The 57,671-nt window shown below is 71.1% G+C and carries 43 protein-coding genes and 3 pseudogenes (2 of these 46 cut by a window edge); 36 read left to right on the forward strand and 10 right to left on the reverse strand.

The window, feature by feature from the left end; translation table 11 throughout:
• Nucleotides 1–1,340: the 5' portion of a catalase gene (locus tag ABT130_RS09435; protein WP_350954249.1), read on the reverse strand. The gene continues 670 nt to the left of window position 1, outside the view; the window shows 1,340 of its 2,010 coding nt (coding positions 1–1,340); the start codon lies at nucleotides 1,338–1,340; the stop codon falls past the left edge of the window.
• Nucleotides 1,341–1,519: 179 nt separating this feature from the next.
• Nucleotides 1,520–2,191 carry a pyridoxamine 5'-phosphate oxidase family protein gene (locus ABT130_RS09440; RefSeq protein ID WP_350954251.1) on the reverse strand — a complete coding sequence of 224 codons (672 nt, stop codon included), beginning with the start codon at nucleotides 2,189–2,191 and terminating at the stop codon, nucleotides 1,520–1,522.
• 402 nt (nucleotides 2,192–2,593) lie between these two features.
• Between ABT130_RS09440 and ABT130_RS09445 the strand changes: the two genes are divergently transcribed.
• Together ABT130_RS09445 and ABT130_RS09450 are read left to right on the forward strand one after the other, a co-directional pair.
• A complete protein-coding gene (locus ABT130_RS09445) occupies nucleotides 2,594–3,100 on the forward strand; it encodes a CBS domain-containing protein (protein ID WP_350925972.1) in 507 nt (168 codons plus the stop codon).
• Nucleotides 3,101–3,103: 3 nt separating this feature from the next.
• Entirely contained in the window at nucleotides 3,104–4,105 is a 1,002-nt protein-coding gene (locus ABT130_RS09450; RefSeq protein ID WP_350954253.1) for an Acg family FMN-binding oxidoreductase, read from the forward strand.
• Between the two features lie 48 nt (nucleotides 4,106–4,153).
• On the opposite strand, the gene ABT130_RS09455 is transcribed toward ABT130_RS09450, so the two are convergent.
• Nucleotides 4,154–4,804 carry a response regulator gene (locus ABT130_RS09455; RefSeq protein ID WP_350925976.1) on the reverse strand — a complete coding sequence of 217 codons (651 nt, stop codon included), beginning with the start codon at nucleotides 4,802–4,804 and terminating at the stop codon, nucleotides 4,154–4,156.
• Entirely contained in the window at nucleotides 4,801–5,838 is a 1,038-nt protein-coding gene (locus tag ABT130_RS09460; RefSeq protein WP_350954255.1) for a HAMP domain-containing sensor histidine kinase, read from the reverse strand. Before ABT130_RS09460 ends, ABT130_RS09455 begins: the two co-directional genes overlap by 4 nt.
• 135 nt (nucleotides 5,839–5,973) lie before the next feature.
• On the opposite strand from ABT130_RS09460, the gene ABT130_RS09465 reads away from it, so the two are divergent.
• Genes ABT130_RS09465 through ABT130_RS09480 form a run of 4 tightly spaced genes read left to right on the forward strand, consistent with a single transcriptional unit; the run spans nucleotide 5,974 to nucleotide 8,408 of the window.
• Nucleotides 5,974–6,318: an SPFH domain-containing protein gene (locus ABT130_RS09465; protein WP_350954257.1), complete on the forward strand. Its 345-nt coding sequence runs from the start codon at nucleotides 5,974–5,976 to the stop codon at nucleotides 6,316–6,318.
• A gap of 34 nt (nucleotides 6,319–6,352) precedes the next feature.
• Nucleotides 6,353–6,619: a cation:proton antiporter regulatory subunit gene (locus ABT130_RS09470; protein WP_350925982.1), complete on the forward strand. Its 267-nt coding sequence runs from the start codon at nucleotides 6,353–6,355 to the stop codon at nucleotides 6,617–6,619.
• 44 nt (nucleotides 6,620–6,663) lie between these two features.
• Nucleotides 6,664–7,125, forward strand: a complete 462-nt coding sequence (locus tag ABT130_RS09475; protein ID WP_030914291.1) for a CBS domain-containing protein — start codon at nucleotides 6,664–6,666, stop codon at nucleotides 7,123–7,125.
• The gene (locus ABT130_RS09480) at nucleotides 7,122–8,408 is read left to right on the forward strand and encodes an ArsB/NhaD family transporter (protein WP_350925984.1); all 1,287 of its coding nucleotides are present in this window, start codon (nucleotides 7,122–7,124) and stop codon (nucleotides 8,406–8,408) included. Before ABT130_RS09475 ends, ABT130_RS09480 begins: the two co-directional genes overlap by 4 nt.
• Nucleotides 8,409–8,710: 302 nt before the next feature.
• Here ABT130_RS09480 and ABT130_RS09485 read toward each other — a convergent pair whose 3' ends face one another.
• Complete coding sequence (locus tag ABT130_RS09485) at nucleotides 8,711–12,019, reverse strand: AfsR/SARP family transcriptional regulator (RefSeq protein WP_350954259.1); 3,309 nt, start codon at nucleotides 12,017–12,019, stop codon at nucleotides 8,711–8,713.
• Nucleotides 12,020–12,169: 150 nt separating this feature from the next.
• Here ABT130_RS09485 and ABT130_RS09490 point away from each other — a divergent pair, with 150 nt between their 5' ends.
• Both ABT130_RS09490 and ABT130_RS09495 read left to right on the forward strand, forming a co-directional pair.
• Nucleotides 12,170–12,766 carry an NADPH-dependent FMN reductase gene (locus tag ABT130_RS09490; protein ID WP_350954261.1) on the forward strand — a complete coding sequence of 199 codons (597 nt, stop codon included), beginning with the start codon at nucleotides 12,170–12,172 and terminating at the stop codon, nucleotides 12,764–12,766.
• A 103-nt stretch (nucleotides 12,767–12,869) separates the two neighbouring features.
• Entirely contained in the window at nucleotides 12,870–13,418 is a 549-nt protein-coding gene (locus ABT130_RS09495) for a dihydrofolate reductase family protein (protein ID WP_350954263.1), read from the forward strand.
• A 196-nt stretch (nucleotides 13,419–13,614) separates the two neighbouring features.
• Here the strand turns inward: ABT130_RS09495 and ABT130_RS09500 are convergent, their stop codons facing one another.
• Nucleotides 13,615–14,478: a universal stress protein gene (locus tag ABT130_RS09500; protein ID WP_350954265.1), complete on the reverse strand. Its 864-nt coding sequence runs from the start codon at nucleotides 14,476–14,478 to the stop codon at nucleotides 13,615–13,617.
• A gap of 158 nt (nucleotides 14,479–14,636) precedes the next feature.
• On the opposite strand from ABT130_RS09500, the gene ABT130_RS09505 reads away from it, so the two are divergent.
• Nucleotides 14,637–16,337 carry a sensor histidine kinase gene (locus tag ABT130_RS09505; protein WP_350954267.1) on the forward strand — a complete coding sequence of 567 codons (1,701 nt, stop codon included), beginning with the start codon at nucleotides 14,637–14,639 and terminating at the stop codon, nucleotides 16,335–16,337.
• Between the two features lie 12 nt (nucleotides 16,338–16,349).
• On the opposite strand, the gene ABT130_RS09510 is transcribed toward ABT130_RS09505, so the two are convergent.
• Nucleotides 16,350–16,991 carry a response regulator gene (locus tag ABT130_RS09510; protein WP_350925996.1) on the reverse strand — a complete coding sequence of 214 codons (642 nt, stop codon included), beginning with the start codon at nucleotides 16,989–16,991 and terminating at the stop codon, nucleotides 16,350–16,352.
• 111 nt (nucleotides 16,992–17,102) lie between these two features.
• Entirely contained in the window at nucleotides 17,103–19,205 is a 2,103-nt protein-coding gene (locus tag ABT130_RS09515; RefSeq protein WP_350954269.1) for a glycoside hydrolase family 65 protein, read from the reverse strand.
• A gap of 296 nt (nucleotides 19,206–19,501) precedes the next feature.
• Here ABT130_RS09515 and ABT130_RS09520 point away from each other — a divergent pair, with 296 nt between their 5' ends.
• The 7 genes from ABT130_RS09520 (at nucleotide 19,502) to ABT130_RS09550 (ending at nucleotide 27,930) form a co-directional block, all read left to right on the forward strand.
• A complete protein-coding gene (locus ABT130_RS09520; protein WP_350954271.1) occupies nucleotides 19,502–20,392 on the forward strand; it encodes a universal stress protein in 891 nt (296 codons plus the stop codon).
• Between the two features lie 75 nt (nucleotides 20,393–20,467).
• The gene (locus tag ABT130_RS09525; RefSeq protein WP_350954274.1) at nucleotides 20,468–21,334 is read left to right on the forward strand and encodes a universal stress protein; all 867 of its coding nucleotides are present in this window, start codon (nucleotides 20,468–20,470) and stop codon (nucleotides 21,332–21,334) included.
• 59 nt (nucleotides 21,335–21,393) lie between these two features.
• A complete protein-coding gene (locus tag ABT130_RS09530) occupies nucleotides 21,394–22,431 on the forward strand; it encodes a zinc-dependent alcohol dehydrogenase family protein (RefSeq protein WP_350954276.1) in 1,038 nt (345 codons plus the stop codon).
• A 182-nt stretch (nucleotides 22,432–22,613) separates the two neighbouring features.
• Entirely contained in the window at nucleotides 22,614–23,465 is an 852-nt protein-coding gene (locus ABT130_RS09535; protein ID WP_350926006.1) for a universal stress protein, read from the forward strand.
• A gap of 197 nt (nucleotides 23,466–23,662) precedes the next feature.
• A complete protein-coding gene (locus ABT130_RS09540) occupies nucleotides 23,663–24,217 on the forward strand; it encodes a DoxX family protein (protein ID WP_350954277.1) in 555 nt (184 codons plus the stop codon).
• Nucleotides 24,218–24,287: 70 nt separating this feature from the next.
• Nucleotides 24,288–25,985: a sensor histidine kinase gene (locus ABT130_RS09545; RefSeq protein ID WP_350954279.1), complete on the forward strand. Its 1,698-nt coding sequence runs from the start codon at nucleotides 24,288–24,290 to the stop codon at nucleotides 25,983–25,985.
• A 340-nt stretch (nucleotides 25,986–26,325) separates the two neighbouring features.
• Nucleotides 26,326–27,930 carry a fatty acyl-CoA synthetase gene (locus ABT130_RS09550; protein ID WP_350954281.1) on the forward strand — a complete coding sequence of 535 codons (1,605 nt, stop codon included), beginning with the start codon at nucleotides 26,326–26,328 and terminating at the stop codon, nucleotides 27,928–27,930.
• Between the two features lie 337 nt (nucleotides 27,931–28,267).
• Here the strand turns inward: ABT130_RS09550 and ABT130_RS09555 are convergent, their stop codons facing one another.
• Complete coding sequence (locus ABT130_RS09555; protein WP_350954283.1) at nucleotides 28,268–28,699, reverse strand: pyridoxamine 5'-phosphate oxidase family protein; 432 nt, start codon at nucleotides 28,697–28,699, stop codon at nucleotides 28,268–28,270.
• Nucleotides 28,700–28,855: 156 nt separating this feature from the next.
• Between ABT130_RS09555 and ABT130_RS09560 the strand changes: the two genes are divergently transcribed.
• The 12 genes and pseudogenes from ABT130_RS09560 to ABT130_RS47755 form a co-directional block, all read left to right on the forward strand.
• On the forward strand, nucleotides 28,856–29,221 hold the full coding sequence (locus ABT130_RS09560; RefSeq protein ID WP_350954285.1) for a hypothetical protein: 366 nt from the start codon (nucleotides 28,856–28,858) through the stop codon (nucleotides 29,219–29,221).
• A 333-nt stretch (nucleotides 29,222–29,554) separates the two neighbouring features.
• Nucleotides 29,555–30,874 carry a phosphoribosyltransferase family protein gene (locus ABT130_RS09565; RefSeq protein WP_350926020.1) on the forward strand — a complete coding sequence of 440 codons (1,320 nt, stop codon included), beginning with the start codon at nucleotides 29,555–29,557 and terminating at the stop codon, nucleotides 30,872–30,874.
• 60 nt (nucleotides 30,875–30,934) lie between these two features.
• Nucleotides 30,935–31,204, forward strand: coding sequence for a metal-sensitive transcriptional regulator (locus tag ABT130_RS09570; protein ID WP_030914234.1), 270 nt, complete (start codon nucleotides 30,935–30,937; stop codon nucleotides 31,202–31,204).
• A 249-nt stretch (nucleotides 31,205–31,453) separates the two neighbouring features.
• Nucleotides 31,454–32,851, forward strand: coding sequence for an MBL fold metallo-hydrolase (locus ABT130_RS09575; RefSeq protein WP_350954287.1), 1,398 nt, complete (start codon nucleotides 31,454–31,456; stop codon nucleotides 32,849–32,851).
• Nucleotides 32,848–33,453, forward strand: coding sequence for a rhodanese-like domain-containing protein (locus ABT130_RS09580; protein ID WP_350954289.1), 606 nt, complete (start codon nucleotides 32,848–32,850; stop codon nucleotides 33,451–33,453). The genes ABT130_RS09575 and ABT130_RS09580 overlap by 4 nt, the downstream gene beginning before the upstream one ends.
• Nucleotides 33,450–34,214 carry a sulfite exporter TauE/SafE family protein gene (locus ABT130_RS09585; RefSeq protein WP_350954291.1) on the forward strand — a complete coding sequence of 255 codons (765 nt, stop codon included), beginning with the start codon at nucleotides 33,450–33,452 and terminating at the stop codon, nucleotides 34,212–34,214. The genes ABT130_RS09580 and ABT130_RS09585 overlap by 4 nt, the downstream gene beginning before the upstream one ends.
• Before the next feature lie 259 nt (nucleotides 34,215–34,473).
• Nucleotides 34,474–34,914, forward strand: coding sequence for a universal stress protein (locus ABT130_RS09590; RefSeq protein ID WP_350954293.1), 441 nt, complete (start codon nucleotides 34,474–34,476; stop codon nucleotides 34,912–34,914).
• A gap of 292 nt (nucleotides 34,915–35,206) precedes the next feature.
• Nucleotides 35,207–35,521 (forward strand): annotated as a pseudogene (locus tag ABT130_RS09595) (P-type ATPase actuator domain-containing protein); the annotation flags it as partial.
• Nucleotides 35,522–35,558: 37 nt separating this feature from the next.
• Nucleotides 35,559–37,220, forward strand: coding sequence for a heavy metal translocating P-type ATPase (locus ABT130_RS09600; RefSeq protein WP_350954295.1), 1,662 nt, complete (start codon nucleotides 35,559–35,561; stop codon nucleotides 37,218–37,220).
• Nucleotides 37,221–37,374: 154 nt separating this feature from the next.
• Nucleotides 37,375–37,707, forward strand: a complete 333-nt coding sequence (locus ABT130_RS09605; protein ID WP_350926031.1) for a YciI family protein — start codon at nucleotides 37,375–37,377, stop codon at nucleotides 37,705–37,707.
• A gap of 48 nt (nucleotides 37,708–37,755) precedes the next feature.
• Nucleotides 37,756–39,012 (forward strand): annotated as a pseudogene (locus ABT130_RS47750) (RNA polymerase sigma factor); the annotation flags it as partial.
• An 84-nt stretch (nucleotides 39,013–39,096) separates the two neighbouring features.
• Nucleotides 39,097–39,744 (forward strand): annotated as a pseudogene (locus tag ABT130_RS47755) (site-specific integrase); the annotation flags it as partial.
• 222 nt (nucleotides 39,745–39,966) lie between these two features.
• On the opposite strand, the gene ABT130_RS09615 reads toward ABT130_RS47755, so the two are convergent.
• Nucleotides 39,967–40,542, reverse strand: a complete 576-nt coding sequence (locus ABT130_RS09615) for a GNAT family N-acetyltransferase (protein WP_350954299.1) — start codon at nucleotides 40,540–40,542, stop codon at nucleotides 39,967–39,969.
• Nucleotides 40,543–40,926: 384 nt separating this feature from the next.
• On the opposite strand from ABT130_RS09615, the gene ABT130_RS09620 reads away from it, so the two are divergent.
• The 8 genes from ABT130_RS09620 to ABT130_RS09655 all read left to right on the forward strand — a co-directional run.
• Complete coding sequence (locus ABT130_RS09620; RefSeq protein WP_350954301.1) at nucleotides 40,927–41,433, forward strand: hypothetical protein; 507 nt, start codon at nucleotides 40,927–40,929, stop codon at nucleotides 41,431–41,433.
• Complete coding sequence (locus ABT130_RS09625) at nucleotides 41,433–42,833, forward strand: hypothetical protein (RefSeq protein ID WP_350954303.1); 1,401 nt, start codon at nucleotides 41,433–41,435, stop codon at nucleotides 42,831–42,833. The genes ABT130_RS09620 and ABT130_RS09625 overlap by 1 nt, the downstream gene beginning before the upstream one ends.
• Complete coding sequence (locus ABT130_RS09630) at nucleotides 42,830–44,197, forward strand: vWA domain-containing protein (protein ID WP_350954305.1); 1,368 nt, start codon at nucleotides 42,830–42,832, stop codon at nucleotides 44,195–44,197. Before ABT130_RS09625 ends, ABT130_RS09630 begins: the two co-directional genes overlap by 4 nt.
• Before the next feature lie 12 nt (nucleotides 44,198–44,209).
• Complete coding sequence (locus ABT130_RS09635; protein ID WP_350926043.1) at nucleotides 44,210–45,325, forward strand: ATP-binding protein; 1,116 nt, start codon at nucleotides 44,210–44,212, stop codon at nucleotides 45,323–45,325.
• Between the two features lie 82 nt (nucleotides 45,326–45,407).
• Nucleotides 45,408–48,194, forward strand: a complete 2,787-nt coding sequence (locus ABT130_RS09640) for a DUF5682 family protein (protein ID WP_350954307.1) — start codon at nucleotides 45,408–45,410, stop codon at nucleotides 48,192–48,194.
• 350 nt (nucleotides 48,195–48,544) lie between these two features.
• A complete protein-coding gene (locus ABT130_RS09645; RefSeq protein ID WP_451935516.1) occupies nucleotides 48,545–49,093 on the forward strand; it encodes a hypothetical protein in 549 nt (182 codons plus the stop codon).
• A 901-nt stretch (nucleotides 49,094–49,994) separates the two neighbouring features.
• Nucleotides 49,995–51,374 (forward strand): helix-turn-helix transcriptional regulator, encoded by a 1,380-nt coding sequence (locus tag ABT130_RS09650; protein ID WP_350954310.1) that lies wholly within the window; start codon nucleotides 49,995–49,997, stop codon nucleotides 51,372–51,374.
• 97 nt (nucleotides 51,375–51,471) lie between these two features.
• On the forward strand, nucleotides 51,472–57,671 hold the 5' portion of the coding sequence (locus ABT130_RS09655) for a type I polyketide synthase (RefSeq protein ID WP_350954313.1). The gene runs 3,178 nt beyond the window's last position; 6,200 of the gene's 9,378 nt are visible here — the first part of the coding sequence; its start codon is at nucleotides 51,472–51,474; its stop codon lies off the right edge, out of view.

The following is a 57,671-nucleotide window of genomic DNA, read 5'->3' on the forward strand; positions in this document are numbered from 1 at the left end:
CGGGCCTGACCGTGGTGGTCGGCGAAGCTGGGGCTGCGCTCGCGGATCTTCCGTCCGTCCACCCGCTCCTGGTAGTGGACGTAGCCGTCCCCGGCCATGGGGCAGCCGCCACTGATCGAGTTGATCGAGTAACTGGTGCGGGAGGTGTGGATGGCGCCCTGGTGGTAACCGTCGCGCTGGTCGTTGTTGACCGTGGCCACCGGCCGGTTGACCGGGATCTGCGCGAAGTTGGGGCCACCGAGCCTGATGAGCTGTGTGTCGAGATAGGAGAACAGCCTGGCCTGCAGCAGCGGGTCGTTGGTGAAGTCGATGCCCGGCACCACGTTGGCCACGTGAAAGGCGACCTGCTCGGTCTCGGCGAAGAAGTTGTCGGGGTTGCGGTCGAGCACCAGCGTGCCCACCGGGCGCAGCGGCACCACCTCCTCCGGGATGATCTTCGTCGCGTCGAGCAGGTCGAAGTCGAACTCGTGCTCCCGTTCCTCGGGCACGAGCTGCACGGCCAGTTCCCAGCGCGCCGGGGTACCGGCCTCGATCGTGTCCCACAGGTCACGCCGGTTGAAGTCGGGGTCGTTGCCCTGCAGGCGCAGTACCTCGTCCCACACCAGCGAGTGGGTACCGAGCTCGGGCCGCCAGTGGAACTTGACGAACGTACCGCGCCCTTCGGCGTTGACCAGCCGGAAGGTGTGCACTCCGAAGCCCTGCATCATCCGGTAGCTGCGCGGGATGGCCCGATCGCTCATCAGCCACATGATCATGTGCAGTGTCTCCGGCTGGAGCTGGACGAAGTCCCAGAAGGTGTCGTGGGCCGACTGCGCCTGCGGGATCTCGTTGTGCGGCTCGGGCTTGACCGCGTGCACGAAGTCGGGGAACTTGATGCCGTCCTGGATGAAGAAGACGGGGAAGTTGTTGCCGACCAGGTCGAAGTTGCCCTGCTCGGTGTAGAACTTGGTCGCGAAACCGCGCACGTCCCGCACCGTGTCGGCCGAGCCGCGTGAGCCCGCCACTGTGGAGAACCTGACGAACACCGGAGTCGTGAGCGAGGTGTCGCACAGGAAACGCGCCGAGGTGAACTCCTCCAGCGAGTCATGGAGCCGGAAGTAACCGTAGGCTCCGGCGCCCCTGGCGTGCACCACGCGCTCGGGGATGCGTTCGTGGTCGAACCTGGTGATCTTCTCCCGGAAGTGGAAGTCCTCCATCAGCGTCGGGCCGCGCACTCCGGCTCTCAGGGAGTTGTCGCTGTCCTCGACGCGAATGCCCTGGTCGGTCGTGAGCGGGCCGTCGTCTGCGTTGACGCGGTACCGGTCGAGCTGGCGGCTCTTCGCCGTCTCCTCGCTTGACATATCCGTGCTCCTGAGTAGCTGGCCATCAAACAATCACCTGTTGCCCAGCTGCCGAGTGGATATCCGCGCTGCTCAGCCTGGCCACGGTAAGCGGATGGGCCGTTTTCTCCCGGGCGGCGCCGATGGGGCACGGAGGTACCGCCCGCCGACTCGGCGGCGGGCGAATGTCCTGCCGGTTGTCACGAAGTGTGCCGGATGCGCCGTCCGGTGATCTCGCTGGGGAAGATCCTGAGATAGAGCTCGCGGTCGCCGCCCGCCCAGGGCTCGACTCCCGAGGCGGCGGCCTCGGCCTGCTCGTCGGCGGAGACGTGGTGGGCGCCACCTCGGATGAGCACGCTCCATCCTTCGCGGGCGGCGTCGTCGATCCGGTCGATCTCGAATGAGATCTTGAACTCGACCCCCTGGACGCCGGTGCGCAGGTTGCTGTCGAGGGGGCCGCCGACCGCGGTGCGGACGATCACCGAGTTGTCGTGCAGTACGTAGTTGACCGGCAGGATCGTCAGTCCCGCGGGCTCCTCGAAGGCAACCCTGCCGACGCCGCCGGGGGAGATCAGCCGCAGGCACTCCTCGGGCTGCAGCTTCTCCAGGTGGGCGTGGGGGGCGGGGCGGCCGTGCCCGGAGGGCAGGTTCATCGTCGCGCCGAGGAGCTCCTCAATGTCGGTGTTCAGGGCGGTGGCCAGTTTGCGCACGGTGTCGAGGGTGGGGGAGGCGGCGGTCTCCTCCAGATAGCCGAGATATCCGGGGTCGATGCCGGCCCGGTCGGCCAGTTGCTCGCGGCTCAGCTGCAACTCCTCGCGTCGCCTGGCCAGCCGGCGGCCCAGGTCGCCCGGGGTTGCCATATGTTCGGTCATCAAAATCTCCCATTAGAACAGAACGAGCAAAGATCTGGCATCGTCAATCTGACCGTGCAGGGGCTTTGCGGGTTTTTCGGCCACCGCCCCTCTCCCCTTCCGAGAGGAAAACAGTACCCGGCGGGGCGGCGGGCCGCCTCGGGGTGAATCGCCCTCGCGGGGGATGTTCCCCTCAGCCGGTATTCCACCACGGGCAGGGTACGAAGATGGGGGCCGGAAGTCCCCGGCGAGCGGGTCTTTCGGCCACTGCGGAGAACGTGGGGAACCGGTCTGATGGAGGGGAGAGGCGGAGGGGGAGAAGATGACAGCGCAGGTGGTGGGTACGGAAGGCTCGCCTTCCTGGTGGGCCGGTGACGACGCCGTGCCGGGTTCGACGACACGCCATGCCCGGGGTGAGTCGTGATGGACGTGCAGAGCCTCAGGGTGGCGCGGGTGATGAGCCGGACGCTGGTCGTCGTCGAACCCGACGAGTCCCCGCTCATGGCCTGGGAGATCATGCGTCGCGCGGGTGTCCATCACCTGCCGGTCGTCGACCGGAACGGCTGCCTGCGCGGTGTCCTCACCCAGGAGGATCTCGCCGCCCGCTGGTCAGGCGGCCCGGTCGAACAGTCGCGCGCTCAGGTCGACTCGTTGCTGGCCGAGCACCGCTGCCCGCACACCACCCTCGACGCGCGCCTGGTCGACGCGGCGGCGGCCATGATCGGCGCCGGTGTCGACGCGGTCCCCGTGCTGGGGGAGTCCAACAGGCTGGTGGGCATGGTGACCGTCACCGACGTGCTGCGGGCCGTGGCCGGCCTGATCACCGAGGAGGAGGAGCCGCCGGAGCTGATGACGGGGATGTTCCGCCTGGTCCCCGTCCTGCCCAGGTCCCACGGGGCTGACGATTCCTTTACCCGTGATGGAGGTTGAGTCATGATCGCTCGCACCACCGAGGAGATCACCTCGGCGATCCACACGGCGATCCAGGCCGCCGTGTGGGCACCATCGGTGCACAATACTCAACCGTGGTCCTTCACCGTCGACGGTGAGGAGATCGCCCTGCGGGCCGACAGCGAGCGGAAACTACGGCTCGGCGATCCCGAGGGCCGGGAAATGCTGATCAGCTGCGGCGCCGCCCTGATGAACGTGCGGCTCGCGTTGCGCGTGCTCGGCTGCGAACCGCAGATGCGCGTGCTGCCCGACCCCGACCGCCCCGCCCTGCTGGCGACGGTACGGATGGGGGCGGCCGTCGCCACGGACGAGCACACCCGGCTGCTGTACGCCGAGATCGAACGCCGCCGCACCCACCGCGCCGGATTCACCGAGGTGCCCGTGGCGGACCGTCTCATCGAGGCGTTCGTCTGCCAGGCGAGCGCCGAGGGGGCACGGTTGACGCCGGTCAAGTCCGAGGCCGCCGTCCGGGTGCTCGCCGCGCTCACCTGCGCCGCCGAGGACGTGCAGTCCCAGAACCGGCTGCTCACCCTGGAGATGATCCGCTGGGCACAGCCGCCGGGAAGCCCCCGCACGGACGGGGTTCCGGCGCGGGGCTACCCACGCGAGCCCAGACGGACCCGTCCGCACTTCGCCCAGCGCGACTACACCCACGGTCACCCCTGGGGCGACGACGCCGACCAGTTCCGCTCCACCTCAACCGGAACCGTGGCGGTGCTGACCACGCCGGGGGACTCCCGCGAGGACTGGATCGTGGCGGGCCAGGCGTTACAGCGGGTCCTGCTGCACGCCTCCGCCTACGACGTCAGCGCCGCCTTCCACACCCAGGCGCTGGAGATGTTCCACCTGCGGGAGTTCCTGCGGCAGGAACTGCTGTCGGGCGAGCACCCCCAAATGATCATGCGCCTGGGCTTCACCTCCGACGAGAGCGAGGGCATCCGGCGGCCGGTCACCGATGTGCTGGAAGAACGCGGGCCGGGCTGATCCGAAGGTCACGAAGGAGCGGCGGGGGCGGCCGGGTCCCCGATGCCCTCACGGCTCGATCAGGCCCGCGCGGATGGCGTACCTGGTGAGGTCGAGCCGGTCGCGCATGCCGAGTTTCTGCAGGATGTTGGCCCGATGCCGATCGACTGTCTTCGCGCTGATGAACAGGGTCTCGGCGATCTGCTTGGCCGAGTTGCCCTCGGCGATCAGCTTGACGATCTCCTCCTCGCGCGGGGTCAGGATGCTCTCCGGAATCGCCTCTCCCAGCCTGTCGCGCTGCAGGTAGTGCCGGATCAGGGCGGTGACGGCGCCCGGATACAGGAACGGCTCGCCTCGCATCGCCGCCCTGCACGCCTCCAGCAGGTCGCGGTCGGCCACCGACTTCAGCACGTACCCCGAGGCCCCCGCCTTGAGCGCCTCGAAGAAGTACTGCTCGTTGTCGTACATCGACAGGATCAGCAGCCGGATGCCGGGCGCGCGCCGTGAGATCTCGCGGGCCGCCTGCAGGCCGGTCATCCGCGGCATCGCGATGTCGAGGATCGCCAGGTCGACCGCCTCAGGTACGGCCGCCTCCACCGCCTCGGCGCCGTTGGCGGCCTCGGCCACCACGGTGAGGTCGGGCTCGGCGTCCAGAATCAGCCGCAGCCCGCGGCGGACCAGGGCGTGGTCGTCGGCCAGCAGGATCCTGGTGGGGTTCATCGGCTTCCTTGTTTGTTCTCGGCCGGCACGGTGAGCCGGACGTCGGTGCCGCCGCCCTGGGGAGAGGTCACGGTCAGGCGGGCGCCGATGAGCATGGCGCGCTCGCGCATCCCGCGGATCCCCGCCCCGTCCTGGCGCACGCCACCGCGGCCGTTGTCGGTGATGCGCAACTCCAGGCCGCTGGGCCCCGTGGTCAGGGACAGCTCGACTCGGGAGGCGCAGGCGTGCCTGGCCGCGTTGGTCAGGCCCTCCTGGGCGATGCGGTAAATGACCAGTTCGACGTCCTCGCTCAGCGAGGGCAGTTCCGGATCGACCCTGCGGGTCACCGGAACGCCGCTGCTCTGGGAGAAGTCGCTGCTCAGCGCGTTGAGGGCGCTCTGCAGGCCGAGATCCTCCAGCACGCCGGGGCGCAGGCGGCGGGCGACCTGCCCCACCTCGTCCAGGCTGGCGCGGACGCTCTCCTGCACCCCGCGCAGCTCCTCCCGTAGATCGTCGGGTGCACGGTCGGCGGCGTGTTTGAGGCTCAGCAGGACCACGGTGAGGCTCTGGCCGATCTCGTCGTGCAGCTCGCGGGCGATGCGCCGTCGCTCACCCTCCTGCGCGGCCAGGGCATGGGCGCTGCTGGCGCTGTGCTCGGCCTCCAGCCGGTCCAGCATCGCGTTGAACGTGTCGATCAGGTGGGTCAGGTCGCCGTTGCCGTCGCTGGGCAGCCGGTCCAGCGGATGCAGCAGATTCACCCGCTGCATCAGGGCCGTGAGCGCCTCGAGCGGGGCCAGGCTGGTGCGCAGAAGCAGCGCGTTGGCGGCCAGTATCAGCGCCAGGCCGACCGTCAGCACCGGGATCTCGGTCAGCAGCACCGGCGAGGACACGGTGGCGGGGGAGAGCGCGAGCACCAGCGTGCCGACCGTGAAGACCAGCCCGTTGATCACGAACAGGCGTTTGAACAGGATGCGCGCCGGGCTGCGCGTTCCTGCCACCTTTTCGGGGCGCTCGCTCATCTCATCAGCCTCCCGGCCGCCGAACGGCTTGTCCATGGGGGGCGTCTCCCATCTTCTCGTGCCGCTTCTGCACGTTCCACCCCTGATCAGATGGGTGCTGGCCCTGATGGTGACAGAGCCGCGACACCGATGGGATGGAGGGGCGGCGGACACCAACAGGCAGGAGAGGCGATGAGTACCAACGATGTCGGCATCCTCTGGTTGGAAGCCGCCACCCGTGACGGTGTCACGATAACCGTCAACGCGGTCGCCCGGGCTCTGGTCACCGATCCCGCGGCGTGCGCCTCCTATCCGGGTTCGCCGGGCGCCGCCATGCTGGCCGCAGCCGAAGCCGAGATCCGCCGGTACGTCGGGGAGCGCGACCTGTCGCGGCTGTCCCGGTGTGTCGATCTCGCCGGCGACGCCTATGACGGGGCCTGCCACTGGGGCGTCGAGGTGACGCTCGTGGCACTCACCCGTGTCGAGGTGCGACTCCAGGAGGACCTGATCCGCTGGGCGGAACGACTCGCCTCGTGACCGCGGCTTCGAGTGGAAGGGAGTGACCACCGATATGAACATCACACGTACGACTGTGCCCGGTGAAGGGGTCCTGTTCCACTTCGTCACCCGAGACGGCCAGAACCTGGCGGTCATGGTGGACAGGAACGGATCCCGGCGGATCTTGGTGTACGGCGGGGGTGATGAGCCCTCGCAGGCCATCCACCTGGCGCAGGACGAGGCCGACCAGATCGCCCAGGTCCTGCACAGCCGGTCGGTGGACGACAGGCTGGCCATCCTCGAACAGCGGATGGCCGAGATCGCAGGAGGGACACCGTGAGCACGCCGCCCGCGGTGCGCCATCTCACCCGACAGGAAGGTGCCATGCAAGCGCGCGACATCGCGGTGAGCCTTCCGACGGTCACCACGAGTGACTCCGTCGCGAAGGCCGTACGGGTCATGGTGATCGGCCGCCTGCCCGGACTCATCATCGTGGACGACCGCTCGCGGCCCAAGCTGGTACTTCCGGGCACCCAGGTGCTGAGGCTGGCCGTGCCCGGCTCCTACCAGGAGGATCCCGCGCTGGCCAGGACCATCGACGAGGCCTACGCGGACCAGTTCTGGCAGGACCTGGGCAATCGCACGGTCGGTGACTGCCTGCCGCGCGAGCACGCCAGGCCGGTGACCGTCCCGGTGGACGCGAACCTGCTTGAGGTGGCCGCGCTGATGGCCAGGATACGCAGTCCGATCGTGGCAGTGGTGGAACGTGACGGCTCGCTGGCCGGGGCGATCACCCTGGAGCGGCTCCTCACCAGCCTGGCCGTCTTCGGCCTCGGTGAGTCTTGAGCGCGCTGCTCGCCCTAGGGATCTTCCTCGTCGCGTTCTTCTTCATCGCCACCGAAAAGGCGAACAAGGTCAAGGTGGTCCTTGTCGCCGCGGGCGCGATGGCGGTTCTGGGGCTGATACCGGGCTCCGAGGTGTTCTTCTCCGAGCACGAGGGCATCGACTGGAACGTCATCTTCCTGCTACTCGGAATGATGATCATCGTAGGGATCATCAAGCAGACAGGGATCTTCGACTACCTGGCCATCTGGGCGGCGAAACGTTCCAAAGGCGATCCCTACCGGCTCATGGTCATGCTGATGGTGATCACCGCCATCGCCTCGCCCTTCCTCGACAACGTCACCACGATCATGCTGGTGGCGCCGGTCACGGTGGTCGTGTGCGACCGGCTGCGGATTCCGGCCCAGCCGTACCTGATCGCGGAGGTGCTGGCCTCCAACATCGGCGGTGCGGCGACCCTCATCGGAGATCCGCCCAACATCATCATCGGCAGCAGGGCGGGACTGACGTTCAACGACTTCCTGGTGCACATGGCGCCCGTCGTGGTCGTCATCTTCGTCGCCTTCGTGCTGCTGACCAAGGTGCTGTTCAGAGGGTCCTTCCAGTACAACCCCGAGCATGTCGCCGCGGTGATGGCACTGCAGGAGCGGCGGGCGATCACCGATCCCAAGCTGCTCGTGCGCTGCCTGGCGGTGCTCGCCGCGGTGGTGGTGGGGTTCGGGCTGCACGCGGTGCTGCACATCGAGCCGTCCATCGTGGCGCTCGTGGGAGCGGGAGTGATGCTCCTGCTGTCGCGGGTCTCGGTCTCCGAGGTGCTGTCGGAAGTCGAGTGGCCGACGCTGGTGTTCTTCATCGGGTTGTTCGTGATGGTCGCGGGTCTGGTCGAGACCGGCGTGATCGCGACGGTGGGCACGTGGGCGATCGAGGCGGTCGGCGACGACTACTTCCTCGCGGCGACGTCGCTGCTGTTCGGTTCCAGCGTGCTGGGCGCGTTCTTCGACAACATCCCGTATGTCGCGACGATGGCACCGATCGTCGAGGGGATCGTGGCGCAGGCACCCGACGCGGCGACCGGACAGGCGCTGTGGTGGGCGTTCGCGCTGGGTGCCGACTTCGGCGGCAACGGTACGGCGGTGGCGGCCAGCGCGAACGTGGTCGCGATCGGGATCGCGGCGCGGACGGGCCACCCGATCAGTTTCTGGCAGTTCACCAAGTACGGAATCGTGGTGACGGTGCTGAGCACGCTCATGGCCTGGGCGTACGTCTGGCTGCGTTACTTCATGTGACATCCTCCCCCTCCCACGGGAGGGGGATTTCAGTCGAGCCGGCGTACACCACCCGCGGACTCGCCCGGCGGCTGCGTGGAGTGGTTCTGGGGCAGCCGGGCCCGCACCGACGAGCTCACCGCCGGCCTGCGCACCTGACGGGACACCCGCCGGGAGCGTCCTTGGCCGCTCCCGGCGCCCCGTCATACCGGGTCCCCGCCCGACCTCCCCTGTCCACGCCGGTTCCGGGCGGCTATTTCGAGCTGCTCGTCCGTTTCGCGAGGACCATGTTCCGGAGAACCGTCCCGGTCCGAGGCCGGGGCTCACTCCGGGTGCGGTCGTGCCGCGGCCGTCTCGGGCGTGGCCGGTGGTGGGGCCAGCAGGGACCGTATCTCCTGAGAGGTGAGAGTGCCGCCGCGTTCGAACCCGGCGGTGAAGCGGTCCGCGCCCAGCGCTTCACGCACCCGTGTGGTGATCCGGTCGATGTCGCCGCGTTCCGTGGGAGGCGGTGGGGAGTTCGACGCGCGGGCCGCGGACCCCGCACCCAGGAGCAGGGCGGCGCCGTCGTGGTCTCCGGCGAGGGCCAGTGCCCCGGCCAGGCCCTCCAGGGTGCCCGGCATCTCACGGGAGCTTTCGAATCTGGCCGCGAGGTCGATGGACTTCAGATGCGAGGCGAGGGCCGCGGCGGCGTCGCCACGCTGCTCGGCGACGAATCCCAGCTCGCTCATGATCATGGGGAGGTACGGGGGCGGAGTCTCCTCCGCGCTCTGCTCGGGGGCACCGTTCAACAGGTCGCGCAGGTGGGTCTCGGCGAGATCGAGAAGATCCTCCCTACGGGCCGCGAAGGCGAGCCCCATCGTGGCGAAGATCTGCGCGGTCCGGTGGCCCTGCTCGGCCGCCAGCCGTAGTGCCCGCTCACAGGTCTCCCTGGCCTGGGCGTAGTCGCCGCGTTGCAGGGCGGTCCAGCCGAGCCAGGCCAGCCGCCCGGCGACCTCGGGCCAGAGTCCGAGTTCTTCCGCCATGCGCAGGCCGTCCCGGTGCAGCCGGTCGGCCCGCTGGAGATCACCGGTCATCTCGGCCAGAGCGCCGAGCCAGCCGGTGGCCTCCAGCCTGCCCCAGCGGTCGCCGAGCTCGCCGAACAGCTCCGCGCTCCGTTCGCCGTCGCGTCCGAGCGCGGCCAGGTCACCTCGTACGTGCGCGAGCTTGGCCCGGGTGGCGAGGGCCGCGGCCGTCCCCCACCGGTCACCGGCCGCCTGGAAGGCCGGCAGCGCCTGGTCCAGCAGGTCCTCCGCGACCGACAGGTCGCCCAGGTCGATGCCGGTGTGGGCCAGAAACCACTCGGCCCTGGCACGCCCGGCGGGATCGCCCGCGTCCTCGTACATCGACAGGGCCGCGCGGCGGCGATCCTCTCGATCCGCGACGTCACCGTGGAGGAAACCGATTCCGGTCTCCCAGGCCAGCGCACCGGCGCGGAGCGCGGAGGTCCGGGAGGCGGACGCCTCGTCGGCGAGGGCCAGTGCGGAGGCCAGGGATCGCCGGGCTTCGGTCAGCCGTCCACGCAGCAACCAGTACCAGGCCATCGCGTTGACCAGGCGTAGCGCGCCGGCCGCGTCCTTCGCGCCGAGGGCGGTGTCGAGCGCGGTGCGGATGTTGGCGGTCTCCGTGTCCAGGCGGTGCAGCCAGCGTTGCTGCCGGTGTCCGTACAGGTGCGGCGCGGCCTGTTCGGCGAGGTCGGTGTAGTGGTGCCGGTGGCGTTGTCGCAGGCGTTCGAGCTCGCCTGTCCGGCGGAGATGTTCGGCGCAGTAGGCGGCGACCGATTCCAGGAGACGGTAGCGGGGGCCGTCGGCGGTGTGGACGACGGTGACCAGGGAGCGGTCTACCAGGCGTGCCAGGAGGTCGGGGACGTCGGCGGAGGCGAGGTCCTCGGCGGCGCAGACGTTCTCCGCGGCGTGCAGGGTGCAGTCGCCGGTGTGAACGGCCAGGCGCTGGAGGGTGAGACGTTCCGGATGGGTAAGGAGCTCCCAGCTCCAGTCGATCATGGCGTGCAGGGTCTGCTGGCGGGGTGGGGCGCCGCGGTGCCCGCCTGCCAGGAGGCGGAAGCGGTCGTCGAGGCGGTCGACGAGGTTGTGGACTCCCAGGGCGCGGACCCTGGTGGCGGCCAGTTCCAGGGCCAGCGGGATGCCGTCCAGGCGGCGGCAGAGCGTCGCGACCGCCGGGGCGGTGTCGGCGTCCAGGGTGAAATCCCTGCCGGCGGCGGACGCCCGGGCGACGAACAGCTGTACGGAACCGGTTTTTCGCAGTGTCGGCAGGTCGGTCTCGGTGAGGCGGGGCGTGTCCAGGGGCGGGACGTTCCAGATCACCTCGCCGGTCAGTGCGAGCGGTTCCTGGCTGGTGGCGAGGATGCGCAGCGCGGGGACGGCCTCAAGCAGGTGCCGGACGAGTTCGGCGGCCGGTTCGACGAGGTGCTCGCAGTTGTCGAGCACGAGGAGCAGCCGCCGGGAGCTCAGGGCGCCGGTGAGCCGGTCTCGAGGTGACATCGGCTCCGATGGGGCGAGGGGGGCTCGGATGTCCAGCACCGTCATGATCGTTTCAGCGAGCCGGGACACCGCGTCCGACGCCCCGGACCGGTCGAGCGAGGCGAGCTCGACCAGCCACACGCCGTCGGGAAAGGGGACGGCGGGCGACTCGGGGGAGGGGCCGGTCAGGTGTCCGGCGACTTTGACGGCGAGGCGGGTCTTGCCCACTCCGCCGGGACCGGTGAGGGTGACCAGGCGGTTGGCGCCCAGCAGGGCGCGGAGCTCGGTGGCCGCGTGGTCTCTGCCGATCAGGGGGGTGAGAGGGGTGGGCAGGTTGGTGGCGGGTCCGGCGGCGCTGGTGGGTGGCGCCGGCGGGTCGAGGGCGGGGTCCTGGGTGAGGATGGCCCGATGCAGGGTGCCGAGGTCGGCGCCGGGGGTGAGGCCGAGCTCGTCGGCGAGGTGGTCGCGGAGTTCCTCGTAGCTGCGGAGTGCCTCTGTCTGCCGTCCGGAGCGGTAGAGGGCGCGCATGTGGGCGGCGCGCAGCCGTTCTCGCAGGGGATGCCGGGTGAGCAGATCGCCCAGTTCGGCGGCGAGCCGGGCATGCTCACCGAGGGTGAGGCGGGTCTCCGCGTGGTCTTCGTGGGCGGTGAGCAACTCCTCGTGCAGGCGCGCGACGGTGGGGCCGGTGAAGGGTTCGTCGGCGAAGTCGGCCAGGGCGGGGCCGCGCCACAGGGCGAGCGCGTCGGTGAGCAGCGCCGCTCTGGTCCGCGGGTCGCCGGTCCTTCCCGCCTCGGCGACCAGCGACCGGAAGCCGTCGGCGTCGGTGTCGGCCTTCAGCAGATATCCAGCCGGGTGGTGTGCGACCAGCTCCCGGCCACCGGGTTCGGCGTCCTCCAGCGCGCGCCGTAGCTGCGAGACCCTGACCTGCAGAGTGCCTGCGGGATTGGCCGGCGGGTCCTCGCCCCACAGGTCGTCGATCAGCCGGTCGGCGGGCACCGGGCGTCCCTCGTGCAGGAGCAGGTCGGCCAGCAGGGCGCGGACCTTCACCCCGGGGATCGTGACGGGTCGTCCGTCCGTCGTCCACACGGCCAGTGGCCCCAGTATCCCAAAGCGCATGATCGACACGATAACCCGACATAGGAGAACGGCTTACCGGGTTCGTGTCGATCACAACAGCCGACGGTAAGTCCGCGAGAAGAAGACCGTAAGTCCCTCCAGACAGGATGGAGCACATCGAGCCGGACACGGAGGCGAAGGAGGCCGGAGATGGCGGAGACGCATGAGAGCGACCGGTTGAGGGTGGCGGTCATCGTCGGCAGCACCCGTCGCGGACGGTTCGGTCCCACGGTGGCGGCCTGGTTCGTGGCGCGGGCGCGCAGGCGGGCCGACCTGGAGATCGATCTGATCGATCTGGCCGAGGTCGCCCTGCCCGGCACGCTCACGGCCGAGGACGAGGCGCCGCCCGCCCCGGTGGCGGCGCTGGCACCGCGCCTGGCCGATGCCGACGCGTTCGTGGTGGTGACTCCCGAGTACAACCGGAGCTTTCCCGCTCCGCTCAAGAGCGCCATCGACTGGTTCTACCCGGAGTGGCGGGCCAAGCCCGTCGCGTTCGTCTCCTACGGCAACGACTCCGGCGGTCTGCTGGCCGCCGCGCAGCTGCGTGAGGTGTTCACCGAGCTGCACGCGGTGGCCATCCGCGACGGTGTCGCGCTGCCCCGCTACTGGGAGCAGTTCGCCGCCGACGGCAGCTGGCCCAGAGTCGGCGCGCCGTGTGACACCGCGGTCAAGACCACTCTGGACCAGCTGACCTGGTGGGCCCACGCACTACGCGAGGCCCGCGCCAGACGTCCCTACACCGTCTGAACCACGCAGGACACGACCGTAGGAAATCCCTCGCGCCGCGGAAGACCGCGGGGCGTTTCACCCAACAGCGCGTTCGCCGAACGCCGGAATCACGGAGACACCAATGGGTAAGGTCATCACTTCGACCTACGCGACGCTCGACGGTTTCATCGACAACCCCCATCTGTGGTCCATGCAGTACGCGAACGCGGAGAGCGGCGAGTACGCCCTCGGCCTGCTCTTCGCCGCCGACGCCCTCCTGCTGGGACGGGTCACCTACGACGGTATGGCGCAGGCCTGGCCGTCGATGAGCGGCAACCCCTACGCCGACCGGGTGAACGACATTCCCAAGTACGTGGTCTCCTCGACCCTGGAGAAGGCCGAGTGGAACAACTCGACGATCATCCACGGAGACGACCTCGTCACCGAGGTGGCCAAGCTGAGGGAGCAGCTCGACGGGAACATCCTGATCTGGGGCTGTGGCCGGCTCACCGACACGCTCATGGAGCACGGCCTCCTCGACGAGTACCGGATCTGGCTCTACCCGGTCGTCCGCGGCCAGGGGGAGCGGCTGTTCCGTGAGGGCACCGAGGCGACCCTGGAGCTCACGGACACCGTGACGTTCGATTCGGGAGTCGTCATCCTCACCTACCAGCCGGCGAGCGTCGGCTGAACGCCCCCCGGCCAGGGGAGACGGCCCTGTTCTCCTGGCCGGGGCGGCAGGTCTGACGTTCCAGGTGGCCGTTCCGCGCGACCACATCGGGCAGAATGGCCATATTTAGCGATCTACATTGTAAAGGCACTGGTCGAGGTTAAATAACCAAAAACCCGACAAACCATCGACCGGCCCGGCAGTGCGGAGCGAGAGCTCAGACCCGGCGCGCGTGCTGGATGACGGCCACGGGCGCGTGGGCGTGGGGGAGAAGGGCGTGCACCGTCGATCCGAGGAGCCACGCGGAGCCGGGGGCGCCCACGACGACCAGTTCGGCGGAGGCCGAGGCGTCGATGAGTGCTCTGGCCGGGTGTTCGTGTACCACCTGCTCGACGATGGGCACGTCGGGGAACCTCTCCCGCCAGCCACCGATGGACTCGGCCAGCAGGCGCGCCTCTTCCTGGCCGACACCTTCGAGGTCGAAGACGAGCGGTTGCATGTCGCCGGGTGCCCTGACGGCCGGATGGATCCAGGCGTGCACCATCCGCAGGGGGAGGCCGCGCAGCATGGCCTCGTGGAAGGCGAACTCCAGGATGTGTTCCTGGCCGGGGCGTCCGGTGACGCCGACGGCGATCTCGGTGCCGTGCTCGGTGCGGGGTTGGCCCACGACCACCACCGGGCAGGGGGATCGATCGGCGAGGGCGCGGCTGACCGAGCCCAGCAGCAGCCCGGCGAATCCGCCGCGGCCCCGGCTGCCGACAACGATCATCTGTGCGGTTTCGGCCGCGGCGATGATCGCCTCTGCGGTGGCGCCGTCGGCGATCTCGGTGCTGACCGTCACGGTGGGGGCGGCGGCGAGGGCCCGCTCGGAGGCATGGCGCAGCAGCCTCCGGGAGGCGGACTCCGCCGCGGGTCCCCAGTGGGCGGGCTGCGGGACGAGGGGGACGTCGTAGGCCCAGCGGAGGGTGACGTGTACCAGGTGCAGGGGCGCGTTCCTCAGGGCGGCCTCTCGTGCGGCCCAGGTCACGGCTTGGAGTGAGGAGTCCGAGCCGTCGACGCCGACGATGACGGGTTCTGCCATGAGCACCACCTTGGGACGGAAGCCGGGCCGCGCCCGTATGGAGGCTATGTACCCGCCTTGGAACCGTGTCTCCGCTGGTCCGGCGCTTTTCGATCTTAAAGTGGGGGCAACCCGGTGGGGCAGCGCACGTCCCGTGCCGGGGTGCGAGACTTCGCAGTATGGGGGAGTTCGAACCCGGCGCGTTGGTACCGCACATGCGGCTGGACGAGCTGCTGTCGGAGCTGAGGGTGCGTCTGGAGGCGGTGCTCGCCACCCGTGACCGGGTGCACGCGCTGCTGGACGCGGTCGTCTCGGTGGGCGGTGAGCTTGATCTGGAGACCGTGCTGCGCCGGATCGTGGAGACCGCGATCTCCCTTGTCGACGCCACCTACGGCGCTCTGGGGCTGATCGGTGAGGAGAAAACACTCGTTCAGTTCGTCCCGGTGGGGTTGAGCGAGGAGGAGATCGCGGGCATCGAGCACTGGCCGCACGGCCTTGGCCTGATCGGCCTGCTGATCAAACAACCGCAGTCGCTGAGGCTGGCTCGCATCTGTGATCATCCGGAGTCGTACGGCTTTCCGCCCGGCCATCCGCCGATGGGGTCGTTTCTGGGGGTGCCGATCCGGGTGCGTGAGGAGGTTTTCGGAAATCTTTACCTTACGGAGAAGCGTGGGGGAGGGGAGTTCGACGCCGAGGACGAGGCGATCGTGACCGCGCTGGCCACCGCCGCCGGTGTCGCGATCGAGAACGCCCGGCTGTATGAGGAGAGCCGGCGGCGGGAGATGTGGCTGCAGGCCTCGGCGGAGGTCACCACCAGTCTGCTGTCGGGGGCGGAGCCGGGAGAGGTGCTCACGTTGATCGCGCGGCGAGCGCGGCAGATGGCCGGTGCCGATCTCGTCGCGGTCCTGTTGCCCGAGGAGGGCGGGCAGGTCCTGCGAGCGGCTGTCGCCGACGGGCCGGGTGGTGAGCAGGCGGTTCATGCGGAGACGTCTGTCGCCGACTCTCTTGCCGGTCTGGCCTTCACCAGCGGTGAGCCGCTTATGGTCACCGATTCGGCCGAGGCGGAGATTCTGACCGTGATCACCGGCCGTGTCCCGCCGGGTACGGTGGCCGCGGTGCCGATCGGCGCGGCGGGAGGGGTGCGGGGTGTGCTGCTGCTGGGTAAGCATCCGGGGTGTGTCCCGTTCAGCCAGGCGGAGTTGCGCACCCTGCACTCCTTCGCCGGGCAGGCCGCGGTCGCCCTGGAGTTGGCGGAGAGGCGGGTGGACGCCGAGCGGCTGAGCCTGCTGGAGGATCGTGACCGGATCGCCAAGGATCTGCACGATGTGGTGATTCAGCGGTTGTTCGCCGTCGCCATGACGCTGATGGGCACCGCGCGGTTCGTGGAGCGGTCTGAGGCCTCTGAGCGGTTGCGTAACGCGATCGACGAGTTGGACAGGACCATCCGGCAGATCCGCTCGACGATCTTCGCCCTGCAGGCTCCTCTTCAGGAAGGCGGTCGCGGTCTGCGCGCGCAGATCGTGGAACTGGTCGAGGGCGCGCGGGCCCATCTGGGTTTCATGCCGGGCCTGATGATGGAGGGGCCGCTGGATGGTGGCGTGCCGGAGCGAGTCGCGGAGCACCTGCTGGCCGCCCTGCGGGAGGCTCTGTCCAACATCGTGCGGCATGCCAGGGCCTCCAGGGCCGAGGTGACCGTTGAGATCGAAGGCGATCGGCTCGTTCTCACCGTGGTGGACGACGGGGCCGGGGTGCCCGGGGGGTGCAGGCGCAGTGGGTTGCGTAATCTCAAGGAGCGGGCCGAACGGCTTGGCGGGTCCTTCTCGGTTGAGTCCTCTCCGGCGGCGGGGACCCGCCTGACCTGGAGCGCGTCCCTCACCTAGCCGAAGGTCCGCTCATTCGGGGTGGTTGGTCCTCAGTCGTGTCACCAGGGCGGCGGCCTGGGTGCGGCGTTGCATGTTCAGTTTGGACAGCAGGTTGGAGACGTAGTTCTTGACCGTTTTCTCGGCGAGGTACATTCGCTCGCCGATCTGTCGGTTGGTCAGGCCTTCGCCGATCAGTTCCAGGATGTGGCGTTCCTGGTCCGACAGGGCGGCCAGGGGGTCTTTCTTGACGGCCTGGTCGCGTAGTCGCGCCAGCATGGCGGAGGTCGTCTGCGGATCCAGCATCGATTCGCCGCCCGCCACCGTGCGTACCGCGCCGACCAGGTCTGAGCCGTGGATCTGTTTGAGCACGTAACCGGAGGCGCCCGCCATCACGGCGTTGAACAGGGCTTCGTCGTCGGCGAAGGAGGTCAGCATCAGGCAGGCCAGTCCCGGCATTTTGGAGCGGACCTCACGGCACACGTCCACCCCGTTGCCGTCGGGCAGGCGCACGTCCAGAACCGCGACGTCCGGTTGTAGTGCTGGAATGCGGGCCACCGCCGACTCGGCGGTTCCCGCTTCGCCGATCACCTCGATGTCGCCTTCGGATTCCAGCAGTGCGGCCACGCCGCGCCGTACCACTTCGTGATCGTCGACCAGGAACACGCGAATCATGTCCTGAGGTTATCCTTCCCGGAGTGCCGGTGGTAAGGACGAGGGTCCCTGCCGTCGTGCGGTGAGCGGTCCTGACGTCTTCGGCGCCGAGCCGGCGGCGAGGGCCGATGATCAGGTTTTTGCCTCGAACAGGCAGGCCACCCCGGCCATCGCTCCCAGGTGGATTCCTTCGGAGGTGGTTCCCGCCTGGAGGTCTCGTACGTCATTGTTCAGCGCCTCCGTCAGGAAGGGGTGTGAGGCGCCGGGGCACAGGCGGGCCAGTACTCCGGCGTGGACGACGGCGCTCAGCGTCGAGCCGTGGCAGGTGCGGGCCAGGTAGTAGTCCACGGTGTTCCTGGCCATTGTGGCGTCCCATTCGTAGCCAAGGCCGGTCAGGATCTCGTCGAGCCCTTCCTCGCCGAGCAGGTGGAAGAGCATGAGCACGTCGGCCTGTTTGGAGGCCTTGTACCGGTTCGGCGTGTCGCCTTCGGCTTCGAGGATGCGGTCCAGCCGCCGGATGTCTCCGTACTTCTTCCGGTAGGCGGCCCAGTCCAGCTCCTCCAGGCCCGCGTACCCCTCGAACTGGCTGATCACCCCTTCGTGGAAGTCCACCCGCATTCGCCGGGTCAGGGCGGTGAACAGCTCGATCTCCTGTTGGCCGACCCCCTCGGAGCCGACCAGGCCGATCATGTCCAGGACCCGGCGCATCAGCCAGGCGGTCATGACGTTGGTGTAGGCGTTGTTGTCCAGTCCGGGTTCGGCGCGGTCGGGGTAGCCGTCGTGATACTCGTCCGGGCCCATCACGCCGCGGATCGCGTAGCGCCCCTTCTCGCAGGTCGCGAGTGAGGCGAAGAAGCGGGCCACCTCCAGCAGCAACTCGCCGCCGAAACCGGCCAGGAAGGCGGTGTCCTTCGTCGCCTGGTAGTGCTGCCACACGTTGAAGGCGACGGCCAGGCCGACGTGGCGCTGCAGGTGTGAGCGGTCGGGGAGCCAGCGGCCGGAGCGGGGATTGAAGTGCAGGCGCGGTGTCTCCTCCCGGCCGTCGCTTCCGCTCTGCCAGGGGAACATCGCTCCGGCGTATCCGGCCGCATGGGCGGCCCAGCGTGCCTCGGGCAGGCGGCGCCACCGGTACCTGAGCAGTGCCCGGGTGATTTCGGGCAGGCGTGGGGCGAGGAAGGGGATGACGAACAGGTCGTCCCAGAACACGTGGCCCCGGTAGGCCTCGCCGTGCAGGCCCCGGGCGGGTAGGCCGGTGTCGAGTTCCGCGATGTGCGGGGAGGCCGTCTGCAGCAGGTGGAAGACGTACAGGTTGAGGATCTGCTGCACCTCGGTGTCCTGGGCGGTGACGTGCGCCCGCTGCCACAACCGGTCCCAGGCCCGGGTGTGCCGTTTGAGGAGGGTGGAGAAGCAGCCCGCGCGTACGACGGCGCTTCTCGCGGCGGCCTCGCTCTCGGCGATCGCCCTGTCGCGGGAGGTGTAGAGGGCCACGATCTTCTCCACGGTGACCTCGTCGCCGGCTTTCACCTCGACGGTGCGGTCGTCGCCGACCCAGCCCTCCTCGACGCCGGCGCGGCAGCGCCCGTCGGCCAGTGTGGTGCGGGCGGCGAGTGCGATCTCCACGCGGGAGGTGGCGGTGCGGGTCAGTAGTTCGATCACGCCGTGGGCGGCGTGCCCGCAGATCGGAACGAGATGCCGGCCGTCCAGCTCGCGGTAGCGGGCGACTCCGGCGTTGGTGACGCGCCCGTCCAGTGCCGAGCGGATCTCCAGTGATCCGTTCCAGTTCTCCGGAACGATCGTCATCGTGAGGGCGGCCAGGTGTGGGTCGTCCATCGAGACCAGGCGGTGCTGTTCCACTCGGGTGATCCGGCCTTGGGAGTCGCGTATCCGCAGGAATCGGGTGAGAGTTCCCTGGCGCATGTCGAGCGTGTGGCGGTGGGCCAGGATCTCGGCGTTGCCGGGAGCGAACCAGTCGCCGTCTTCGGCGCGAAAGGTCAGGGACAGCCAGTTCGGCACATTGACGAGGTCCTCGTTCTCCACCGGGTGTCCCGCGACCTGGGAGACGAGCCGGTCGTAGCAGCCGGCGACGTAGGTGCCGGGATAGTGCACCCCGTCGGCGTGTGACTCCGGCGCGGCGCCCCGGGTGGCGAAGTAGCCGTTGCCGAGCGTCGTCAGCGCCTCTCGCAGCCCCTCCTGGGTGGGGTCGAAGCCGTCATAGATGAGGAGCCAGGGGTTCACGTCTTCTCCCGTGAAGTTGTGGTTGTGCCAGATCGGTGACGAGGCCGACGCCGGTGATGGGAGCGGAGGCGAAGTGGCTTGCCCTGACTGCCGGGAGAGTCATGGGTACCCCCTTCCGTCTGCACGGTACGGCACTGTTCACGGCGGTTTTAGGGCTGATCGGCCCTATGGCGCAGGGACCTTCGTCGGGAGGTCGGGCATTGTGTACGGGAGGGGACAAAGGTCCCCCCGCCCAGGGACGATCGCCCCTGTGGGAAGGCGCCGGTGCCGCGATCCGATGGGCTGCGGGGGAAGTGATGACCGAATCGATCGCTGTCGGAACGGATGGCTCGGCCGCCGCCACCGCGGCCCTGGAGTGGGCGGTCGACGACGCCGTCCGCCGGGGGATGTCCCTGCGGATCGTTCACGTCATGGACCGCTGGCCGCACGATCTTGTTGGGTTTCCCGCACCGGACCGGCCCGGCCGGCTGGCGTGCTTCGGCGAGCAGGTGCTCACCGAGGCGGCCAAGGTGGCGGTGGAGCGGAGGCCGGATGTCCGGGTGACCACCGAGTTGATCGAGGGAACGCCGTCCGACGTTCTGTGCGGGCAGGCGGAAACGGCGGTCGAACTGGTGGTCGGCAACCGCGGCCTGGGCGGTTTCGCCGGATCGCCGCTCGGCTCGGTTCCCATCCGGATGGCGGGCCACGTACGCGGCGCGGTGGTGGTCGTCAGGCAGGGCCGTGCCGAGGCGTACGGCGAGGTGGTCGTGGGTGTCGACGGTTCCGCCGAGTGCGAACCCGCTCTCGGGTTCGCCTTCGAGCAGGCCGCTTTACGCGGATGCGGGTTGCGCGCGGTCTACGCCTGGCAGACGCCGCTTCAAGCGTTCTCGGCGGAGGCGGGCGGAGACAGCGAAGAGATCCGGTGCGCACAGCGCCGGGTGGCCGAGGAGCGGCTGGCCGGCTGGCGGGAGCGGTTTCCCGAGGTCGAGGTCGTCTCGGAGGTGACGCGTGCGCGCCCGGTGCCGGCACTGCTGGCCGCCTCGACGCGGGCGGACCTGCTCGTGGTGGGTTCTCGCGGCCTGGGCGCCGTCGGTTCGGTCCTTCTGGGATCGATCAGCCGTGAGGTTCTCCACCATGCTCGCTGCCCCGTCGCGGTCATCAGATCAACCAGGTCCACCGGTCGGGGGCCGCGCGCCTCATCTGGGTGACCGGAGGCCACGGGGGTAGGAGAGCTGCATCGGCTTCTGCCGCGGGGGCGGCCGGAGGTTCGAAGGGGGAACAATATGATCCTGGTGGGAGTCGACGGTTCACAGGCCGCGCTTGAGGCCGTGAGCTGGGCCGTGCGGGAGGCCGGGCTACGCGACAGCGAGTTGCGCGTCGTGCACGTCATGGTGGCCTGGCCGTTGGAGATGGCCGAGGACGCTCCGTACGCCGACGTGGGCCGGTGGATGCGCGACGGGGCCACGTCCATGCTGACGGACGCGCTGAACCGGGCCCGCGAGGAGGACAGCCGGGTCAAGGTGGAGTCGTCGCTGCTGCCTGGCGATCCCAGGGACGTCCTGATCAAGGCCGGGCGGGACGCCGACCTCCTGGTGGTCGGCAGTCACGGCCGGGATGGTTTCTCCGGCATGCTGCTGGGGTCGGTCGCGCTGGGCGTGGCCGGGCATGCCCCTTGCCCGGTCGCCGTCATACGGAGGACGCCCGCGCGGTCGGGCGGTGAGGTGGTCGTCGGAGTCGACGGCTCCGTGGCAGGCGTGTCGGCCATCGAGTTCGCCTTCGCCGAGGCGTCCCTGCGCGGTGCCGACCTGCGGGCGGTGCACGCCTGGAACCAGCCTGTCGTCGGTGGGGGGCCGTTCGCCCTGGCGTCCGCCGAGGAGACGGCCGAGGGGGAGCGGCGGCTGCTGGCCGAGGCGCTGGCCGGCTGGGGTGAGCGTTATCCGGATGTCACGGTCACCGAGCAGGTGGAGCAGGGGCATCCGGTGGATGTGCTGAAGAACGCCTCGGCACAGGCCGATCTGCTGGTCGTGGGGTCACGTGGCCGCGGGGACCTCGCGGGGCTGCTGCTGGGCTCGGTCAGTCACTCGCTGCTGCAGCACGCCGTCTGCCCGCTGGTCGTGACACCCGCCGTCGCGGCACCCCGGCACACCTGACCGGACGGCCGGAGAGGGCGACATCCGCTTACCGGCGGCGAGAGACGAAGGGGTGGATCATGAAAGCGCTGGTCTATCGGGGACCCGGCAGGAGATCGTGGCAGGAGGTCCCCGAGCCGGGGATCCAGGCGCCCACGGACGCGGTGGTCCGCGTCGACGCGGTGACGATCTGCGGCACCGACCTGCACATCCTCAAAGGGGACGTGCCGGCCGTCGAGCCGGGCCGGATCCTGGGACACGAGGCGGTCGGCACGGTCACCGAGGTCGGCGCCGGGGTCGCGCTGAAGCCAGGCGACCGCGTCCTGGTCTCGTGCGTCTCGGCGTGCGGGCGCTGCCGCTACTGCCGTACGGGCTCCTACGGGCAGTGTCTGGGCGGCGGCGGCTGGATCCTGGGCCACCACATCGACGGGACGCAGGCCGAGTTCGTACGTGTTCCCTTCGCCGACACCTCGACCCATCTCGTGCCCGAGGGGATCGGCGACGAGGCCGTGCTCATGCTGGCCGACATCCTGCCCACCTCCTACGAGGTCGGTGTGCTCAACGGCAGGGTCACCCCCGGCGACACGGTGGTCGTCGTGGGCGCGGGCCCGATCGGCCTGGCCGCGATCACCACCGCCCGGCTCTACAGCCCCAGCCGCATCATCGCCGTCGACCTGGCCGAGGCCAGGCTGGAGGCGGCCACCCGCTTCGGCGCCGACGTGGTGATCGGCGCGGGCGGTGATCCCGCCGAGGAGGTGGCCGAGCTGACCGGCGGCCTGGGCGCCGACGTCGCCATCGAGGCCGTCGGCGTGCCGGAAACCTTCGAGCTCTGCGCCCGCCTGGTCAGGCCGGGTGGCCACGTCGCCAACGTCGGCGTGCACGGCAGGCCCGTCACCTTGCACCTTGAGGAGTTGTGGGCACGCGACCTCACCTTCACCACCGGCCTGGTCGACACCTACTCCACGCCGACGCTGCTGAGCATGCTCGAGGCGGGCCTGCTGGACGGCGGCCGGTTCGTCACCCACCGCTTCGCGCTGCACGACATGGAGAAGGCCTACGAGGTGTTCTCCCACCCGCAGGAGACCGGGGCGCTCAAGGTGGTGCTCACCCGCGGCTGACCCGCTCGGCGGACGTCGCCGGCACCGGGAGACGGGGTTTCCTGTCGCGTGTCCTCGACGCCACAGCGCCGTCCGGTTCCGCCGCGGGTGACGAAAGGCCCTGCCGTCACGCGGGCCGGAAGGGACTTCCGGCCCTGGGCGCGGCAGGTTTAGCGAAGGTCAGATGGGAATAAGGAGGACCCATGTCTAATCTGATCATTGTTGGAGCCGACGGCTCCAGTAACGCGACCGCCGCCATCGAGTGGGCGGCCGACGACGCCGCCCGGATGGGCCTGCCGCTGCGCATCGTCACCGCCGTGCAGCGCTGGCCGAACGACATCCCCAAGTTCCCCGCCCCCGAATGGGAGGACGCGGTGACCGAGTCCTCCCGGAAGGTGCTGGCCGCCGCGGAGGAGACGGCCCGCTCCCGGCAGCCCGGCATCGAGGTGACCACCACGCTGATCGAGGGACCGCCGTCGCTGGTCCTGCGCGAGCAGGGAAAGGACGCCACGGAGGTCGTCGTCGGGACCAGGGGGCTCGGCGGGTTCGCCGGAGCCGTGATCGGCTCGGTCAGCGTCCACGTCGCCGGTCACGTGCACTGCCCGGTCGTCGTCGTCCGTCCCGGCCGGGCCGGGGCACACGGCGAGATCACGGTCGGCCTCGACGACTCCGACGCCTGTGAGCCCGCCCTCGCCTACGCCTTCGAGCAGGCCAGGCTACGCGGCAGCACCCTGCGCGCCCTCTACGCCTGGCAGGTGCCGGTGCACATCTACGCCCCGGAGATCGTCTATGACATGGACGAGTTCCGCGCCGCCCACGACAAGGTCATGACGGACCGGCTCGCCGGGTGGCGGGAGAGGTACCCCGAGGTGAAGGTGATCGAGGACGTGCGCCGCGCCCACGCGGTCGAGGCTCTCAGTGACGCCTCCGACACCTGCGACCTGCTCGTCGTCGGTTCCCACGGCCGCGGTGCCCTCGGCTCGTTGTTCCTGGGCTCGGTCAGCCGGGGTGTCCTGCACCACGCCCGCTGCTCCGTCGCCGTCGTCAGGTCTTAACAGGGGGCTCGGCAGGGTCCTGGCAGGGTCCTGGCGGGACCCTGCCAGGGTTCGACGAGGGCGAGAGGCCGAAGGTCCCATGAACGCGATGACCTTCGCAGTCCGGGCGCGAGCCGTACGGCACTGCGCGGCGGCCCCGGAAAACGATGTGATGAAGACACAACAGAGACCGCGAAACACTACCGAAAGGGGCCGTCATGGCCACCACGCACGGTCGGGACGTTCCCTCCAAGCAGTCCGCCACGAACGTCACCCCTCCGGCGGCGACGCGTCCGGTCGACTACGTCTGGGCGATCGCGCGCATCTCGATCGGATGGATCTTCCTGTGGGCGTTCCTCGACAAGACCTTCGGCTGGGGGTTCGCCACCCCCGCCGACCGCGCCTGGATCGCCGGTGGCAGCCCCACGACCGGGTTCCTCAAGGGCACCGGTGAGAACGCCCTCGGCGGCCTCTTCTCCGGCCTGGCCGGTCAGGCCTGGGTCGACTGGCTGTTCATGCTCGGCCTGCTCGGGGTCGGCGCCGCCCTCATCCTGGGGGCCGGCATGCGGATCGCCGCCGTCGCCGGGGGCCTGATGCTGATCCTGATGTGGGCCGCCGAGCTGCCCCTGGCCACCAACCCGTTCATGGACGACCACATCGTCTACATCGTCGTGCTCGCCGGGCTGGCGATGGCGGGCGCCGGTGACACCCTCGGCATCGGCAGGTGGTGGAGCAACACCTCCCTGGTGCGGAACTACCCCGTCCTGCGGTAACCGGGCCGCCGAGACGCCCACTCCATGATCGGGGTGGGCGTTTTGCCGTCTTGGTGCGAGACTCCCGGACATGGCAGACACCGACTCCCACCCCCTGCTTCCGAACATGCGGCTGGATGAACTGCTGTCGGAGCTGCAGCTCCGGCTCGAAGCGGTCCTCGCCACCCGCGACCGCGTACACGCCCTGCTCGAGGCGGTCGTGGCGGTCGGCAGCGACCTCGACCTGGAGACGGTGCTGCGCCGCATCGTCGAGACCGCGACCAGGCTGGTGGACGCCGGTTTCGGCGCGATGGGCGTGGTCGGCCAGGAGAACACGCTGGTGCAGTTCATCCCGGTCGGGCTCAGCGAGGAGGAGATCGCCAGGGTCGAGCACTGGCCGCACGGCCTCGGCCTGCTCGGTTTGCTGATCAAGGAGCCGCGACCGCTGCGCCTGGCGCGCATCTCCGACCATCCCGAGTCCTACGGCTTTCCTCCGGGTCATCCCCCCATGGGCTCCTTCCTCGGGGTGCCGGTCCGGGTGCGCGACGAGGTGTTCGGCAACCTCTACCTCACCGAGAAGCGCGGCGGCGGCGAGTTCGACGAGGAGGACCAGGCGATCGTCGTCGCGCTGGCCACCGCGGCCGGTGTGGCGATCGAGAACGCCCGCCTGTTCGAGGAGACCCGCCGCAGGGAGACGTGGCTGGCCGCGTCCTCGGAGATCACCACCAGCCTGCTGTCCGGCGCGGACCCCCAGGAGGTCCTCACCCTGATGGCCAGGCGCGCCCGTCAGATGACCGGCGCGGACGTCGTGGCGATCCTGCTGCCGGAGGCGGGCGGGCAGCTGCTACGGGTGGCGATCGCCGACGGCGAGAACGCCGGGCAACTGGAGCAGGTGGAGATCCAGGTCGCCGGCTCCCTGGCCGGACGGGCCTTCGCCGGCGGCGAGCCCCTCATGGTCAACGATCTGGACGAGACCGGACTGCGGAGCGTGTTCTCCGATCATCTGCCGATGGGCCCGGTGGGGGCCGTCCCGCTGGGCGCGGCGGGTGTCGCGCGCGGCGTGCTGTCACTCGGCAAGCGCTCGGGCCGCATCCCGTTCGTCCGGTCGGAGCTGCGTACCCTGCACGCCTTCGCCGCCCAGGCGGCGGTGGCGCTGGAGCTGGCCGAGAGCCGCAAGGACGCCGAACGGCTGGGCCTGCTCGAAGACCGCGACCGCATCGCCAAGGACCTGCACGACGTGGTCATCCAGCGGCTGTTCGCCGTCGCCATGACGCTGATGAGCACGGTCCGGCTGGTCGAGAGACCGGAGGCCTCCGGCCGCCTGAAGGGCGCCATCGACGAGCTCGACGAGACCATCCGCCAGATCCGCTCCACCATCTTCGCCCTTCAGACGCCCAGCGGGGACGGCGCCCCCAGCCTGCGCGCCCGCATCGTCGAGATGGTGGAAGGCGCCCGTGGTCACCTGGGCTTCATGCCCGGCCTGCGGATGGACGGGCAGCTTGACAACCGCGTGCCGCCCGAGGTCGCCGACCACCTGCTGGCGGTGCTGCGCGAGGCCCTGTCCAACGCGGTACGGCACGCCAGGGCCGGGAGGATCGACGTCTCCGTCGAGGCGCTGGACGACCGGCTCACCCTCGTCGTGCGGGACGACGGCGTCGGGCTGGCCGGCGACGGCAGGCGCAGCGGCCTGCGCAACCTGCAGGAGCGGGCGGCCCTGCTCGGCGGCTCCTTCGAGATCGTCTCGCCGGAGACGGGGGGCACCAGCCTGACCTGGAGCGTACCGCTCTAGTCGCGCGCCACGGCGCCCTGGGCCCCGTCCTGCGGTCCTTCGGCTCGCGCCTGCGGGAAGGCCGCCGCGGCCGGTCGGAACCAAGGCCGTGGTCAGCCTGAAGGCCGAAGCCCGGGACGCCGAGGGCAACCGCCTCAAGCAGACCGGCACCCGGCTGTTCAACCTGCGCTGAACCGTCCGCTGAGCGAAGAGTCTGCCGGGTGGCGGGGATCTCCCCGCCACCCGGCAGCTTCGTGTGCGGGTGGCAGTCGCCGGTCAAACCCCTCTGTGCGCCGCGAAAGGGCGGATATCGCTACGCTTACCAGAAGTTTTGTCTGTAGCAGACACTCTGGAGAAGCCCATGTCTCTTGCCGGAGCCCCGGAGCGGGCGGATGTCGCGCTCGCCCGCCGTCAATCGCTGGCCGACCTGCTTCGCCGGTCCGCCCGGCGTCATCCCCACCGGCTCGCCGTGTCGGACGGCGTGAGCAGCCGTACCTACGCCCAGCTCGACGAGGACGCCGGCAGGATCGCCAACGCGCTCCTGGAAAGAGGGGTGGGCCCCGGCGACCGGGTGGCGGTGCTCTCGCGCAACAGCGTCGCGTACGTCCAGACGATCTTCGCTGTCGCCCGGGCGGGTGCCGTACTGGTGCCGATCAACTTCATGCTCCGGGGCGAGGAGGTCGGATATGTCGTCGGTCACTCCTCCGCCGTCGCCCTGATCGCGCAGGATGAGCTCCTCCCGGTCGCCGAAGAGGCGATCAAGGCGACGGACCGCCTGCGGACACGGATCGTCTACGGCGAGGCGACCGGAGACTGGGAGCCGTTCTCGGCCCTGCTGGACCACCGGGACTCCCGCGAGCCCGCGGTGCCCATCGCGCCGGACGACCCGGCCCAGATCCTCTACACCTCGGGCACCGAGTCGCGCCCCAAGGGCGCGGTGCTGTCCCATGCCGCGCTGATCGCCCAGTACGGCAGCTGCGTCATCGACGGCGGCATGGACCGCGACGACGTCGAGCTGCACTCGATGCCGCTGTTCCACTGCGCGCAGCAGCACTGCTTCCTGGTGCCCGACATCCAGCTCGGAGCCTCCAGCGTCATCCTGCCCGGACCCGACCCGGCCGCGGTGCTCGCCGCGATCGAGAGCCACCGGGTGACCAAGTTCTTCGCGCCGCCCACGGTCTGGATCGCCCTGCTGCGCCACCCGGACTTCGACAGGCGCGACCTCTCCTCGCTGCGCAAGGGCTACTACGGAGCGGCGATCATGCCCGTGGAGGTGCTCCGGGAGATCGGCGAGCGGCTGCCCGGCGTGCGCCTGTGGAACTTCTACGGCCAGACGGAGATGGCGCCCGTCGCCGTCATGCTCCAGCCCGAGGACCAGATCCGCAAGGCCGGATCCGCCGGTCAGGCCGCTCTGAACGTGGAGACCCGTGTCGTGGACGCCGAGGGCAGGGACGTGCCCGCCGGTGAGATCGGGGAGATCGTCCACCGGAGCCCGCACGCCATCCTCGAATACCTCGACGACCCGGAGAAGACCGCCGAGGCGTTCCGCGGCGGCTGGTTCCACTCCGGCGATCTGGGGACCGTGGACGAGGAGGGCTACCTCACGGTCGTCGACCGGATCAAGGACATGATCAAGACCGGCGGGGAGAACGTCGCCAGCCGCGAGGTCGAAGAGACGATCTACGAACACCCCGCCGTCGCCGAGGTGGCGGTCGTCGGGGTCAGGCATCCGAGCTGGATCGAGGCGGTCGTCGCGATCGTGGTGGCCAAGGCCGGTGCGGCCGTCACCGAGGAGGAGTTGCGGGCGCACGCCCGTGAGCGGCTGGCGCCGTTCAAGGTTCCCAAGGCGTTCGCGTTCGTCGACGCGCTCCCGAAGAACCCGAGCGGCAAGATCCTCAAGCGTGAACTCCGGGAGCGGCACGGCGAGCTCGCGGACCGGATCGCCGACGCGGGCGCCAGGCGCTGAGACCCCGGAACGTCATCCGCCGTACGGGCGGCACGCACCTGGCCGCCCGTACGGCGGCGCTCGCCGGCGCGGCCGGGTGCGCGCCCGCCACCTCACAGGACGCTCAGCGGCGCCGGTTCGCGTCTGCCACCTCGGAAGACCGGCCGTGCCCGGCCGGTTCACCCTGCCGCGGGGGCGGGGTGTTTCATCCAGCACCCGGTTGAACTCGCGGCAGCGGTCATCGGCGTCAAGCCGGATCACCCACAGGTCGCTGTATGTGCGGTCCGGATAGGCGGTGCGCCCATGGACGATCGCCACCTCGTCGGTGACGGTCACCGGACGCCGGTCGAACACGGCCTCACCGGGCTTGGTCGTCGACGGGCCTGGGCGAGATGCGGCGGCCGGTGAGGTGGCCCGTCTGCACCAGGATGTAGTGGTCCCGGTTTGCCGGTGCCCAGGTGGTCAGGGGCAGCCGGGCCAGGCGTTCGATCTCCCGCGACTCGTACACGGCTCGCGCGGGCCCCACCGCGGTGACCGACCAGCCGGTGCGCGCCGACGGATCGAAGTCGTCGGCCTCGAAGGCGACGATCGCGTCGCGGGCCGCCGCGGCGAGCTTGGAGCCGATGGTGGTGCGGATCACCACCGTCTCGCCGTCGAGGACGAAGTTGACCGGCTGCACGGCCGGAAGGGCACGGTCGGTGAACACGATCCGTCCGATCGAGACCGAGCCCAGGAGTTCGAGGCACTCCGGCCGGGAAAGCACTTCAAGGCCTGCCGAGTCGAGCTTCATGCCTCCCAGGCTGCCCGTCGGCGTACCGGGGACGTTAGGGGCTAAAGTCCTGTCATTGGCGGTGTTCGGCCTTCAGGGAGGTCCGCGGTACGCGTTCAACGCCGTTGCCGTCCCGGTTTCAGCTGGCCGGCCCCTCCCTATGTGATGATCGTGACCATGGCCGACATCGAGTACGTCGAGTACGCCGGGGTTCTGGACGGTGACGACCACATGACCATGGCGCGCGTCCTGGAGATCTGGGCCGGTGGCCCGGTCCGCGTCGCGCTCCACTTCTTCGGCTGGGAGATCGACTACGACAGCGAGATCATCTCGGTCTACGCCCAGCCCGTGAACCGTCGTGACCAGGAGTCCCATTACCTGCTGTCCGGCACCCTCAAGGCGACGGCCGCCGAGGCCGAGGCCCGCCTGAGGGCTCTGATCGCCGCCTGTGGCGAGGCGGGCATCGGCTGCGAGCTCGAATACCTGATCGTGGACGAGAACGGCCGCGTGCTCGAAGAGCGCGAGGGCGGCATCGTGTCCTGAGCCTTCATCCCCGTGAATCCCCGGGGGAGCGGCGCTCCGACAGCGGTTGGGAAGCGGGCCGATACTCGTGAAATGGGTCCGCCTGGCCGGTTGTTCTCCTATATGGGACTCCGAACCGGGGTCTTTCGCCCTTGCGAACCGGGGCCTTCAGCCCTGGCGCCGGGACGCCCCGGCGGCTGACATTGGCTGTTGGGGGTGAGGTCTCGCCGTCGGCTGTGAGGAGGGCCGCGGCGACCGATGGGCGGCCGGTTGCCCGGCGAAGCCGGACGCGGACGTGATCTCGAGGCTCCGCAGGTGAGCGGAGGTGCGCGGGGCGTCGGAAGGGGGGGCGTGGTGTTCGCCGATCGTCAGGATGCGGGCCTGCGGCTGGCCGAGCGGTTACGCGGGTCTGTCGGTGCTGATGAGGAAGTGGTCGTTCTGGGTCTGCCCAGGGGCGGCGTGCCGGTGGCGTTCGAGGTGGCGCGGGCCCTTGACGCGCCACTGGACGTGATCGTGGTCCGCAAGCTCGGGGTGCCGTTCCAGCCGGAACTCGGGTTCGGCGCCGTGGGGGAGGGCGGGGTCCGCGTCATCAATCACGACATCGTGCTGCTCACGGAGCTCACCTACGCGGAGACGACCGAGGTGGAGGAGTACGAGCGGGCCGAGGTCCTGCGCCGCGCGCGCCAACTGCGCGGCGACCGCGCTCCGGTGGACCTGACGGGCCGCACGGCGATCGTGGTGGACGACGGGGTCGCCACCGGGGGGACGGCGCGTGTCGCCTGCCAGGTCGCCCGGGCGCGGGGCGCCTCACGGGTGGTGCTGGCGGTGCCGGTGGGGTCACCGGAGACGATCGCGAGCCTGCGCGAGGTCGCCGACGAGGTGGTCTGCCTGCGGACACCGGAACGCCTTCTGGCGGTCGGCGTCTGGTACATCAATTTTTCCCAGACCACCGATGAGCAGGTGGCCGAGCTGCTCCGAAGGGCCGCGTCCGCGGCGGGGGAGCGCGACGGGAGCGCGACCTCCGATTCGCCGGGCCGCGACGAGGAGGTCCTGGTGGACGCCGGGCAGGTCGGGTTGCCCGGTCAGCTCGTCGTCCCGGAAGGCGCCGGGGGAGTGGTGGTGTTCGTGCACGGCAGCGGCAGCAGCCGGCACAGCCCGCGTAACCGGTACGTGGCCGGCGTGCTCAACGGCGCCGGTCTGGGGACGCTCCTGTTCGACCTGCTCACCCTGGAGGAGGGGGCCGACAGAGGCAACGTGTTCGACATCGGGCTGCTGGCCGAAAGGCTCGTCCGGGTGACCGGCTGGCTGGGCGAGCAACCTTGGGCGGCGGGCCTTCCTGTCGGCTACTTCGGAGCGAGTACCGGAGCGGCGGCCGCGCTGTGGGCGGCGGCGGAGCCGGGCTGCGAGGTCGCCGCCGTCGTCTCCAGGGGTGGGCGGCCCGATCTGGCCGGGCCGCGGCTGCCCGAGGTGCGGGCGGCGACCCTGCTGATCGTGGGAGGTGCCGACGGGATGGTGGTCGACCTCAACCGGGCCGCGCAGGAACGGTTGCGCTGCGAGAGCCTGCTCCAGATCGTCCCCGGCGCCACCCACCTGTTCGAAGAGCCGGGGGCACTCGAAAGCGTCGCCGCCCTCGCCCGCGATTGGTTCACCGGTCATTTCGGACCGCCGGCGTGAGGTCTTTCACACCGCACCCATGTACCCCCGGGGGTATATTGGGGGCGGAGGTGAGGCGGGATGGAGATGGACGCGACGGTCCTGTCGGACGCGCTGACGCGACTCAAGCGGGCCCAGGGGCAGCTGGGCGGAGTGATCGCGATGATCGAGAACGGGGACGACTGCGAGCGGGTGCTGACCCAGCTGGCGGCGGTCTCCAAGGCGTTGGACCGGGCCGGATTCAAGATCATATCGACGGGCATGCAGCAGTGCCAGATGGCGCGCGAGCGCGGCGAGCAGCCGCCGATCAGCCAGGAGCGGCTGGAGAAACTGTTCCTGGCCCTGTCGTGACCCATCGCGTCCCGCCCGCCGCGCGGTGGGCGGGACGCGATGGGAGGCATGGCATTTTTCTATCCGGAGGATACCCCCCTGGGTATATTCGCACCGAAGTGGGGTGAACGCCCTCCGTGACGCGGTCCCGGGCGGGCCGCCGCGGCGACGCCGGACACACATCCGGCGGGAGCTCGCCGACCGGCCTGAAACCCGGGCCCGGCCGGTCCTCACCTACCGGCGAAGACGACAACGACGAAGTGAGAGGCGATGATGACGACGATCGAGACAGTGGTGGTGGAGACCTCCTCGCTGGGGGACCGCAGCTATCTGGCCCACGACGGGCGGGTGGCGCTGGTGGTCGACCCGCAACGGGACATCGACCGGATCCTGGCCCTGGCCGGCCGGCTGGGCGTGCGCGTCACCCACGTGGCCGAGACCCACCTGCACAACGACTACGTCTCCGGCGGGCTGGCCCTGGCCAGGCTGACGGGCGCGGCCTATCTGGTGGCGGCGGCCGACGAGGTCGCCTTCGACCGGGTGCCCGTGAGCGACGGCGACGAGATGGTGCTGTCACCGTCGATGCGCCTTTCCGCGGTGGCCACCCCCGGGCACACCTTCCACCACCTGTCCTACGTGCTCGGCGGTCCCGGCGGGCCGACGGGAGTGTTCACCGGCGGGTCGCTGCTGTTCGGCACCACCGGCCGCACGGACCTGCTCGGCGCCCGGCACGCCCACGTCCTGGCCCAGCACCAGCACGCCTCGGCGCGACGGCTGGCCGACCTGCTGCCCGACGGTACGCAGGTCTGGCCCACCCACGGGTTCGGCAGCTTCTGCTCGGCCACCCAGACCGACGCCTCATCCTCGACGATAGGACGCGAGCGTGGCGCCAACCCGGCGCTGCGGCTGGAGGCCGACGACTTCGTCACCCAGACCCTCGCCGGGCTGGACGCCTACCCCGCCTACTACGCCCACATGGGCGCCAGGAACACCGCCGGTGCGGACCTGGTCGATCTGACCCCGGCGAGGCGGGCCGACGCCGCCGGGCTGCGCGCGCGTATCGACGCCGGTGAATGGGTGGTGGACCTGCGCTCGCGCAAGGCGTTCACCCAGCGGCACCTGGCCGGAACGCTGAGCTTCGGCCTGGACGGCCCGATGTCGACCTGGCTGGGCTGGATGGCTCCCTGGGGGGCGTCCATCACGCTGCTGGGCGAATCGGCGGAGCAGGTGGCCGCCGCCCAGCGCGAGCTGGCGCGCATCGGCATCGACCGTCCGGCCGCCGCCGCGACCGGTACCCCCGAGCAGTGGGCCGGTGGCGACGGCGCCAGGCTGGGTGAGCTGACCGTCGCCACGTTCGCCGAACTGGCCGCCGTGCGCGACGGCCGTAACGTGCGCGATCTGCCCGCCCCCGACGTCGTGCTGGACGTACGGCTGCGCAACGAATGGCGCGCCGGGCACATCGACGGCGCGACGCACCTCCCGCTACCCGAACTACCACACCGCCTGGCCGAGATCCCGGACGGGACGGTGTGGGTGCACTGCGGCTCCGGCTACCGGGCCGCCGCCGCGAGCAGCCTGCTGGCCCGTGCCGGCCGCCGGGTCGTGCACATCGACGACGACTACCCCCAGGCGGCCGAAAGCGGCCTGACCATCGAGGAGACCTCATGACCGGCCACGACACACCCGCCACGCTGGATACGGCCGCCCTGAGCCGGCTGATGGACTCCGGGCAGACGCCCCGGCTGATCGACGTGCGCACCCCCGGTGAGTTCGAGACCGCCCACATCCCCGGCTCGGTCAACGTGCCGCTGGATCTGCTGCGCGAGCACCGTGAACGGCTGCGCGCCCACCTCGGCGGCCCCCGGCGGGAGCAGGTGGTGCTCGTCTGCCGCTCCGGGCAGCGCGCCGCGCAGGCCGCGGCGGCCCTGTCCGGAGCCGGACAGGCGGCCCCGCGCCTCCTGGAAGGGGGCATCCTCGCCTGGCAGGAGGCCGGCGCGCCGCTCCGCACCGGCCGGGCCCGCTGGGAGCTGGAACGCCAGGTGCGCCTGGTGGCCGGATCCCTCGTGCTGACCTCGATCCTGGCCAGCACGCTGTTCCCGCCGGCCAAATGGCTCGCCGCCGCGATCGGTGGCGGGCTGACCTTCGCCGCGCTCTCCAACACCTGCGCGATGGGCATGCTGCTGGCCAGGCTCCCCTACAACCGAGGCCCCCGCCGGCCCGGCCTGGAGGCGGTACTGGGCCAATTGGCGCAACGGGAGGCGACCTCTTGACGGCGGCGCTCGGCCTGGGCGCGCTGATCGGCATCCTGCTCGGGCTGCTGGGCGGCGGTGGATCGATCCTGGCGCTGCCCGCCCTGGTGTACGGGGTGGGCCTGCCGCCGGCCTCGGCGGTGCCGGCCTCGCTGCTGGTGGTGGGCGTCTCCTCGGCCACCGCCGTGCTGCCTCGCATCCGGGCGGGACAGGTGCGCTGGCGCATCGCCGTGGTGTTCGGCGGCGCCGGGGCCCTGGCCGCGTTCGGGGGCGCCGCGATCAACAGGATGCTGCCCCCGCAGGCGATCCTGATCGGGTTCGCCGCGCTCATGGCGGTGGCCGCCTGGCGGATGCTGGCCGGCGACGCCCCGGCCGGCGGGGCCTGCGCGCTGCCCGGCGGCGGGGTGAACTGGCGCAGCTGCCTGCCCAGGTCCGTCGCCGCCGGCGCGGCCGTGGGCGCGCTGACCGGCCTGTTCGGCGTCGGCGGCGGGTTCCTCATCATCCCGGCCCTGGTGCTGGCGCTGGGATTGCCGATGACGGCCGCGGTCGGCACCTCGCTGCTCATCGTGGTGGTCAACTCGGCGGCGGGGTTCGTCGCCCACGCCGATGGCGCCGACCTGGACCGCACGCTCATCGGCGCCTTCACGGTGGCCGCGGTGATCGGGTCGCTGGCCGCCGCCCGCCTGGGCCGTCACCTGGACGCCGAGCGCCTGCGCCGCTGGTTCGCCTACCTCGTCCTCGCCGTGGCCGCCTTCGTCCTGGCCCAGGGAGTGCTCAACTGATTCCTTGGCAACACGCTGACGGTACGGAAATCCATACCTGAGGGGGATCGTCATACGATGAGGACGCCGGTCCAGGAAGACCTCTCGATCTTCCCAGCCGGGCCGGGGAGACGGCACGGTCTGCTGTGACCAACGATACCCATTCCGCGGGCAACGGCCCGCGACAGGGGACGGAAGTCCCTGGTGAGGGGGTCGTTGGTCCGCTGCGGGGAACGCCGCCACGCGGTCGGATGGAGGGGGAGTCCGAGGGGGCGACGACATGACGGCGCATGTGGTGGTGGGCACGGACGGCTCGGCCCCCGCGGAGGGCGTGGTCGCCTGGGCCGCCGATGACGCGGTACGGCGCAGGTGCGCGCTGCGGATCGGGTACGTGTGCGAACCGTGGACCTACGACATCCCGCTGCAGACCCCGCCCGGCTTCCGGGATTCCGTGACCGAGTACTGCCAGGGGGCGCTGGGGAGCGCGGTCGCCGTGATGCGCGGGCGCGCACCCCACCTGGAGGTGGAGGTCGCGCTGCGGGAGGGCCGGGTGACGGAGATCCTCCAGCGTGAGGCCGAGGGCGCCGAGCAGATCGTGGTGGGCGGCCGAGGGCTGGGCGGGTTCACCGGGCTGCTGCTCGGATCGGTCTCCCTGGCCCTGGCCGGGCGTGTGGCCGCGCCGATCGTGATCGTCGCATTGTCCACCGGCCGAAGGTCCTGATCCCGGCACGGCTCGCCAGGAGGCTGGGAAAATGGGACGTTTATCGGCCATCGCCCTTCTTGTGGGCACCATGGCCGGACTGCTGGCCGGTCTCGCGCTCCGCCTGACCGGCGCGGAGGCGGCCGCCGACATCGTGTGGGCGGTGGTCACCGGCGTGTCGCTGGTGCCCGCGGCGGGATGGGTGGTGTCGGCGCTGCGGAGCGGCCGGATGGGTGTGGACGCCATCGCCGTCCTCGCCCTGGCCGGAGCGCTCGCCGTGGGGGAGTACCTCGCCGGTGCCCTGATCGGCGTGATGCTCGCCACCGGGCGGGCACTGGAGGAGCACGCCCTGCGCCGGGCCCGCCACGACCTGACCGCCCTGTACGAACGGGCACCGCACTCGGCCCGGCGCTACGAGAACGGGGTGCCGGACCTCGTGCCGGTCGAGCAGGTTCGCCCGGGCGACCTGCTGCTGGTCCCCAGCGGGGAGATGGTCCCCGTCGACGGCGCGGTGGTGGGCGATCTCGCGCTGCTGGACGAGTCGGCGCTGACGGGGGAGTCGGTACCGGTGGAGTACGCCGCGGGGGAGGGGGTGCGCAGCGGCGTGGTGAACGCCGGTGCCGCCTTCGACATGCGGGCCACCCGGACCGCGGCCGACAGCGCCTATGCGGGAGTGGTGCGGCTGGCGCGGCAGACAGAGACCGACAGCGCCCCCGTCGTACGGCTCGCCGACCTGGTTCCTGCCGGTCACCCTGCTGTTGGCGGCGGCCGCCTGGCTGCTGTCCGGCCAGCCGGTACGGGCCGTCGCGGTACTGGTCGTCGCCACCCCCTGCCCGCTGCTGCTCGCCGCACCCGCGGCCATCGCCTCCGGGCTGTCTCGCACGGCACGGCACGGCGTGGTGGTCAAGGGCGGTGGAGCACTGGAGCGGCTGGGCCAGGCACGCACGCTCATCCTGGACAAGACCGGGACGCTGACCGCGGGCCGGCCCCGGGTGATCGACGTCGTGGCCGCGCCCGGCGTCCGTACCGACGACGTGCTGCGCCTGGCCGCTGCGGTGGATCAAATGTCGTCGCACGTGCTCGCCGCCGCGATCGTCGACGCGGCCCGCGCGCGCGGTGCCGAGCTGCCGCAACCGGCCGAGATCCAGGAGAGGCCGGGCACCGGCACCACGGGGGTGGTGGACGGGCACCGGATAGAGGTCGGCAAGGCGACGACCTCCTCGTCTTCGGAGTGGGAACGGATCCAGCGGGCGCGGGCCGCGCTGGACGGGGCCATGACCGTCTGGGTGACGCTGGACGGCCGGGCGGCCGGGGTGATCCTGCTCCGCGACGCCATCCGGGCCGACGCCGCGCGAACGCTGCGGCGGCTGCGCGCCGCGGGCATCGAGCGGGTGGTCATGCTCACCGGAGACCGGGCCGAGGTCGCCGAGAGCGTGGGCGTGGTACTCGGCATCGACCAGGTGCTCGCCGAGCAGACCCCCGCGGCCAAGGTCGAGGCGGTACGGCGGGAGGCGACCGGCGCGGTGACCGTGATGGTGGGCGACGGGATCAACGACGCCCCGGCCCTGGCGGCGGCCGACGTCGGAGTGGCGATGGGGGCACGGGGGTCCGCCGCCTCCACCCAGGCCGCGGACGTGGTGCTCACCACCGACCGCCTGGACCGGCTCGCCGACGCGATGGACGTCGCCCGCCGCTCCCGGCGCATCGCCGTACAGAGCGCGGCCACCGGGATGGCGCTGTCGCTGCTGGCCATGGTGGTGGCCGCGGCCGGAGCCCTGCCGCCCGCGGCCGGCGCCCTCCTGCAGGAGGGCATCGACATCGCGGTGATCCTCAACGCGCTACGGGCGCTGCGTCCCACGCGGGGAACCCGGCCGCTGATGGACTCCGCCACCGAATCCCTGCTGCGCCGCTTCGAGATGGAGCACTCCTCGCTGCGGCCGACCCTGGAACTGATCCGCGAGACGGCCGACGAGCTGGGCAGGGTCCCGCCCACGGCGTCACTCGATCGGCTGCGAGAGGTCCAAGCATTCCTCACCGAGCGACTGCTGCCTCACGAACGGGCCGAGGAACAGCGGCTGTATCCGGCCATGGGGCAGGTGCTGGGCGGCCCGGAGGTCGTGATGACCATGAGCAGGGCGCATGCCGAGATCGAACGCCTGGCACGACGCCTGGGAAGTCACCTCGCCCTCATCGAGGCCGGCGGGCCGCGCCCGGAGCAGCTCGACGACCTGCGCGCCTGCCTCTACGGCCTGTACGCCGTTTTGATCCTCCACTTCGACCAGGAGGAGGAGGCCTACTTCTCCCTGGCCGCCGGTTCGTCGGCGTGACCCGGCTTGCGAAGGCGTGAACGGTGCGCATTCCCTGTCACATCCGATCGCCGCCCTGGTCAGACGAGGCGTGTCGATTTTCACCGGCCTCGATCGACGCACAGCTGGAAAGCGGTGAGGATCGGTTCTCTGAGCACCCGAAGGAGATATGACGATGCGATTCCTGATGACCACCAAGGGCGGCGACGCGGCACCCCCGAGCGAGGCGGTCCACGTGGAGATGGCCGCGTTCGTCGAGGAGATGACCCGGGCGGGGGTGCTGCTGGCGACCGGTGGCCTGGACCCGGTCGGCCTCCGCGTCTCGGCCTCCGGTGGCGAGATGACCGTCACCGACGGGCCGTTCACCGAGACGAAGGAGGCCATCGTCAGCTTCGCGCTCATCGAGGCGCGCTCGCAGCAGGAGGCCATCGAGCTCTCCCGGCGCTTCTGGAAGATCATCGGCGAGGGGGAGGGCACCATCCAGCAGGTCTTCGGCCCACAGGACTGATCGGGCGCTTGCGTACCCGGCCCGGCGGGTGCTGTGATCGAGCCCGTGATGCCCCGGGACGCCCATCGTGCGGTCGACGAGGTCTGGAAGATGGAGTCGGCGAGGATCATCGCCGGGCTCGTCCGGATGCTGGGCGACGTGGGACTGGCCGAGGAGCTCGCGCAGGACGCGCTCCTCGCCGCCCTCGAACGGTGGCCTGACTCAGGCGTTCCGGATAATCCGGGTGCCTGGCTCATGGCCGTCGCCAAACGTCGCGCCATCGACCACCTGCGGCGCGGCGAGCGGCTCGAGCGCGGGCACGAGCAGCTCGCCCACGAGCTCGCCACCCGGCCGGACGGCACCGAGGCCGAGACCGACGCGGCACTCGACGACGAGGTGGGCGATGACGTCCTGCGCCTGATGTTCGTCTCCTGCCACCCGGCGCTGTCCGCCGAGTCCCGGGTGGCGTTGACGCTGCGGTTGCTCGGCGGCCTGCGCACCGACGAGATCGCGAGGGCCTTTCTCGTCTCCGAGCCGACCGTCGCGCAGCGCGTCGTCCGGGCCAAACGCACCCTCGCCGAACTCGGGGTTCCCTTCGAGGTCCCCACGGGGCCGGACCGGGCCGCGCGCCTGTCATCGGTCCTCGAGGTCATCTACCTGGTGTTCAACGAGGGGTACGCGGCGAGCGCCGGCGACGGCTGGACGCGCCAGGACCTCTGCCAGGAGGCGCTGCGCCTGGGCCGTCTGCTGGCCGGGCTCGCGCCCGGCGAGGCCGAGGTACACGGACTGGTCGCACTGATGGAGCTCCAGGCGTCCCGGCTGGCCGCCAGGACGGGGCCGTCGGGCGAGCCCGTCGCGCTGCACGAGCAGAACCGCGGACGCTGGGACCAGCTCCTCATCCGCCGCGGCTTCGCGGCACTGCTGCGTGCCAGGCAATCCGGCGGACCTCTCGGCCCGTACGTGCTGCAGGCCGCCATCGCGGTCTGTCACGCGCGGGCCCGTACGGCGGAGGAGACCGACTGGGCACAGATCGCCGCCCTCTACGAAACGCTCGTCCGGGTGCTGCCCACCCCGGTCGTGCAGCTCAACCGGGCGGTCGCGCTGGCCATGGCGTACGGTCCCGAGGCGGGGCTGGCACTCGTCGACACCCTGGTGGCCGAGCCGGCGCTCAAGGGCTACCACCGGGTGCCCAGCGTGCGCGGCGACCTGCTGGCCAGGCTAGGTCGCCACGAGGAGGCCCGGCGGGAGTTCGAACGGGCCGCGGCGCTCACTCTCAACGTGCCCGAACGCACGATACTGCTGGAACGCGCCGCGGCCTGCGCGGACGCCGCCACGCCGGGGAGCGCGGTCACCCTGGCCGAGGCCGCGGACGCCTTCCTCGCCCGTGAGGACCTGGACGCCGCGAGCCTCCGTTCCTACCGCCAGACCATGAGCCGGCTCCGTCGCGATCTCGGCGACGACATCCCGTTGCGGGACGTGACCGCCGGACAGGTCGCCGAGGTCTTCGCCACCGCCTGGGAGAGCGCCGCCGCCGCGACGTGGAACAGGCACCGGGGTGCCGTCCGATCCTTCTCCGCCTGGGCCGCGGACCGGGGCCGGCTGAGCGAAGACCTGGCCGCCGGGATCGGTCGCCGGCCCGAGCCCCGGTCGCGCACCCGCCCCATGGAGCCGCCACGCGTCGAGGCGCTGTGGGAGCGGCAGGACCTCGCCCCGCGCGAGCGCGCCCTGTGGCTGATGCTCCACGAGAGCGCGGCCGGGATCGGCTCGGTGCTCGCGCTCAACGTCGAGGACCTCGACCTGGCGGGGATGCGAGGCAGGGCGCCGGGGTCCCGCTGGATTCACTGGCGGTCGGGCACCGCCGAGCTCATCCCCCAGCTCATCGCGGGCCGTCGTCGCGGCCCGCTGTTCCTGTCCGAGCGCAGGCCCGGCCCCGGCCGTCGGCCCGCCCCCGGCGACCTGTGCCCCGAGACCGGCCGCCGCAGGCTCTCCTACGAACGGGCCGAATATCTGTTCAAGCAGGCCACCGGCCACACTCTCCATCAACTGCGGAGCAGATGAACCGTTTCGGCGCGCTTTGGCGCCATGCACCCGATCAGAGATGCCGCTGATCCGGTGAGGTGATCGTGCCGGCGGCGGCGTTCGATCTTCTCGGTGTGGTAGCGGGCCTTGTCGGCTGCTTCTTCTCGACTGGCTCGACCTCGAATAACCCGTCCCCACCACGCATACCGCCATCATCCCGCACGAATGATCACGAAACGCGAGCGGATCGCCTCCATGCTGTCATGCCTGGGGTCGCCGCTCCGGGCGGAGGTTCAGCATGTAGAAGACCTTGTCGAAGCGGCGGGCGCCGACGGCGACGAAGTCGGGCAGACGGCCGTATTCGCTGAAGCCCAGGGACCGGTAGAGGTGCAGGGCATTGCTGTTGTCGCCACGGGCGTCCAGGGTAAGGATCTCGATTCCCGCCCGCCTGGCGTCAGCGATCAAGCCGGTGGTGAGTGCCCGACCGATGCCGCGCCCATGGGCGGCGGCATCCACCGCGATCTTCTCCAGATCGGCGTGCGGACGATGGGTCGGTCGCGCGTAGCGCAGCCAGTACCCCAGCCCGACCAGCCGACGGTCGACGTATGCGACACGCATGGCTGCATCACCGGCGTGCACCGCGGAGACGACGTGGTCGAGGAGCTCCGCCACCTCACCGGGCGAGGGAGGTTCAACCCAGCCAAGTGCGGCACCTCCACGGACCAGGTCCGCCAGGATCTGATGGGCCGACTCCGCAAACCGGGCCCAAAGGTCCGAATCGGACGTCAGCTCCGTCGGGTCAAGGATGACAGGCTCACCGGTCCCGCCGCTGGTCATGGCCGTATTCATGAGCAGCAGCCTAACCAGCCCGAGCCCCAGCAGAGACCCTCCACCCCAGCACCAGCCGTGACCGAGCCACGTTACTGACCCACGCTCCTAGCCACGAACTTCCCGCATGGTTTCAGCCGCCTGGCTGATACGGCGCAGTGCCGCCCGACGACCCGGGCGGCGCTGCGCGTCGAAGGCGTCAGCGTGCGGGGTCGCGGTTGAACGTGGTTTTCGTCCGGACCTATCCGATGGCCGCCATCCAGTCGGCAGGTCCCGCGGTGGGCCGGAATCCGATCAGCATTCGCGCCGGTCCGCCAGGGCGTCGGATGGCCTGCCGTGATTGTGGTTCCTTCGCGGGAGTTCTGTCGGAGCGGTGAGATAGGTTCCCGGTTCATGATCGACTGTTTACCGGCCGGCACGGCCGTGTGGGAGCAGTGCGGCAGGGTGCCGGTGGTGCCACCGGTCCGGCCCCGCAAGCTGGCGAAGGTTCCCTTCGTCGAGCTGGCGGACGGCCGGCTGCAGGGCGTCGTGTCGAGCGGCTCGGACATCGGCCGCGTCTACGTCTCCTCCGTCACCGCGGCCACCCACACCTACAGCTGCAGTACCAACAACAACCGTCCGTGCGGTGGCCTGTCCGGTTCCTACCCGTGCAAGCATCTGCGGGCGCTGACCGCCGAGGCCGTGCTGCAGTACGGCCTCGACCGGGTGGCCCGTTACCTGCGGGCCGAGGTCTCCGAGGGGGCCGACCTGATCGACTGCCTTCGCGGCGGCCTTGGCCCCGCTCCCGCGGCCACCGTGTTCAGCCGTTTCCTGCGCCACCTGGCCTACCTGGAGCTGCCCGACACCACCACGCCGATCCCCGAGCTTCACTGGTTCCCGGCCACGGGGGTGGTGCGCTGATGCTCGCCACACAGCTGACCCGGCTGCGGGGTGGCGAGCCGGCGGGCCTCGGGGAGGCACTGGAGCTGGTGACCGACTTCGACGAGGCTCTGGTGCACGGGCTGGCCCGGCTCTCCGAGCAGCACGCCGCGGCGCTGACCGCTCTGGCCGGCGCCTTCGCGCTCACCCCGATCGGCGAGGGGGCGGCGGAGGCCGCTGCCAAGGTCGTCTCCGGCTCGATCGCCGAGGAGCATCTGACGATGCTGGCAGGCGGCCGGACCGCGCTGCTGGGCGCCGTGCACGACGCTCTGCTGGCCGAACTGGACGCGGCCCTGGGGCGCGAACGCGCCCCGTGGCAGGCAGCGCCGGAGCCTGAGGCGGACGGCGCGGGCAACCTGCTCGCCGCCGCCCGGTCCTGGCTGTGCGAGCTGGCCATCACCGGCTGGCGCGGCGTCGACCACGACCTCGTCTCGGCCTCGGACCAGACCATCGAGGCGCTGCTGGCCGTGCCGGAGCAGCGCAGGCCGGCGGTGCTGCTCGACGGCCTGGCGGCCGAGCTGCGCGCCTGCTGCCCGATCGGCACGATGGAGCGTCTGCCCGTACGGCGCTGGGCCGATCTGTGGACCCGGGCCCTGCTGCTGGCCAGGGCGGGCGGCCAGAGCGGCGAGCGCGTCGCGGCCGAGCGCCTGTCGGGGCGGCTGCTGATCCTCGGTGTCGACGTGCACGAGCACGCCACCGCCGTACAGATGCAGGTGCACGGCGTGCTGGAGCCCGCCGGCGGCGGCCGGGCCCGGCTGGTACGCACCAGCGTGGCCGCCGCCAAGGTGGACACCATCGTCGGCCCCGCCGTCTGGAAGCTGCCGCACCGCCATCCCCGGCTGCTGGGCGCGCTTGCCGAACGGCGCAGCCTGGAGATCACCGATGTGCCCGTGCTGGCCAGTGGTGACCTGGTGTGGGATGACGATCGGGCGCGGGCCGGTGAGCCGGTCGACGCCTTCGCGGTGGCCAGGGTCTCCCTCGCCGGAGCGCTCGCGCCGGCCGCACCGCCCCTGGACCGCCACCCGGTGCTCATCGCCGAGCCGGTGCTGGTGGCGGATTACCAGGTCACCCGTGACGGCTCGTTCGACCTGGGCGGCGCCGTGCTCGCCGTCGACACCGATGGACTGCCCGCCTGCGGCCCGCTCACGCCGAAGCTGGTGGCCGGATCCTCGGAGTGCATCGGGCTGATGCGCTGGGACGGCGGCCGCTGGCTGCTGCAGCCGCTCGCGGTGCGAGCCAAGGTCAAGCGCGAGACGGTCGAGGCGCACAGCGGCGACTGGGCCCTGGGGCCCACCGACCCCAAGGTGGTCAAGGCCGAGGCCAGGGCGGGGGACGCGGTCGCGGTGCTGCGCGAACGAGCCGGACGGTTGCTGAGACGATGAGCCGGCACAGCGAGAACATCACGGCGAGCGCCGAGCAGAACCGGCGTCAGGTGCTCTACTGGCGGCTGCTCGCCCGCCTCTTCGACAGCGACGAGCAGCCCGCGCTGGAGAGCGCGGGCGTGGCCATCGTCGACGATCTCGGACTGCCCGCGGCGTTGCTCGACCCCTCGGTGTCCGTGGACACCCTGGTGCAGCGTTTTCCCGAGCTGGCCGCGGAGTTCCAGGACCTGCTCGCCCTGGGGGAGCGACCGGGGGAGCAACCGGGGGAGCGGGAGGCCGGCCAGGAGGTGCGCAGGGCGGCTCTGGTGTCGAAGCTGCTGCTCAACGTCTTCGCCACCGGGGCGGGCGAGGTCACCGCGACCCGGCTCGCGGCCTGGCAGCAGGACGCCGGCTGGTTCAAGCAGGCCCTGGGCTGTGCGGACGGCCGTCAGGCGGGCGGTGCGGGTGGTGGTGCGGGCGGCGGCGTGAGTGACCGCGAGCTGGCCTCGGTGCTGGCCGGTCTGGAGGCCGACCTGGTCGGCCGCATGCGGTTGCGTGAGGTTCTGGCCGACCCGGTGCTGGCCAGGCAGCTCACACCGAGCATGTCGCTCATCGAGCAGCTGCTGCGTGACAAGGCCAACCTGTCGGGGGTGGCGCTGGCCAACGCCAAGGCACTGATCCGCAGGTTCGTCGACGAGGTCGCCGAGGTGCTGCGCACGCAGGTCGAGAAGACCAGCGTGGGCGCCGTCGACCGCTCGGTGCCGCCCAAGCGGGTCTTTCGCAACCTCGACGTCGAGCGCACGATCTGGAAGAACCTCGTCAACTGGAACCCCGAGGACCAGCGGCTCTACGTCGACCAGCTCTACTACCGGCGCACCGCCAGGCGCACCACGCCGGCCCGGATGATCGTGGTCGTCGACCAGTCGGGCTCGATGGTCGACGCGATGGTCAACTGCACCATCCTGGCGTCGATCTTCGCGGGGCTGCCCAAGGTGGACGTGCATCTGATCGCCTACGACACCCGCGCGCTCGACCTCACCCCGTGGGTGAACGATCCGTTCGAGGTGCTGCTCCGGACCCAGCTGGGTGGCGGCACCGACGGCACGGCCGCCCTGACCCTGGCCCAGCCGAAGGTCTCCGACCCGCGCAACACCGTGGTCGTGTGGATCTCGGATTTCTACGAATGGCAGTGCGAGGCCGTCTTCACCGGACTGGAGGCGCTGCACCGCTCCGGCGTCCGGCTCATCCCGGTGGGTTCGGTGAGCAGCGGCGGCCAGCAGAGCGTCAATCCATGGTTCCGCCAGCGGCTCAAGGACCTGGGCACGCCGGTGATCTCCGGCCACATCCGCAAACTCGTGTTCGAGCTGAAGAACTTTCTCACCTAGGAGCCCCTACCGATGACCAATGAGATGTTGCGCGCGCCCGCCGAGGTGAAGTACGCCGAGGAGCTGGACTGGCTGGAGTCGGTCGACGACGGCCCCAAGCCCTTCTCCTGGCGGCTCAGCCCCCGCATGGTGCGACTGTTCGTGCTCGGTTCCGAGCGCTCCGACGGGCTGGAGCGGGAGATCTCGCAGAAGTGGTTCGGCGAGCGGAGTCTCGTCGAGCGCAGCATCGTGACGCTGGCCTCCGACCGCGGGCTGCTGCTCATCGGCGACCCCGGCACCGGCAAGAGCTGGCTGGCCGAGTTGCTCGCCGCCGCCATCTGCCGCAACTCCACCCTGGGCGTCCAGGGCACGGCGGGCACCACCGAGGACCACATCAAGTACTCCTGGAACGTCTCCATGGTGATCGCCAAGGGGCAGTCCCGCGAGTCGATGATCCCCTCGCCGATCATGACGGCGATGGAGCGGGGGGTGATCGGCCGTTTCGAGGAGCTGACCCGCTCGACCAGTGACGTGCAGGACGCCCTGATCTCGATCCTGTCGGAGAAGTACATCTCCATCCCCGAGCTCGACACCGACAACATCGTGTTCGCCAAGCCCGGGTTCTCCGTCATCGCCACGGCCAACAGCCGTGACCGGGGAGTGAACGACCTGTCCTCGGCTCTGAAGCGGCGGTTCAACTTCGTCAGGATCCCGGTCGTGACGAGCAAGGCCAGCGAGGCGGAGATCGTCCGCTTCCGCACCACCGAGCTGCTGCGCCGCCACCGCATCGAGCTGGACCTGCCGCCCACGCTGCTGGACATCCTGCTGCGGAGCTTCGCCGACCTGCGCGCCGCGGCGGCCTCGGCCACCAGCGAGGACGAGAAGCTGGAGTCGGCGCTGTCGACCGCCGAGCAGATCGGCGTGCTGGAGGACGCCATCCTGCACAGCAACTTCTTCGGTGACCGCACCCTGCGCGCCCAGACGCTGGGCGGCGCCCTGGTGGGCTCGCTGGCCAGGCGCGCTCCCGAGGACCTGGCCATCCTGAACAAGTACTGGCACGGGGTCGTCGAGCCGCGCAGCAAGAAGGAGGGCGGGGAGTGGACGGACTTCCTCGAAGGCGGTCGCCAGGCGATCTCCACGCTGTCGTGACCTCCTTCCCACGACCCGTGGCATCACGCCGAGTTTCCCGCCCAGAGCCAGAGCTCGGGGTCTCCACGCCCGAGGAGATGTGATGAGCACCTTCGCCGCCCTGCGCGAGCAGCTTCTGGATGCCGCCACCGCCTTTGCCGGCGGCCCGGACGCGCTGCCTGAGATCCTGGCGGGCCTGGTCGACGACGTCGACCGGGCGCTGCGCGAGGAGCTGGAGATATTCCCGGTGTGTCACCACTCACCGGCCTCCGCGCTGGCCATGACGCGGCGGCTGCGCGACAGGCAGCCCAAGGTCATCTACCTGGAGTTGTGTGAGGACCTGCGGCCGCTGCTGGAGGAGCTGCGCAACTGCCGGCTGCCGGTGGCGCTGCAGGCGTTCGCCACCGAGCTGGAGGGCTTTCCGCCCGGCTCCGGCCCGCTGAGCGTTGTGGCGCCGCTGACCGAGGCCTCGGCGGAGTACCAGGCCATCGCCTATGCGCTGGACACCCCGGGCGTCGAGCTGGTGCTGGTCGACCGCTCGGCCGACCATGTCTTCCAGTGGCTGCCCCGGGAGGAGGCCGGGCCGGTCACCGCCGAGCGCGACGGCGACCTGCACGGCGACGCCGTGGGTGTCGAGGTGGGCGACCTGAGGCCGCGTTTCGCCGAGCTGGAGGAGCACCTGCTGCGCCACGGCAAGGTCCGCCACTGGTCGGAGTGGTGGGACCAGTACGTCGAGCAGCCGCTGGCCGGCGCGGACTACGACACCTACCGGCAGGCCATGGCGCTGATCGGCAGCCTGTTCCGGCGGCTGGGGCCCGGTGGCGAGCGGCTGGCCGGTGACGAGGAACGCGAGCGCCACATGTGGACCCGGATCCGCGAGCACCTGGCCGTCTCCGGCGCCGACCCGGCGACCTGCCTGTACGTGTGCGGTGCCTTCCACGCCGTCAGCACGGTGCCCGAGTTCGGCCTGGCGGCCGACGCGCCGGCGTACACCATCACCCCTCCTACGGCCACGCGCTGGCTGTACGGGTTGATCCCCTCCAGCCACTCGGCGATCGAGGCCCAGTTCGGCCTGGCCCAGGGGTCGGTGTCGATCGCTGCGGCGACCTGGGCCAAGGCGGCGACGCGCGGCGGCCTCACACCGTACCGGCTGCGGGGGCAGCGGGGCACCCGCTCGCGGACCGTGTCCCCCGCACGGGCCGCGGTGCCGGCCCCCGCAGGGCAGGTCACCGACCGGTTGTCGGGGTTCCTGGCCACGCCGCCCGTGCTGGACGGCCTGGACGAGGCCGAGCTGCGCGGCTGGTGTGTCGACATCGTGCGGCTGGCCCGCCGTAACGGCTATCTGGCCAGCACCGCCGACGCCATCGCGGTGTTCGAGACCTCGATCCTGCTCGCGGGGCTGCGCAACCGGGCCAGGCCGACGCCGTACGACTTCCAGGACGCGGCTGTCACGTGCATCGAGAAGGACGTGGTGCCGGGCCGTCGTGACATCCGCCGCCTGTGCGAGATCCTCCTGGGAGGCGACCGGATCGGCGAGGTCGGCTACGACGCGCTCCCGCCGCTGGCGCGCGACGTGTACGACCGGCTGGAACCGCTCGGGCTGGACCCGGGCAGGCGCACCCAGCAGCGGGCGCTGCTGGACCTGCGGGCCGATCCCGAACTGGTGCCGTGCTCGGACCTGCTGTGGATACTGCGCCAGCTGCTGCCCGAGGGCGCGGTCCGGCCCATCATGGGGGCGCGCCGCCTGGGAGAGCGGCCGATCCAGGAGAGCTGGGACCTGGCGATCGGCCGCCACCAGCGGTCGATCATCGAACTGGGCTACGAGGGCGTCACCGTCGAGCAGGTGCTGGAACAGCGCCTGCGCCGCAAGGTGTGGGAGCCCCAGGCCGGTGCGGGGGTCGCTCTGGCGGCGGTGGAGGACGCCATCCTCTACCTGGGCGGCCGCCGCTTCGCCGACGAGCTCGGCAGCCGCGCGGTGGAACTGCTGGCGGCCGAGCGCACCGTGGACGATGCCCCCGAGGTGCTGCGCCGGATCCGCCGGCTGCTGGCGCACTATCGGGCCACCCAGCCGGACCTGCCTGCCTGGTGCGAGGCGTTCGTCACGGCCGGTTACGCGCACTACTGCACGCTGCTGCCGACCGCCTTCGTGGACGAGGACACCGGAGTCCGCCAGGTCGGTGCCATGCTCGGTTTCCTGTTCTCCATGGAGGGGCTCGCGCTGTCGCTGGGCTGTGACCGGACCCAGCTGGAGCTGGCGGTGCGGCAGGCGCATCCGCAGGAGCCGGCCAAGATGGCGCTGCTGTGGGCGGCCCAGACCCACCTGGGTCTGCTTTCGCAGGCCCAGCTGCGCGCCCGGTGTGACGAGCTGCTGGCCAACCCGCTCGTCATCCCCTCCTTCCCGCTCTATCTGAGCGGGTTCGTCCAGGCGCTCGAACCCGTTCCCGCCCTCGCGCCGTTCGTGGTCGAGGTGCTGTCCAAGGCCTTCGCCCGACTGCCCGACGAGGTCCTGCTGCCGTGGCTGCCGACGCTGATCACGACGTTGCGCCGGCACGCGCTGGAGCTGGTCCCGGTGCTCGTGCGCGAGGCGGGCAGGACCTTCCCCGCCTCCCTGGCCGAGCTCGACGAGTGGGTCGCGCCATGGGAGAGGCCGGCCCGGCCCGTGGCGCCGGCCCGGCCGGCGTCCGCGCCGAGCGGGCCGGTGGCCGGCCTGCTGGCCGGGCACCCGCAGGCGTGTGACGCCGTGGCGGCACTGCTCGGCTGCGTGGGGGAGTGGCCGACGACCACCGAGGGCATCGCGGGCACGGAGGGCACGGTGGGCGCGGCAGCGGGTGAGCTGCTCACCCGGCATCCGGCGACGACCGGCGCGATCGCGGTGCTGCTCACCGGCTGATGACGGGCGAAGCCGCTCGTCAGCGTGCCGCGAGGGCGGGTGTGTCCCCGCCGGGGTTCACTCTCGGAGGGAGGGCGCTCGCCTCACCTGCGGCGATGACGGCTGCCAGGGCGCGGTGTGGTCGGGCGTTTGGCCTCGACGCCGTCCTTCCCCCGTCTGGCGCCTCCGGGGTCCGGAGGGTCGAAAGTCCCATGGGAACGGGACCTCCGGGACCTCGGCGCGAGCCGTACGGCACTGCCTCCGGGCTCTGGAAAACGATGTGATGAGGGTGCGACAGAAACCGGGAGACACCACAGAGAAGGGGAGCCGTCATGGCCACCACTCGCGGACGAGTTCACACCGGGCCGGTCATGAACGCCGCCCCCGTCACCCCCACCCCCGTCACCCCCGTCACCGTCACCCCCGCCGCCGCGAGGCGCCCGGTCGACTACGTGTGGGCGATCGCCCGCATCGCCCTGGGCTGGGTGTTCCTGTGGGCGTTCCTGGACAAGACCTTCGGCTGGGGGTTCGCCACCCCCGCCGAGCGGGCGTGGATCGCCGGGGGCAGCCCCACCACCGGGTTCCTCAAGGGCACCGGGGAGAACGCGCTCGGCGGCCTGTTCGCCGGCCTGGCCGGGCAGGGCTGGGTGGACTGGCTGTTCATGCTCGGCCTGCTCGGCATCGGCGCGGCCCTCATCGTGGGGGCGGGTCTGCGGATCGCGGCCGCCACCGGCGGGCTGCTGATGGTCCTGATGTGGGCGGCCGAACTGCCGCTGACCACCAACCCCTTCATGGACGAGCACCTCGTCTACGCCGTCGTGCTGGCCGGCCTGGCGATGGCTCAGGCCGGTGACACCCTCGGTCTCGGCAGGTGGTGGGGCGCCACCCCGCTGGTGCGGGAGCACCCCGTCCTGCGCTGACCGGCCACCTCGGTGAAAGACCCGCTCCCGGCAAGGGGGCGGGTCTTCCTGGTTTGACGCCGGCCGACATCCCCACCGAGCGGCCTTGAACCGGACTGCGATGGTGGCATCGGCACGGTCACCGGCCGCAGTCGCGACAGTCGGCCGGTCGGTGTCTCGTGCACACGACCAGTCCTAACACTGGAAGGTTTGTGGCCGCCCCCTTCAGATCACGTTCAGGCGAACGGTCGGAGAGTGCTTGGAGGGCCGGGCCGCGGAAACGCGTGCGGGGCGAGCGCGGCGGCAAGGCAGGCGACCGGGACCACGGGTAGGAGACGTAGCGGTGGTCGAAGTCCAGGACGGCGACCGGACCGATGAGCGGTCGAGCATCCGTCCCACTAGGCGGAAATCTCAGGTCAAGTGCGGTTTCCAGGTCCGTTTCGGCGGCGCTCCCGGCGGCTTCGGGCTGGCTTGACGCCCCACTTGGGGCAATTGTATGGTTACTTAGTAGGAAATATAGGAAATGTGTGATGCGGAAGCCGCTCTGTGACGGCGCGGTCACGGATCTCGGCTCGCGGACGACGGCGACGGCAGGGCCGAAGGAAGGGCGTCGATTCCTTGCGGCCGGTGCGGGACACGGAAAGCGCATCGATGACCACTGCTTTTTCTCCCGGCGGAGTGTCGCGTGGAATTAATGGAATATCCGGCTGAAGTCGATCAGCCGGAAAGGGTGCCCCTTCGAAAAGACGTGCGGAGCTCGGCGGTCCATGAACCGTCGCAGCCGCGCTCCATGTCGCCGGACTTCTCGCTGGAATTTCTCCGGAAACTCTTCGATGACGCGTGTTTCGACGAGAAGACGTCGGCACGGGTCGCGGACCTTCTCGACCAGTGGTCCGCGAGAAAGGCGACAGCCCCGCGGTCGGTGAGACGACTGCTGTGGCAGGGGCAGGTGGACGAGGCGCTCCTGGCGCTGCGGAAGCCGAAGGGGCCTGGCTCGCCGGCGCTTGGACCGTTCCGTGCGCTGAGCGACTGGGTCTTCTGCTGGTATCCGGGCCTCCAGGTCCGCGCGCCTCGCGGCGAGATCGAGGTGACCACCGGGCTGGAGGGCATGCGGGTGCTGTCGGCCTTCCTGGACGGACACGCCGACCAGCAGGCCGTCACCCGTGCCGAGCAGGTCCTGCGGTTGTGCCCGATGGGAGACGCGGCGCTGGAGCCGCTCACCGCCGCGCTCGCCACCCTGGTCTACGCCGACCGGGCGGACCTGGCCGGCCGGTGGTGTGAGCCGCTGCTCGAACAGACCACGACCCACTGCGCCCCGACCTGGCAGGGGATGTTCGCAGCGGTCCGGGCCGAGACCGCGATCCGCCAGGGCCGGCTCCAAGAGGCGGAGCGGTGCGCCCACGCGGCGCTCACCCACATGCCGATGGCCGCGTGGGGGGTGGGGCTCGGCCTCCCGCTGGCCAGCATGGTGGCCGCCAAGGTCGGGATGGGCAAGTACGAGGACGCCGCACGCTATCTGGCGGTCCCGGTCCCCGAAGCCATGTTCCAGACTCCGGCCGGGCTGCACTACCTGTCCGCCCGGGGTGGTTGTCACCTGGCGACCGGCGCCGCGCAGGCCGCCCTCACCGACTTTCTGACCTGCGGAGACCTCATGCGGCAGTGGGGGCGCGACCTGCCGGGGATCGTCGCCTGGCGGCTCGGCGCCGCCCGGGCGCACCTGGAGCTGGGCCGGACCGGCGAGGCCAGGACGCTCATCGACGACCAGCTCGACCTGCTGGGGCCGGCCCCGACCCGTACCAGGGGCATCGCGACACGCCTGCGGGCGGCGACGGTCGCCCTCGAGGCGCGCCCGACCGTTCTGGAGGAGGCGGTGGAGGTCCTGCAGATCTCCCACGACCAGCTCGAGCTGGCCCTGGCACTCGCGGAGCTCGGCCGCGCCCACTCCCGTCTCGGGCGGTCCCACCGGGCCAGGACCGTCGAACGCAGGGCCCGCCACATCGCGAGGTCCTGCGGTGCGGAGCCGCTGATCGACGCGCTCTCGCAGAGCCCGCCGCGACCGGGCACTCCGGGCACGCCGAGCACACCGGGCACTCCGGGCGGTGCCGTCCCCGCGGACCCTGGCGACGTGGGACTGAGCGACGCCGAGCGCAGGGTCGCCACCCTGGCGTCCCAGGGATACACCAACCGGCAGATCTCCGGGAAGCTCTATGTCACGGTCAGCACGGTCGAGCAGCATCTGACCCATATCTATCGTAAACTCGGTGTTTCCCGCAGGGTTGATCTCCCGGCTCTTCTCGATTAGCGGCCCCTGTTTTAGGGGTCGCTAGGGGTACTCCATTGTCGGCCGAATAGCGAGGCTTGGAACAGCCTTTCTTGCCGGTTCACGATATGGAGCGAAGATGAGTCTCGACCATTCGACGTCAAACGAATGGGGAATCGAGCCGACCGACGCGATCGCCATCGTCGGAATGGCGTGCCGGCTGCCGCACGCGCCCGATCCCGGCGCGTTCTGGGACCTGCTGCTCCAGGGACGCTCCGCGATCACGGAGGCGCCCGCCGGCCGCTGGGGTGAGGCCGGCCCGACTCCCCGCTTCGGCGGGTTCCTCGACGACGTCGACCGGTTCGACCCCGAGTTCTTCGCGATCTCCCCGCGTGAGGCGGCCGCGATGGATCCGCAGCAGCGCCTCGTCCTGGAACTGGCCTGGGAGGCACTCGAGGACGCCCGGATCCTGCCCGCCGACCTCGCGACCACCTCCACCGGTGTCTTCGTCGGCGCCATCGCCTCCGACTACGCCGCCCTGCAGCACCGGCGGGGGACGGACGCCATCACCCGCCACACGATGACCGGCCTCAACCGCGGCCTCATCGCCAACCGGGTCTCCTACGCGCTGGGGCTCCGCGGCCCCAGCCTGACCGTCGACTCCGCGCAGTCGTCGTCCCTGGTCGCGGTCCACCTCGCCGCGACGAGCCTGCGCGCGGGTGAGTCCACCCTCGCGATCGCGGCGGGTGTGAACCTGAACATCGTCGTGGACGCCACCATCGCCGCCGAGAAGTTCGGCGGCCTGTCACCCGACGGGCGCTGCTTCACCTTCGACGCCCGCGCGAACGGCTACGTGCGCGGCGAGGGAGGAGGCGTCGTCGTCCTCAAGCCGCTGGCCCGGGCCGTCGCCGACGGAGACCGGATCCACTGTGTGATCCGCGGCAGCGCCGTCAACAACGACGGCCAGGCCACCGACCTCACCGGTGGCCTCACCGTGCCGAACCCGGACGCGCAGGCCGAGGTGATCCGGCTGGCCACCGAGCGCGCCGGAGTGGCACCCGATGCGGTCCAGTACGTCGAACTCCACGGCACCGGGACCAGGGTCGGAGACCCGATCGAGGCCGCGGCGCTCGGCGCCGCGCTGGGCGCGGGACGTGCTTCCCAGGACGCGCTCGTGGTCGGATCGGTCAAGACGAACGTCGGGCATCTGGAGGGCGCGTCGGGAATCGTCGGCCTGCTGAAGGTGGCGCTGAGCATCGGGCACCGGCGGATCCCGGCCAGTCTCAACTTCGAGACGCCGAACCCCGACATCCCCTTCGACCGGCTCAACCTGCGCGTGCAGTCGGGCACCGGCCCCTGGCCACGGCAGGAGCGGCCGCTCGTCGCCGGGGTCAGCTCGTTCGGCATGGGCGGCACCAACTGCCACATCGTGCTCGCCGAACCACCGCCCGCCAAGGCAGGTATCGATCCGGCTCCCGAGACCGAGGTGATCGCGTGGACGCTGTCAGGGGCGAGCGAGGCGGCGCTGCGCGGCCAGGCGGCCCGGCTGCACGCCTCCCTCACCGCACGTGACTCCTTCGATCCGGCCGGCGTCGCGCTGTCACTCGCCACGACCCGGACGGTGTTCAAGCACCGGGCGGTGCTCGTCGGAGAGCGCGCCGAGGCCCTCGACGGCCTGCGGGCACTCGCCGGGGGAGACCAGGCGGCCTGCCTCGTACGGGGCGTGAGCCGGACGGCCGGCGGCACGGTGTTCGTCTTCCCCGGGCAGGGATCCCAGTGGGAGGGCATGGCCGCGGACCTGTCGCGCACCTCGCCGGTGTTCGCCCGGCACCTTCGGGCGTGCGCGGACGCGCTCGCACCGCACCTCGACTGGTCGCTGACCGATCTGCTCACCGGCCGCCCCGGCGCGCCCCCGCTGGAGCGGGTGGACGTCGTACAGCCCGCTCTTTTCGCGGTCATGGTCTCGCTCGCGCGGCTGTGGGAGTCGGCCGGCGTCCGCCCCGACGCCGTCATCGGCCACTCCCAGGGGGAGATCGCCGCCGCTCACCTCGCCGGTGCCCTCTCGCTCGACGACGCCGCCGCGGTCGTCGCCCTGCGAAGCCAGGCCATCGCCACCATCGCGGGCACCGGTGCGATGGCCTCCGTCGCGCTCGGTGCGGGCGAGGTACGCGAACGGCTGGCTCACTGGAGCGACCGGCTCGGCGTCGCGGCGGTCAACGGTCCCGCCTCCACCGTGGTCTCCGGTGACGCCGAGGCGCTCGCCGAACTCCTCGCCGGATACCGCGACGAGGGCGTCCGGGTCCGCGAGATCCCCGTCGACTACGCCTCCCACTCGCCCCAGGTCGAGCCGGTGCGCGGGCGCCTCCTCGACGCGCTGTCCGGAATCCGGCCCCAAAGCTCGGCCGTCGCCTTCTACTCCACCGTCACCGGTGGCCGGCTCGACAGCGCCGCTCTCAGCGCCGACTACTGGTACCGCAACCTGCGCCAGAGCGTGGAGCTGGAACAGGCGGTCAAGGCCGCCGTCGCCGACGGGCACCGCGCGTTCGTGGAGAGCAGCCCGCACCCGATCCTCACCGAGGGCGTCCGGGCGAGTGCCGACGACGTCCTGGCGATCGGTACGCTCCGGCGCGGCCAGGGCGGCCTGCGGCAGTTCCTCACCGCTCTCGCCCAGCTCCACGTGGACGGCGGAACCGTACGCTGGCCGGATGTCATCGGCGCCGGGGCGGTGCCGGTCGACCTGCCCACCTACGCCTTCCAGCGCCGGCGTCTGTGGATCGACACCTCGTCCGCGCCCGCCACGCGCCCTGAGATCCTCAAGGACGCCGAGGAGGCCCCGGCGGCAGGGGACGCCCCGGCCTCGGCACTTGCCGCCCGGATCGAGGGGCTCGGTGATCAGGAGCGGGACCGCGCGGTCCTGGACCTGGTCCGGACAAGCGCGGCGATCGTGCTCGGCCACCCGGCGGGGGACGCGGTCGGCGAGGATCTCACGTTCAGGGACCTCGGCTTCGACTCGGCGGCGGGAGTCGAGTTCCGTGACCGGCTGGCCGCGGCGACCGGGCTGCGCCTGCCCGCCACGCTCGTCTACGACCGCCCAACGCCCCAGGCCGTCGCCGCCTATCTGCGCGACGAGGTCGCCGGTGCCGTCCCGGGCCGGGAAGTCCCCGCGTCGGCCAGGCCGGTGGAAGGCGAGCCGATCGCGATCGTGGCGATGAGCGGCCGCTGGCCCGGCGGAGCCGGGACGCCCGAGGAGCTGTGGCGGCTGCTGCTGTCCGGCAGGGACGCGATCGGCGGTTTTCCCGACAACCGGGGCTGGGACGTGGAGCGGCTCCTGGCCGCGGACGGGCCGGGCACCTCCGTCACCCGGGAAGGCGGCTTCCTGCACGACGCCGACCGGTTCGACGCCGCCTTCTTCGGACTGAGCCCGCGCGAGGCCGCGGCGATGGACCCCCAGCAGCGACTGCTGCTCGAAACGTCGTGGGAGCTCTACGAGCGGGCCGGGATCGACCCCTCCAGTCAGGGCGGCAGCCGTACCGGAGTGTTCGTCGGCGTGATCCCGCAGGAATACGGCCCACGCCTGCACGAGACGTCGCAGGGCTACGAGGGGCATGCCCTCACCGGCACCCTGAGCAGTGTCGCCTCCGGCAGGCTCGCCTACACGCTGGGGCTGGAAGGCCCGGCGATCACCGTCGACACCGCCTGCTCGTCCTCCCTGGTGGCCATGCACCTGGCGATCCAGGCGCTCCGCGCCGGCGAGTGCGAGCTGGCCGTCGCCGGTGGGGTCACGGTGATGTCCACGCCGGGCATGTTCACCGAGTTCAGCCGCCAGGGCGGGCTCGCACCCGACGGCAGGTGCAAGCCGTTCGCGGCCGCGGCGGACGGCACCGCGTGGTCGGAGGCGACCGGACTCGTCCTGCTGGAACCATTGTCGGCCGCCCGGCGCCGCGGGCACCGGGTGCTCGCCGTCGTCCGTGGCAGCGCGGTCAACCAGGACGGCGCCAGCAACGGGCTCACCGCTCCCAACGGCCCCTCGCAGGAGCGGGTCATCCGCGAGGCCCTCGCCGGCGCGGGACTGTCGCCCGCCGACGTCGACGCCGTCGAGGCGCACGGGACGGGGACCACGCTGGGTGATCCGATCGAGGCACAGGCACTGCTGGCGACCTACGGACGCGACCGCGAGGGCAGCCCGCTGCTGCTCGGCTCGTCGAAGTCGCACATCGGCCACACCCAGGCAGCCGCGGGCGTCACCGGCGTCATCGCGATGGTCCAGGCCCTCCAGCACGCGACCCTGCCGCCGACCCTGCACATCGACCGGCCGTCCCCGCACGTCGACTGGACGGCGGGCGCCGTCTCACTGCTGACCGAGGCCACCGCGTGGCCACGGACCGGTCGCCCCCGCCGGGCCGCCGTCTCCTCCTTCGGTATCAGCGGCACCAACGCCCACCTCGTGCTGGAACAGGCGCCAGAGGAGATCAGGACGTCCGAGCGTACCGACGAGCCCGGCCTCACCCCGTGGATCCTCTCGGCGAAGTCCGAGGACGCGCTGCGTGAGCAGGCCGCACGGTTGCGGGCGCGAGTGGCGGCCGATCCCGCACTCGGCGTATCCGATGTCGGGTTCACCCTGTCGGTGGCCCGCGCCGCCCTGGATCACCGCGCCGTCGTGCTCGCCACCGGCCGAGAGGAGTTCCTGGAGGCGCTGGACTCCCTCGCCGCCGGTGGAGTCACCCCGGCTGTCGTGGGCGGCACCGCCGCCAGACCGGGCGGGCTCGCCTTCATGTTCACCGGCCAGGGCAGCCAGCGTCCCGGCATGGGACGAGAACTCGCCGCGGCCTTCCCGGTGTTCGCCGACGCCCTCGGCGCCGCCGCCGCGCACCTGGACGGCCACCTCGACCTCCCGATCCTCGACGTCATGTTCGCCGAACCGGACAGCGCCGACGCCGCGCTGCTGGACACGACCGCGTACACCCAGCCCGCGCTCTTCGCCTTCGAGGTCGCCCTCCACCGGCTGGCCGAGTCCTTCGGTCTGCGCCCCGACTACCTCATCGGCCACTCCGTCGGCGAGCTCGCCGCCGCCCACGTCGCGGGTGTCCTGTCACTGTCCGACGCCGCGACCCTCGTCGCCGGCAGGGGCAGGCTCATGCAGGCGGTCGAGGCCACCGGCGCGATGGCGGCACTGCAGGGAACGGAGCAGGAGATCCGGGCGCTCCTGGCGGACCACCGCGGCGAGGTGGACATCGCGGCGGTCAACGGTCCCGACTCCGTGGTCGTCTCCGGAGACGAGGCCGTGGTGGGGGAGATCGTGTCGCGCCGGCGCGGGGAGGGCCGCAGGGCCAGGCGGCTCCAGGTCAGCCATGCCTTCCACTCGCCGCACATGGACGCGGTGCTCGACGACTTCCGGCGCATCGCGGCGAGTCTGGACCTCGCCGCGCCGCGCATTCCGGTGATCTCCAACCTCACCGGCCGCCTGGCCGCGGCCGACGAGCTACGCGACCCCGGCTACTGGGTCCGGCACATCCGGCATGCCGTCCGGTTCCGCGACGGCATCGCGACCCTACGTGACCTCGGTGTGAGCGACTACCTCGAACTCGGTCCCGACGCGGTCCTGACCGCTCTGGCCCACGACTGCCTCGCGGGAACTCCGCCACGCACCCTGGCCGCCGCGTCCCGCCCCGACCGCCCGCAAGCCCAGACGTTCGGTACGGCCTTGGCCCACCTGCACGTCCACGGCGTGAACGTCGACTGGCGGGCGGCTCTGAACGGCCGCGACGCGAAACTGGTCGACCTGCCCACCTACGCCTTCCAGCGCCGCCGGTTCTGGCTGGACACCTCCCCGGCCGTCTCCGGCACGGCCGCCGCGGGCCTGGAGACGGCCGGGCACCCGCTGCTGGACGCGGTGGCCGACCTGGCGGGCGGCGAGGGCTCGCTGCTGACCGGCCGCCTCTCGCCACGCACCCAGCCCTGGCTGGCCGACCACGTGGTCTCCGGCGGCATGCTGCTCCCCGGCACGGCGTTCGTCGAGCTGGCCCTGCACGCCGCGGACCGGCACGGGGGTCTGCGCCTCGACGAGCTGGCGCTGCAGGCACCCCTGGTGATCCCGGAGCGCGGCGAGGTCTGGGTGCAGCTGTTCACCGGCGCCGACGACGGTTCCGGCCGCCGCCCGCTCGCCGTCCACTCCAGGACCGGCCCGTCGGAGAGCTGGACCCGCCACGCCACCGGTGTCCTGACCGCCGCCACCCCCGCGCCCAGGCAGGAGGAGGCCGGCGCCTGGCCGCCGAGGGGAGCGATCCCCGTCGATCTGGAGGGCCTGTACGAGCGGCTCGCCGACCAGGGATACGAGTACGG

This window comes from Streptosporangium sp. NPDC001681, from assembly GCF_040298085.1.
Classification (GTDB): Bacteria; Actinomycetota; Actinomycetes; order Streptosporangiales; family Streptosporangiaceae; genus Streptosporangium.

What these genes read in the sequence shown, in the direction of transcription:
- ABT130_RS09445 (WP_350925972.1), top strand. Translation starts at nt 2,594, where the DNA reads ATGGACGTGCAGAGCCTCAGGGTGGCGCGGGTGATGAGCCGGACGCTG.
- ABT130_RS09490 (WP_350954261.1), top strand. Translation starts at nt 12,170, where the DNA reads ATGGCGGAGACGCATGAGAGCGACCGGTTGAGGGTGGCGGTCATCGTC.
- ABT130_RS09630 (WP_350954305.1), top strand. Translation starts at nt 42,830, where the DNA reads ATGAGCCGGCACAGCGAGAACATCACGGCGAGCGCCGAGCAGAACCGG.
- ABT130_RS09555 (WP_350954283.1), bottom strand. Translation starts at nt 28,699, where the DNA reads ATGAAGCTCGACTCGGCAGGCCTTGAAGTGCTTTCCCGGCCGGAGTGC.
- ABT130_RS09460 (WP_350954255.1), bottom strand. Translation starts at nt 5,838, where the DNA reads ATGGACAAGCCGTTCGGCGGCCGGGAGGCTGATGAGATGAGCGAGCGC.
- ABT130_RS09440 (WP_350954251.1), bottom strand. Translation starts at nt 2,191, where the DNA reads ATGACCGAACATATGGCAACCCCGGGCGACCTGGGCCGCCGGCTGGCC.
- ABT130_RS09450 (WP_350954253.1), top strand. Translation starts at nt 3,104, where the DNA reads ATGATCGCTCGCACCACCGAGGAGATCACCTCGGCGATCCACACGGCG.
- ABT130_RS09590 (WP_350954293.1), top strand. Translation starts at nt 34,474, where the DNA reads ATGACGGCGCATGTGGTGGTGGGCACGGACGGCTCGGCCCCCGCGGAG.
- ABT130_RS09520 (WP_350954271.1), top strand. Translation starts at nt 19,502, where the DNA reads ATGACCGAATCGATCGCTGTCGGAACGGATGGCTCGGCCGCCGCCACC.
- ABT130_RS09495 (WP_350954263.1), top strand. Translation starts at nt 12,870, where the DNA reads ATGGGTAAGGTCATCACTTCGACCTACGCGACGCTCGACGGTTTCATC.
- ABT130_RS09625 (WP_350954303.1), top strand. Translation starts at nt 41,433, where the DNA reads ATGCTCGCCACACAGCTGACCCGGCTGCGGGGTGGCGAGCCGGCGGGC.
- ABT130_RS09575 (WP_350954287.1), top strand. Translation starts at nt 31,454, where the DNA reads ATGATGACGACGATCGAGACAGTGGTGGTGGAGACCTCCTCGCTGGGG.
- ABT130_RS09540 (WP_350954277.1), top strand. Translation starts at nt 23,663, where the DNA reads ATGGCCACCACGCACGGTCGGGACGTTCCCTCCAAGCAGTCCGCCACG.
- ABT130_RS09525 (WP_350954274.1), top strand. Translation starts at nt 20,468, where the DNA reads ATGATCCTGGTGGGAGTCGACGGTTCACAGGCCGCGCTTGAGGCCGTG.
- ABT130_RS09485 (WP_350954259.1), bottom strand. Translation starts at nt 12,019, where the DNA reads ATGCGCTTTGGGATACTGGGGCCACTGGCCGTGTGGACGACGGACGGA.
- ABT130_RS09645 (WP_451935516.1), top strand. Translation starts at nt 48,545, where the DNA reads ATGAACGCCGCCCCCGTCACCCCCACCCCCGTCACCCCCGTCACCGTC.
- ABT130_RS09455 (WP_350925976.1), bottom strand. Translation starts at nt 4,804, where the DNA reads ATGAACCCCACCAGGATCCTGCTGGCCGACGACCACGCCCTGGTCCGC.
- ABT130_RS09605 (WP_350926031.1), top strand. Translation starts at nt 37,375, where the DNA reads ATGCGATTCCTGATGACCACCAAGGGCGGCGACGCGGCACCCCCGAGC.
- ABT130_RS09545 (WP_350954279.1), top strand. Translation starts at nt 24,288, where the DNA reads ATGGCAGACACCGACTCCCACCCCCTGCTTCCGAACATGCGGCTGGAT.
- ABT130_RS09510 (WP_350925996.1), bottom strand. Translation starts at nt 16,991, where the DNA reads ATGATTCGCGTGTTCCTGGTCGACGATCACGAAGTGGTACGGCGCGGC.
- ABT130_RS09635 (WP_350926043.1), top strand. Translation starts at nt 44,210, where the DNA reads ATGACCAATGAGATGTTGCGCGCGCCCGCCGAGGTGAAGTACGCCGAG.
- ABT130_RS09535 (WP_350926006.1), top strand. Translation starts at nt 22,614, where the DNA reads ATGTCTAATCTGATCATTGTTGGAGCCGACGGCTCCAGTAACGCGACC.
- ABT130_RS09570 (WP_030914234.1), top strand. Translation starts at nt 30,935, where the DNA reads ATGGAGATGGACGCGACGGTCCTGTCGGACGCGCTGACGCGACTCAAG.
- ABT130_RS09560 (WP_350954285.1), top strand. Translation starts at nt 28,856, where the DNA reads ATGGCCGACATCGAGTACGTCGAGTACGCCGGGGTTCTGGACGGTGAC.
- ABT130_RS09580 (WP_350954289.1), top strand. Translation starts at nt 32,848, where the DNA reads ATGACCGGCCACGACACACCCGCCACGCTGGATACGGCCGCCCTGAGC.
- ABT130_RS09470 (WP_350925982.1), top strand. Translation starts at nt 6,353, where the DNA reads ATGAACATCACACGTACGACTGTGCCCGGTGAAGGGGTCCTGTTCCAC.
- ABT130_RS09615 (WP_350954299.1), bottom strand. Translation starts at nt 40,542, where the DNA reads ATGACCAGCGGCGGGACCGGTGAGCCTGTCATCCTTGACCCGACGGAG.
- ABT130_RS09620 (WP_350954301.1), top strand. Translation starts at nt 40,927, where the DNA reads ATGATCGACTGTTTACCGGCCGGCACGGCCGTGTGGGAGCAGTGCGGC.
- ABT130_RS09550 (WP_350954281.1), top strand. Translation starts at nt 26,326, where the DNA reads ATGTCTCTTGCCGGAGCCCCGGAGCGGGCGGATGTCGCGCTCGCCCGC.
- ABT130_RS09505 (WP_350954267.1), top strand. Translation starts at nt 14,637, where the DNA reads ATGGGGGAGTTCGAACCCGGCGCGTTGGTACCGCACATGCGGCTGGAC.
- ABT130_RS09640 (WP_350954307.1), top strand. Translation starts at nt 45,408, where the DNA reads ATGAGCACCTTCGCCGCCCTGCGCGAGCAGCTTCTGGATGCCGCCACC.
- ABT130_RS09475 (WP_030914291.1), top strand. Translation starts at nt 6,664, where the DNA reads ATGCAAGCGCGCGACATCGCGGTGAGCCTTCCGACGGTCACCACGAGT.
- ABT130_RS09465 (WP_350954257.1), top strand. Translation starts at nt 5,974, where the DNA reads ATGAGTACCAACGATGTCGGCATCCTCTGGTTGGAAGCCGCCACCCGT.
- ABT130_RS09500 (WP_350954265.1), bottom strand. Translation starts at nt 14,478, where the DNA reads ATGGCAGAACCCGTCATCGTCGGCGTCGACGGCTCGGACTCCTCACTC.
- ABT130_RS09600 (WP_350954295.1), top strand. Translation starts at nt 35,559, where the DNA reads ATGCGGGAGTGGTGCGGCTGGCGCGGCAGACAGAGACCGACAGCGCCC.
- ABT130_RS09530 (WP_350954276.1), top strand. Translation starts at nt 21,394, where the DNA reads ATGAAAGCGCTGGTCTATCGGGGACCCGGCAGGAGATCGTGGCAGGAG.